This is a genomic window from Arthrobacter sp. P1_D4, from assembly GCF_056406115.1.
In genome coordinates, this window is sequence record NZ_JBFUAU010000010.1 from 1 (window position 1) to 57671 (window position 57671).

The 57671-nt window shown below is 65.1% G+C and carries 39 protein-coding genes and 2 pseudogenes (1 of these 41 running past the window's edge); 12 read left to right on the top strand and 29 right to left on the bottom strand.

The genetic code is table 11. The features are described 5' to 3' along the window. Positions 1 to 981: 981 nt before the first annotated feature. From AC1D0A_RS11515 to AC1D0A_RS11595, 17 genes are all read right to left on the bottom strand, one after another. The gene (locus tag AC1D0A_RS11515; RefSeq protein ID WP_476945821.1) at positions 982 to 2718 is read right to left on the bottom strand and encodes a right-handed parallel beta-helix repeat-containing protein; all 1737 of its coding nucleotides are present in this window, start codon (positions 2716 to 2718) and stop codon (positions 982 to 984) included. Further along, the gene (locus AC1D0A_RS11520; RefSeq protein ID WP_476945822.1) at positions 2667 to 3542 is read right to left on the bottom strand and encodes a DUF6519 domain-containing protein; all 876 of its coding nucleotides are present in this window, start codon (positions 3540 to 3542) and stop codon (positions 2667 to 2669) included. The genes AC1D0A_RS11515 and AC1D0A_RS11520 overlap by 52 nt, the downstream gene beginning before the upstream one ends. A gap of 1 nt (position 3543) precedes the next feature. Further along, positions 3544 to 5628, bottom strand: a complete 2085-nt coding sequence (locus tag AC1D0A_RS11525) for a phage tail protein (RefSeq protein ID WP_476945823.1) — start codon at positions 5626 to 5628, stop codon at positions 3544 to 3546. Next, entirely contained in the window at positions 5625 to 8048 is a 2424-nt protein-coding gene (locus AC1D0A_RS11530; protein WP_476945824.1) for a baseplate J/gp47 family protein, read from the bottom strand. Before AC1D0A_RS11530 ends, AC1D0A_RS11525 begins: the two co-directional genes overlap by 4 nt. Then, the gene (locus AC1D0A_RS11535) at positions 8048 to 10540 is read right to left on the bottom strand and encodes a baseplate J/gp47 family protein (RefSeq protein WP_476945825.1); all 2493 of its coding nucleotides are present in this window, start codon (positions 10538 to 10540) and stop codon (positions 8048 to 8050) included. The genes AC1D0A_RS11530 and AC1D0A_RS11535 overlap by 1 nt, the downstream gene beginning before the upstream one ends. After that, positions 10537 to 10920: a GPW/gp25 family protein gene (locus tag AC1D0A_RS11540; protein ID WP_476945826.1), complete on the bottom strand. Its 384-nt coding sequence runs from the start codon at positions 10918 to 10920 to the stop codon at positions 10537 to 10539. Before AC1D0A_RS11540 ends, AC1D0A_RS11535 begins: the two co-directional genes overlap by 4 nt. Next, positions 10917 to 11249: a hypothetical protein gene (locus tag AC1D0A_RS11545; protein ID WP_476945827.1), complete on the bottom strand. Its 333-nt coding sequence runs from the start codon at positions 11247 to 11249 to the stop codon at positions 10917 to 10919. Before AC1D0A_RS11545 ends, AC1D0A_RS11540 begins: the two co-directional genes overlap by 4 nt. A gap of 1 nt (position 11250) precedes the next feature. Next, a complete protein-coding gene (locus AC1D0A_RS11550) occupies positions 11251 to 11733 on the bottom strand; it encodes a phage baseplate assembly protein V (RefSeq protein WP_476945828.1) in 483 nt (160 codons plus the stop codon). Further along, a complete protein-coding gene (locus AC1D0A_RS11555; protein WP_476945829.1) occupies positions 11730 to 12809 on the bottom strand; it encodes a phage late control D family protein in 1080 nt (359 codons plus the stop codon). The genes AC1D0A_RS11550 and AC1D0A_RS11555 overlap by 4 nt, the downstream gene beginning before the upstream one ends. Continuing rightward, the gene (locus AC1D0A_RS11560; RefSeq protein ID WP_476945830.1) at positions 12802 to 13065 is read right to left on the bottom strand and encodes a hypothetical protein; all 264 of its coding nucleotides are present in this window, start codon (positions 13063 to 13065) and stop codon (positions 12802 to 12804) included. Before AC1D0A_RS11560 ends, AC1D0A_RS11555 begins: the two co-directional genes overlap by 8 nt. After that, on the bottom strand, positions 13062 to 13676 hold the full coding sequence (locus AC1D0A_RS11565; RefSeq protein WP_476945831.1) for a hypothetical protein: 615 nt from the start codon (positions 13674 to 13676) through the stop codon (positions 13062 to 13064). Before AC1D0A_RS11565 ends, AC1D0A_RS11560 begins: the two co-directional genes overlap by 4 nt. Then, positions 13670 to 13897, bottom strand: a complete 228-nt coding sequence (locus AC1D0A_RS11570) for a hypothetical protein (protein WP_476945832.1) — start codon at positions 13895 to 13897, stop codon at positions 13670 to 13672. The genes AC1D0A_RS11565 and AC1D0A_RS11570 overlap by 7 nt, the downstream gene beginning before the upstream one ends. Continuing rightward, positions 13894 to 15792, bottom strand: a complete 1899-nt coding sequence (locus tag AC1D0A_RS11575) for an AAA family ATPase (protein WP_476945833.1) — start codon at positions 15790 to 15792, stop codon at positions 13894 to 13896. The genes AC1D0A_RS11570 and AC1D0A_RS11575 overlap by 4 nt, the downstream gene beginning before the upstream one ends. After that, positions 15789 to 17021 (bottom strand): Pvc16 family protein, encoded by a 1233-nt coding sequence (locus AC1D0A_RS11580; RefSeq protein ID WP_476945834.1) that lies wholly within the window; start codon positions 17019 to 17021, stop codon positions 15789 to 15791. The genes AC1D0A_RS11575 and AC1D0A_RS11580 overlap by 4 nt, the downstream gene beginning before the upstream one ends. A gap of 721 nt (positions 17022 to 17742) precedes the next feature. Beyond that, positions 17743 to 18459, bottom strand: coding sequence for a hypothetical protein (locus tag AC1D0A_RS11585; protein ID WP_476945835.1), 717 nt, complete (start codon positions 18457 to 18459; stop codon positions 17743 to 17745). Between the two features lie 10 nt (positions 18460 to 18469). Next, entirely contained in the window at positions 18470 to 18973 is a 504-nt protein-coding gene (locus AC1D0A_RS11590) for a phage tail protein (protein ID WP_476945836.1), read from the bottom strand. 1 nt (position 18974) lies between these two features. Beyond that, positions 18975 to 20846 carry a phage tail sheath subtilisin-like domain-containing protein gene (locus tag AC1D0A_RS11595; protein WP_476945837.1) on the bottom strand — a complete coding sequence of 624 codons (1872 nt, stop codon included), beginning with the start codon at positions 20844 to 20846 and terminating at the stop codon, positions 18975 to 18977. Between the two features lie 736 nt (positions 20847 to 21582). Between AC1D0A_RS11595 and AC1D0A_RS11600 the strand changes: the two genes are divergently transcribed. The 6 genes from AC1D0A_RS11600 to AC1D0A_RS11625 all read left to right on the top strand — a co-directional run bounded on the left by AC1D0A_RS11600 (position 21583) and on the right by AC1D0A_RS11625 (position 27645). After that, positions 21583 to 23598: an eCIS core domain-containing protein gene (locus AC1D0A_RS11600; protein WP_476945838.1), complete on the top strand. Its 2016-nt coding sequence runs from the start codon at positions 21583 to 21585 to the stop codon at positions 23596 to 23598. Positions 23599 to 23677: 79 nt separating this feature from the next. Further along, positions 23678 to 23926 carry a hypothetical protein gene (locus AC1D0A_RS11605; RefSeq protein WP_476945839.1) on the top strand — a complete coding sequence of 83 codons (249 nt, stop codon included), beginning with the start codon at positions 23678 to 23680 and terminating at the stop codon, positions 23924 to 23926. A gap of 65 nt (positions 23927 to 23991) precedes the next feature. Continuing rightward, positions 23992 to 24696 carry a dihydrofolate reductase gene (locus AC1D0A_RS11610; RefSeq protein WP_476945907.1) on the top strand — a complete coding sequence of 235 codons (705 nt, stop codon included), beginning with the start codon at positions 23992 to 23994 and terminating at the stop codon, positions 24694 to 24696. Positions 24697 to 24718: 22 nt separating this feature from the next. Further along, complete coding sequence (locus AC1D0A_RS11615) at positions 24719 to 25498, top strand: DUF6994 family protein (RefSeq protein WP_476945840.1); 780 nt, start codon at positions 24719 to 24721, stop codon at positions 25496 to 25498. Between the two features lie 241 nt (positions 25499 to 25739). Next, on the top strand, positions 25740 to 26111 hold the full coding sequence (locus AC1D0A_RS11620) for a hypothetical protein (protein ID WP_476945841.1): 372 nt from the start codon (positions 25740 to 25742) through the stop codon (positions 26109 to 26111). Positions 26112 to 26511: 400 nt separating this feature from the next. After that, the gene (locus AC1D0A_RS11625) at positions 26512 to 27645 is read left to right on the top strand and encodes a competence protein CoiA family protein (RefSeq protein ID WP_476945842.1); all 1134 of its coding nucleotides are present in this window, start codon (positions 26512 to 26514) and stop codon (positions 27643 to 27645) included. 882 nt (positions 27646 to 28527) lie between these two features. Here AC1D0A_RS11625 and AC1D0A_RS11630 read toward each other — a convergent pair. From AC1D0A_RS11630 to AC1D0A_RS11655, 6 genes are all read right to left on the bottom strand, one after another. Next, positions 28528 to 28818 (bottom strand): DUF4192 family protein, encoded by a 291-nt coding sequence (locus AC1D0A_RS11630; RefSeq protein ID WP_476945843.1) that lies wholly within the window; start codon positions 28816 to 28818, stop codon positions 28528 to 28530. A 188-nt stretch (positions 28819 to 29006) separates the two neighbouring features. Continuing rightward, positions 29007 to 29942 carry an LGFP repeat-containing protein gene (locus AC1D0A_RS11635; protein WP_476945844.1) on the bottom strand — a complete coding sequence of 312 codons (936 nt, stop codon included), beginning with the start codon at positions 29940 to 29942 and terminating at the stop codon, positions 29007 to 29009. A gap of 186 nt (positions 29943 to 30128) precedes the next feature. Then, the gene (locus tag AC1D0A_RS11640; RefSeq protein ID WP_476945845.1) at positions 30129 to 30368 is read right to left on the bottom strand and encodes a hypothetical protein; all 240 of its coding nucleotides are present in this window, start codon (positions 30366 to 30368) and stop codon (positions 30129 to 30131) included. Between the two features lie 12 nt (positions 30369 to 30380). Then, entirely contained in the window at positions 30381 to 31487 is a 1107-nt protein-coding gene (locus tag AC1D0A_RS11645) for a tyrosinase family protein (RefSeq protein ID WP_476945846.1), read from the bottom strand. A gap of 497 nt (positions 31488 to 31984) precedes the next feature. Further along, positions 31985 to 36412 carry a hypothetical protein gene (locus tag AC1D0A_RS11650; RefSeq protein ID WP_476945847.1) on the bottom strand — a complete coding sequence of 1476 codons (4428 nt, stop codon included), beginning with the start codon at positions 36410 to 36412 and terminating at the stop codon, positions 31985 to 31987. Positions 36413 to 36426: 14 nt separating this feature from the next. After that, the gene (locus AC1D0A_RS11655; RefSeq protein WP_476945848.1) at positions 36427 to 39486 is read right to left on the bottom strand and encodes a hypothetical protein; all 3060 of its coding nucleotides are present in this window, start codon (positions 39484 to 39486) and stop codon (positions 36427 to 36429) included. 758 nt (positions 39487 to 40244) lie between these two features. Here AC1D0A_RS11655 and AC1D0A_RS11660 point away from each other — a divergent pair. Next, complete coding sequence (locus AC1D0A_RS11660; RefSeq protein WP_476945849.1) at positions 40245 to 40739, top strand: polysaccharide biosynthesis/export family protein; 495 nt, start codon at positions 40245 to 40247, stop codon at positions 40737 to 40739. 11 nt (positions 40740 to 40750) lie between these two features. Here the strand turns inward: AC1D0A_RS11660 and AC1D0A_RS11665 are convergent. Further along, positions 40751 to 41227 (bottom strand): annotated as a pseudogene (locus AC1D0A_RS11665) (transposase); the annotation flags it as partial. A gap of 150 nt (positions 41228 to 41377) precedes the next feature. Between AC1D0A_RS11665 and AC1D0A_RS11670 the strand changes: the two are divergent. From AC1D0A_RS11670 to AC1D0A_RS11680, 3 genes and pseudogenes are all read left to right on the top strand, one after another. Continuing rightward, positions 41378 to 41575 (top strand): annotated as a pseudogene (locus tag AC1D0A_RS11670) (hypothetical protein); the annotation flags it as partial. 670 nt (positions 41576 to 42245) lie between these two features. Then, entirely contained in the window at positions 42246 to 42599 is a 354-nt protein-coding gene (locus tag AC1D0A_RS11675) for a hypothetical protein (RefSeq protein WP_476945850.1), read from the top strand. Positions 42600 to 43730: 1131 nt separating this feature from the next. Next, entirely contained in the window at positions 43731 to 44378 is a 648-nt protein-coding gene (locus tag AC1D0A_RS11680) for an AfsR/SARP family transcriptional regulator (RefSeq protein ID WP_476945851.1), read from the top strand. Between the two features lie 914 nt (positions 44379 to 45292). On the opposite strand, the gene AC1D0A_RS11685 is transcribed toward AC1D0A_RS11680, so the two are convergent. Next, on the bottom strand, positions 45293 to 46078 hold the full coding sequence (locus AC1D0A_RS11685) for an isocitrate lyase/PEP mutase family protein (RefSeq protein ID WP_476945852.1): 786 nt from the start codon (positions 46076 to 46078) through the stop codon (positions 45293 to 45295). Between the two features lie 1214 nt (positions 46079 to 47292). Between AC1D0A_RS11685 and AC1D0A_RS11690 the strand changes: the two genes are divergently transcribed. Next, entirely contained in the window at positions 47293 to 48021 is a 729-nt protein-coding gene (locus AC1D0A_RS11690; RefSeq protein WP_476945853.1) for a flavodoxin domain-containing protein, read from the top strand. Positions 48022 to 48336: 315 nt separating this feature from the next. On the opposite strand, the gene AC1D0A_RS11695 is transcribed toward AC1D0A_RS11690, so the two are convergent. Both AC1D0A_RS11695 and AC1D0A_RS11700 read right to left on the bottom strand, forming a co-directional pair. Beyond that, on the bottom strand, positions 48337 to 49554 hold the full coding sequence (locus tag AC1D0A_RS11695; RefSeq protein WP_476945854.1) for a serine hydrolase domain-containing protein: 1218 nt from the start codon (positions 49552 to 49554) through the stop codon (positions 48337 to 48339). 1273 nt (positions 49555 to 50827) lie between these two features. Further along, positions 50828 to 51118 carry a hypothetical protein gene (locus AC1D0A_RS11700; RefSeq protein WP_243178729.1) on the bottom strand — a complete coding sequence of 97 codons (291 nt, stop codon included), beginning with the start codon at positions 51116 to 51118 and terminating at the stop codon, positions 50828 to 50830. A 1758-nt stretch (positions 51119 to 52876) separates the two neighbouring features. On the opposite strand from AC1D0A_RS11700, the gene AC1D0A_RS11705 reads away from it, so the two are divergent. Next, complete coding sequence (locus tag AC1D0A_RS11705) at positions 52877 to 53956, top strand: TRAP transporter substrate-binding protein (RefSeq protein ID WP_476945855.1); 1080 nt, start codon at positions 52877 to 52879, stop codon at positions 53954 to 53956. Positions 53957 to 54509: 553 nt separating this feature from the next. On the opposite strand, the gene AC1D0A_RS11710 is transcribed toward AC1D0A_RS11705, so the two are convergent. Then, on the bottom strand, positions 54510 to 55088 hold the full coding sequence (locus tag AC1D0A_RS11710) for a GNAT family N-acetyltransferase (RefSeq protein WP_476945856.1): 579 nt from the start codon (positions 55086 to 55088) through the stop codon (positions 54510 to 54512). 1257 nt (positions 55089 to 56345) lie between these two features. Beyond that, a protein-coding gene (locus tag AC1D0A_RS11715; RefSeq protein WP_476945857.1) for a dihydroorotase crosses the window boundary here: on the bottom strand, positions 56346 to 57671 show its 3' portion. The gene runs 99 nt beyond the window's last position; the window shows 1326 of its 1425 coding nt (coding positions 100–1425); its start codon lies off the right edge, out of view; its stop codon occupies positions 56346 to 56348.

The window sequence follows — 57671 nt, forward strand, 5'->3', positions numbered from 1 at the left end:
CCACGCCCTGAACAGACATAACAAACACCTCCGAAGGTGTCGGGAGGATCCCGCGGATCAACCTCAGGTCCTCAAAGGAATCTGATACATCCCGTCCTGACATCTCCGGAGGTGTTTGTGAAGGACAGACTCAACTCATATCAGCTGTGGCCTGCTTGGATTGACCATGTCGGCGCAGGCCAACAGCCGGAATATTGCCGATTCCTCCTTGCCCGGGTCCGCCCCAGCAATAAGCAGATAGCAATCTTGGCGCGCTCAGCGCCGGTGTGAGCGGGCGATGACGGCTTGTCCTGGCGTCTGTGTTCGGTCGGTTGCGGTCGCAGTCCTGCGACTTTCCGCCTGAGGCGAAGTGCGCCACATTTGACTCGCAAAGGTTCGCCCGCGTTAAACCGGGCAGGCTCCCGCCGAGGGATCAAGGTAGCGGTCGGCTCGGGGCATCGACTGTCCGTTCGCGCTTTACACCCCCCGAGACTGGCTGGGACCCAGAACGCGGTGTCGCGGCCTAGAAGGGCGCCGATAGACGCGCGCAATTCGGTTCGGCCACAGGCAAAGAAGCGTTTGGAGGGGAGTCCACCAATGCAGAGGCCGAGCATAGAGTTCTCCGACAGACATCGTGGCGCAAGGGACCAGCATCACCTGGAACCGCCCCGGCCACGATGTAGGCGCCCCTTTTGCAACGGAGTGACACTCTTGCATCCAGGAGCCCTACTACGAGCAACAGCGCAGGAATCCACGCCTGTGAGCTCCGCCGCGATCCAGCCGGGCCGGCTCGATCTCGGTGATCCCGGGCGCAACGCCAGATGCGCCGCGTTCGCATTGGCGCGGAATGGGCGAGCCCGTATTTTCGGACAAGCGAGAGGCGCCGGATTGATGCCGGCGCCTCGTCGAATCAGACTGGGATTCGAACCCTCAGTTTCGCGCTGCCGCTCGCTGCCGTACCGTGACGTATACATGTCTGGGCTTCAGTTTAGGCCTCGGCCTTTATGGTAGGCAACGGTCGCGGAGCACTGTTGGGGACGGGGGAACATCGAGGGCCTTCACGCCGTTCAAGTTCGCGACGTCGCTGATGTAGTGCAGGGTGGTGCCGGGTGAGGCGTTGGTGTCGCGCAGGACGACGCCGAACCGGAACGTGCCGGTGACCTCGAGCCCGCGCAGCTGCAGCCAGGGCCCAAGTTGGCCCCAGATCCGGACCGCGTCGACGGCGGTGCCGTCCGTGTCCCCGCCGGACCGGACGAGGGCTGCATGGTTATCGAGCATCGTGAGCCGGTTGACGTTGCCGACGTAGAACGCATGCCGTTGCCGGCCCCAGAAAAAGGGAACCAGACACAGCACGGTGTTGCCGCTGATCACGACCTGTCCCGCGGCCGCCGGCTTCTTCGGGTCGCGTTCCTGCAAGCCCACATGGATGCCTTGCAGTACCCCGGTCACGTCGTTGCCCTCGATACGCACGCGCGGGGCCCGGTCTCCGGCCACGACAATGCCCTGTCCGATGGTCCGCACTCGCTGCACTGCCGCGGCGAGGAACGCGGCGGTGGACGGGCTGACGCGTGCCCGGTGGGCCTCCGTCGCGCTCGCCGTGACGAAGCGGGCGAGCGCCCGGGCCGGTCGCACTACCGGGGTGCCGCGGGCGGCGTGGCGGGCCCAGTCCGTGGCCACGTCACGGATCGAGAGGGGCCCGCCTATCCGCACCGCGCCCATGCCTGGGGTGGTGATATTGAGTCGCCGCGTGTTGCCGGTGGCGAGGAGATGACGGGCCACGTGCCGGCCGAGTTCGGTGGCCATGGCTCGGTTGACCCCGCCGCCTCCACGTCGAAGGGGGGCGAGTCGTAGGTCGTTGTCGATGACGGTTGTCTCCCTCGCGGAGATAATGAGGATTCCAACCTGTTGGTCGCCAACTTCGAGGCGGTTGCCGCGAATCTCCACATGTCCGGGACGCCCGCCCTTGGGGTCCGGATCAATGTAGAGGCAGGACTGGGCCCGCCCCCGGCTGTCGGGGCACCAGAACTGGCAGTCCCGCACACGGAGCCCCTCGCCTCCGCGGACGGTGAGGGCGCCTTGGAGGTGGGGCGAGGGGGGCGCTTTCGGCAGCGCGGCTTCTAGACGCAGGTCCCGGACCTCGAGGTCATCGCAGGCGGTGGCGATCAGTACGGCTTCGTGCCCTTGCCCTGCAAGCACGGTGGACGGTCCGACACCTTTGATCATCACCCGGCGTTTGCCGGTGAGTTTCAGGGGCACGTCCACCGGGTAGGTTCCGGCGGCCAGGCACAGGACGCCGCCGTCGTTGGGCAGGGCGTCGAGTGCTGTCTGGAGGTTGTCCCCGGGTAGCGCGACGACCGTGCAGGTCCCGCCGCGGATTTCGACGAGCGGAGGGAACATCCGGCGGCAGTCGGTGAGTACGGTACCGGTCGCCAGGTCGACGACGGCTAACGCAGCCGTGGCGTGGATTACGCCGTCCGGTGGTGCGTTTGTCAGGGTTTCTGCCGCGGCGGCCTCGGTGGCCGATCCGCGTACCCGGATCCCCCACCACTCGCCGACGAGGTAGTTGCCCGGGTGGGCGGTGAACGTGATGCCGGCGTCGATGCCGGCGAGGGTGGCTGGCACCCCGGCGGCGGCCCCGACGATTTCTCCGTCCCAGCGCCGCAGGCAAATGCCGGGAGGGTTGCCTGTCAGGGGGCTGGGCGCGGTGAGTGTGACGAGGCTGCCAGTGGGTTCGGGCATGGGCGCGATGACGGAAAGTGGGCCGTGGTTGCGGCGGTCTGCGCGTCGGGTGAGCGTGGAGACCTCGACGAGGTCGCGGGGGCGAACCTGACGGCGGGGGAGGGCCTCAGGGTCACGGCTGTTCCGGCGACGGCGGCGGTGACGGCGTCGCTGCCGTTGGTGTATGACCAGGCGAACCGTGCGGTTGCTTCCGTGCCGGCATCAATGACTTCGATGCGCAGGAGCCCGTCGGGTAGTTTGCTGCGAGGGTCATCCGGTGGGGCGCAGGGATCGGACGGGGGCGCGGCCGCGGTTCGGCCGACGTCGAGCCGCCCGGTTCCTACCAGGTCCGGGAGGACCGCGGCGCCACAGGTAGCGGTAGTGGTGCTGGCGGCGCGAACCCGCCAGCCGACCCGCTGGCGGGTGGTGGTGTCTACCGGGTCCAGGGCCGGGTCGAGCAGCCTTTTCGGGTCTTCGGCGGCCTGGACTTCTTCGACGAACGCGTCAAGGTAGAGCTCGACGAGCCCGCTGCCGGGCAGGGGCGGGATCTCTGGCTGATCGGTGTAGAGCTGGTCGGCGTTGTTCCGTGCCAGGAGCCCGCCCACCCACATGCTTCCGGCACGTATGGTGAGTTGGCCAGCCACGTATTCGATCTTGAATGCGGTGGAGCCGGCCGGGACCCCGGCGGGGCCGATGACGTCGCGGGCGAGGTCGTGCTGTTCGCGGGCGGTCCCGTCGATGGTGAGGTTCCAGTCGGTGTCCAGGAGCACCCGGCCCTGCTGCATCCGTGCTGTGGTCCAAGGAACGTCCGCGCGCAGCGGCACGCTGGTGAAGTCACCTGTCATGTCAATCCTCCGGGTCGGTGATGCTCAGGTTCGGGTGCACGGCCAGGGGAGTCATTTCGGGCAATCGTTGGGCCAGGCGGAGCGCGTTCTGGCTGCGGCGGGCATGGTGGTAGGCTCCGATCTCGCCGCCGTCGCTCGCCCCGGTCAGCAGCGGATGGGCGGGCGTCGCCGCGGGTGCGGTGAGCACGGGCGCGTAGTACCCGGCTGCTTCGAGCCCGAGTGAGCCAAAGCGTGGCAGGGGGCCGCTGAGGCACTTGTGGCCTGGCGGGTGCGCCGCGGGGTCATCGCCCGGGCCGAGGTGGCAGAAGCGTACGCAGCCGGTGGAGGTGACGGTGGTGTGCAGCCCGTTGGTGAAGAGGCAGTCGGTCACCCACACTTCGTCCGCACCGACCGGCCCGACGAAGGTGACCCCGGTGGCCACGAGATCGGGCGGGAAACGGTCCGCTGCAGCGAGGGCGGAACGGGTGGGGTTTCCTCCGGGGGATCCACCGCAGGGTGTCGGGGCGGCTCCGCGGCCGTCGACGAGGCAGTCGGTGAGTGTGATGGGGAACGCCGATTGGTCGGCCCGGATTGGGCCGAGGATGCAGTATCGGGCACGCAGCTGCACCGTCCAGGCGGTGGGGTTGACGAATACGCCGCGCCCGGTGATGGTGTCGAAGGTCAGCCCCACGAGCTCCACGCCGCCCATCTCGGGTCCGATCCGCAGCTCGCCCTGGAGGAAGAACCCGTCCAGCTCGAGCTCCACATCGGTGAGGTTGACGTCGAGATCGCCGACGATGACCGGGGTCATCCCCACCGGGGCGAGCACCCGCCACCGGGTTAGGGTCGGGGCGCCGCTCAGCGGCGCCGGAGCGGCGAGTTGGTCGCTGGTGTGCAGGCGGATCTCGACCTGCGGTACACCGGGTTCGCTGGTGCTCGCCACGGCCGCACTGGCGGCGGCGAACGCGGCGGTGAGGGTAGTGACGACTGTCTGCCCGGGCGGGTGCGGCGCCCCGGGCACGGGGTCGACGACGATGACGACGCCGACGTCCTCGCGGGGTTGCTCGGTGGCCGCCACAGGTCCCAGCCGGCCCGGGACCGCCCGGTAGAAGCTGGTGCGCAGGGTCCCGAGGACATCGGCCGCGGCCTCCAGGACCCCGCGGGAGGGATCGACGAGAACCTGCCCGGCGGCCGGGGCGGAGGCAGGGGCTCCGGGGCCCGGCAGCCCGGTGAGCCCGATCCGCGACCAGGGCAGCGGGACCCGGTCCACGCTCACGGCGAAGAACGCCGGCCCCTCGGCGGTGAGCGGGTGCTCCGGGGCCAGGGTCCAAACGGGCCCGTGGCTGACGCCGCCCAAGGCCTCCAGCAGCTTCCAGCTGCCGCGTAGCGGCAGCTCCCCGGCGGCGCGCGGCCGGCGCGGCGCCGGCAGGCTCCCCGGTGATCGTTCGTCCTCCGCATCGGAGGCCACATGCAGGGGCCGTGGCTGCAGGTAGAGGGGCGCTGCGATACCGAGCGGGTGCATGGCGAAGCGGCCATTGCCCAGCGGGGCAGCCTGTACCTCCTCATAGCCGAGTACCTGCCACGGGAAGACTTGCGTCGTCACCGCGGCCGGGTGGTGGGGGCCGCCCGGGGTGAGGCTGTAGCGGGCCGAGTCCCAGGCGCTGCCGACGCCCAGGTGCTCGCCGGTACGCAGGTTCAACGACGCCGTGCGCCGCACTGGATGGGGCAGCTGCTGGGTCCACAGCGTTGAGGTCCACCCCTCGCGGACGAGAGCGGGCCAACCGGTGAGGACCTCGGCGAAGTCCTCAAGGGCTGCCGGTGTGCCTTTGCGGCGGCGCAGCGCGGTGGCGTAGGCGATCTCGTGCCGGCCGGCGTCGGCCGGCAGCCCTAGCAGGGCCGCAAGGTACGGCAGCGCCCACGGCGCGGCACTGTCGGGGAAGGCATCGTCGATGACTGTGTCAATATCGGCGGCGAGCATGCGCCACTGCTCCTCCAAGGCCGCAAGCACGGCTAGCAGCGGTGGCGTACCCTCGCCCGCAGGCCACGCCTGGAACAACGCCGGCGGGATCATCGCAAGGAACCGCCTCGAGGGCAGCGCGGCGCTCATGGGCCCACGACCGTTACCGTACCGACGCTGAGGAGCTCATAGCGTTCGGCGGGCGTGCGCCCGATGGCCCGCTCAGCGGCCGAAGGCGCCCGCAGACCCGCCGCCAGTGCCAAGGACACGACACCGACGACGGCCGGGACCGCATGGACCACGGCGACGACGTCACTGGCGTCCAGGGCAACCCCCAGGTCCCGGGTCCAGCCGGCCAAAGCCCCTTCCTGGTCCGTCAGCGCGGCCCGGACCGCCTCGTGCACGGCGGCCTTCTCGCGGCGCGGATCCGTTGCGACCATCAGCGTTACACCCACCGCGCTCGCCGCACCGGCACACACACACAGCCCCACGGAGGTATCGCGCCGTGCGTCGAGGTAGCCGGCCAGGGAGCGGAGCTCGGCGGTCAGCGGGGCCCGGACCCCGGTGGCGGTGCGCCGCAGCGAGGCCACGTGCAACCCTGTCGCCCCGCACGGGCAGCCGGCCGGCCCAGCGCCCCGCCAGGCGGTAGCGTGGCTTGTGCCGGGCACTGTGAGCGCGAGGTCGGCGAGGTCCGCGAGCGAGACGGCCCGGTCCAGGGCCCGGATCCGGGCGGCGGCGGCCCCGCGGATCCGCAGGGGGTCCTCCTGGTCGGCGGCCCCGCTCGTGCGTCCCACGCCGGTGACCTTGCGCAGTCCGCGCACGCTCCCGACGAGGGCATCGATTTCCGTGGCGGTCAGCTCCCCTTCCAGGCCCCCGCCGACCCGCCATCGGGCGGTGACCTCCCCGCGCGGCACCGCGCCGCGGTCCCCGTCGCCGAAGACGAGAACGACTTGTCCGTCCGCGGCCAGGCGCGTGGTGTACACGAGCTCACCCGGTCCGCGCCCGTAAAGGCTCGGAACCTCCTCGAAGGCCACCCCGGCCACCTGCACGGTCAGAGAACTGCCCACCTGGCCAGACGTATCGACGTCGGCTGTCACGGGCCCGGGCACGACGGCCGTGCCGCCGGCGAGGGTGAGCGGCTCGGCTTTGCTCGTCCCGTGCCGGACGGGGACCAGGTTCGCGGTCGCGACTGCGGCGGAGGCCGTGCCGGCCAAGGGGCTGCCGAGCACAAGCAGCATCCCGCCGGTATCGGTGGGGCTGTCCTCGGCGTCCGGGGAGCACCGGACCATCTCCCAGCCGCTGCTGGTCCCGATTGCCAGGCGCTCGGGCACCATGGCGGGGCGGGGATGGATCCGCAGACGCAAGCCGCCTGGGGGCAGGGCGGGCAGTTCGTAGTGTTGGGCGACCACCCGCGCGTCCACGAGCGCGATCTCCAGGCCGGGGCTGTCCACCATGTCCTCCGTGATGGGGTCGGTGAGGGTGATCTTACCGACCTGGCGTTTCGTGCCGGGCGCGATCGACCAGTCCAGTGCCGTGACCGAGCTGACGGTGGTGATGCGCGTGCCGGCGGCGTTCCACACGATGATGCCGATGCCCGGGCTCGCCGCGCTCGCGTCCGAGACGAGGATCTTATCGGCTGTGACCGCGGGGTCCAGGTCGTTGGGGTAGTCGACGGGTGCCGTGGCCGCCGTGCCTGCCGTCGTGACGTAGGAGAGTTGATCGAGGCGGTGGGCCAGGCCCAGCGTGGCCCGGATCCGGTAGGCGGCATAGGTCGTTGACGGGGCGGGGGCCAGGAGCGGGCTGAGCGGCCGGTCCATCGTGATGAGGAAGGCGCCGAGGTCGTCCGCACGGCCGGTTACGGTGACGGTGCCCACCACTTTGCGTGCGGCTGTGGCCCCGATGGTGACGTTGCCGATCCATGCCAGCCAGGTCGGCCAGCTCGTCGGCATGACTTGGAATGCCGCGGGTTGCTCGGCCACGAGGAGGATCTGGTCGGCGGTTGCGAAGCCCGGGTCGGTGAGGAGGCGCAGTGCACGTCCGGGTGGTGGCTGGGGTGTGGGCACGGCCGTGACCGTGAGCCCGTCCCAGTCGGCGCGCAGCAAGGTGTCGGTGGCAGCTTCGAAGGTCTGCGCGGGCCGTGATGGTGTTCCCGGTGCCTGGACCCGGGTGCCCGCCGGCACCAGCGGGCTGGCGCCCCGGTCGATGAGGCAGCGGACCCAGCCGCGGGCGGCAGTCCGCTGTCCCGGACGGTGCCCCAGCAGCTCGGTTGTGCGGCGCAGGTCTGTCCAGTCCTGGGCGGTGCCCAGGTAGTGTTCGCCGGCGGCGAGTTCAGTGTAGGCAGCAACCGAGTCCGCGACGCGGGACCACAGTTCGGCGAGGGTGAGGACCGTGGCATCTCCGGCGACGTCGAGGCTGGCGCCGAGGGTGCCTGTGCTGTCGGGGGCCTCAGCGATCCCGGCGAGCAGCGCGTCGCGGAAGTCGTACCGGTCGGCCAGCCGGCGTCGCAACCGCGGCAGCCCGGGCGGGGGGGCCGGGCGGGGAACAATCCGGCGCGGTTCCGGGGCATCCATCAGCGGCCTCCTTCGATGGTCAGTTCGATGCGGCCGCGGTCGGGTGCGGCGGTGTCGTCGTCGCACACGGCGATCTCTTCCGGGCCCATGAGCAGTACGTTCTCGAGCGTGCCCGGCGGGTCGGAGAGACGGCGCGCCTCGGTCACTCGCACCGCGTCCACTCCGGGCAGCGCGGCGACGGCGGCGACCACATGTGAGGTGTACACGCTGGTGCCCAAAGGGTGCGCGGCCGGGGCGAACACCGTGCCGGGTCGGCCTGGACGCAGCGCGGCGAGGATCTGGACCCGGGCCAGGGCGGAGTCGCTCGTCGGGGTCAGGCACACGGTGAGCCCGAGAAGCAGGCCGACCGGTGTGGCGGGGCTGGCGACTACTTCGGTGCCGGCCATCCGCACCGCGTCCATGACGTCCTCAACCGCCGAGTTGACGTCGGCGGAGGCTTCCACGGCCACCAGACCGACCGGCCATGAGCCGGACCAGGAGCGTCGGGCGGTCACCCGAACCACGCCGGGGACCTGGACCGCGAAGGCCGGCAGGTCGCTGACCAGGACAGCGCGCCGGGGCTCGGCGGCGTAGGCCTGGGGCGCGTCCCGGCGCACAACGTCCAGCGCCATGGCCGCCGCGCCACCGCTGCCCGGGGTGACGTTGCGTGCGGTCACCCCGGCCAAGGCTTCAACCCAGGTACAGGGCTGCCCGTGCGGTGTCATCGAACGCACGAGCCGTGTGAGCGTGTTCGCGGCGATGTTGCCTGTAGGCCCGGAGCCCACCTGGTGACGCACGGTCACAACACTCTGCGGCGGCGGGACGACACCGAGCACACCGGTGGCGAAGCGCAGCCGCGGTGGCTCTTCATCGTCAAAATCAACGGTGACACTGAAGCCCTCCTGCGGCGCGCGCAGCAGGCTTGTGACCCGGGCCGCGCGCACGGTGACCCCGCTCGGCAGCCGCACCTCCGTCTCGAGTTGCCAAGGCCGCCCCCCCGGTGCGCTGGAGAGCCCGACCGTCCCGGCCCGCGGCAGGAAGTACTCACTCACCCGCTCCGTAGCCGGGTCAGGCCGCCCACCAGTGAGGGAGTCGACGGGCAGCAGTGCGGCGCCGCCGTCCACGCACAGGCCGTGGTGGGCCGGCAGCAGACCCAGACGCGCCACACCGACCCGCGGCGTCCCGGCGCTCCGATCGATGCTCACCGGCACGGGGCGCATCAAAGCCTCGGATGCGTCCCAGAACACCCGGACGAGCCGCAGCCCGGGGGAGAGCGGATCCTCAAAGGGGACAGCGTCACGCACGCGGACCACTTGCGCCGGGTAGCTCGCCAGCGGCAGCCGTGTCTGACCGCCCGAGCCATCATCGGGAGGCCAGCGCCGCTGCCGGCCAGCCCACTCCTCATGGGCCCCGGGCGGCCCCGGGGCCACAACCTCGAAAGCGAGGAGCGAGCCGGCGGGCAGCCACGCCGAGAGGGAGATAGTGCCCCCCGGGACGGGGCGCACGAGGACGGCACTAGTCGCCCCGGCAGTCAGGACGGCATCCGCCTCCCCCCAGTCATGGAGCGCCACCTCGCCGTGCGAGGCACGGACCGTGACATCAACGTCAGTCTCGAGGGTGAAATGCGCCGCGGCGGGCTCAGCGTCCGGGTCACCGGCGGTATCCGTGGCGGTGTCACCGGGCCCGACGACGAAGTCCGCGTCCGCCGCCCCGGGGTGCTGAACGTGGACCTGGACGACCGTTCCAGCGCTCGTCGCGGGCGGCACAGCGAAGTCGACAAGCCGGGCATGCCGGGTAACCGCCGCACGGCGCCGGGCCGTCGGCAACCACGCCTCGGTCGAGACCCGATCCTGCCGGTACGCGAGCAGATCCCCCAAATGGGCCATCAACTCGACGAGCGTAACTATCACGTCGGCCGGGGAACGATCCGTGCCCGGCACAAGGGCCTCCAGCCGCTCCAGGAGCATGGCCCGCAGACCTGCATAATCCCTGGCAAGCGTGTCGTAGTCCGGCGGCGTCAGCGGCGCCGGCGGCTCGGGAACGATGACGCAGTCGGGCAGATCCCCGCACTCGGGACGCAACCGGACCGGAACATGGCGGCGCAACGGATCAATCGTGAGACCGAGCCCCGCCAACCCGGCACGGTGGAGGCCCAAACGGTACGGCGCACGGCCCGGCAACGCCGCACCCTCGGCGGCGACCGGCAGCGTCAGATGGGCGGGCACCGGGTTGCCGTCCGGGTCGGTACCGGCAGGCACGACGGAACCATCCCCCGTGATATTGACCTTGGGCCCGGCGGGACTGCCCTCGAGGAACCAGAGCTTGGCATCGACGAGACCAGCCGGAGGGTCACCATAGAGCCACACGGACACCGTGCGCACCGGACCCGTGCCGGAGGCTGACGAGGCCCGCAACCCCAGCACGGTACCAGGGGAACCGAACAGCGTCTTCGGACGCCGGAGCGCACTCGCGACCGGTTGCAGCGGCGGGCCGTACGCGTCGGGGCCGCTCATGGCCCGGCACCCGGGAGGGTGAGACTGACACGGCGTGCCTCCCCAGCGGGGCGGGGCCGGTACAGAACCTCGGCACGGACAGTGGACTCCTCCACCGAAACCGTGACCTCGAGGACCTCAAGACGGTCACCGAGAGCCTCGGCGAGGCTGCCCTGTGCCCGAGCCCGCACGATGCCAGCCAGATCCGGGGAGAGCGGCTCGAAGAGCGTAGAGGCACCGAGCCCGGCCCCGAACCCGGGCCGGTGCAGGCGCTCACCCGGTGCGGTGAGCAGCACGGTGCGCACAAGATCGTCGAGATGCTCCAGCGGCGTCCCGGTGGCCAGCCGCCGCCCGGCACCGAGGGCCCACGGCTGGCGTGCTACACGACGCTCGGCGCTCATGTCGCGCTCGCTTTGGACTGGACCGAGCTAATCTGGAGGATGCCCTGGGGGGCGGAGGCTGCGCTGAGGCAGAGGCCCACGCTGGACTCCACGAGCACCGGGATGCCGCCGGCGGTCACCCGCGTGGCTGGTACCGTCCACTGTACGGTGAGACATGGGCTGGCCGTGTTCCCGACGACGAAGGGGCATCCGGCGATCGTCGTGGTGTCTGTGACGACGAGGGCGGGTGCGGAATCCGCGAGGAGGGCGCTTTGTCCGGCGAGGAAGCTTGCCTGTCCGCCATGTGGGCACGAGGCCACGGTGCCGGTTGTGAGGATGGGGGAAGCCATGTCACCTCACCTCCAGGGCGCCGTTGTTGATGTTGACCGACCTCCCTTTCATGACAAGGGAGGCCCCCTGTCCGTTGTTGATGCTGACGCCGTCGCTGTCGAGGATGATGACGGGGCCTTCGGAGCATCTGATGGTCAGGGCTTTGCCGTCGTCGGAGAGTTCGAGGCGGTGTCCGCCCGGCGTGAGGATGATGACGGTGTTGGGACCGGCGCCGTTTACCCCGCTGCCTCGGCTGAAGTTCGCCCCAGACCAGACTGGTTGCTCGGAGAGGTCACCGCGTGGCCATTGCACGAGCACGGAGGCCCCCACAGGTGGGACGGCGGCGAAGCCGCTGCCATCTCCAGCGAAGGGCAGGGAGGGAACGCACCAGCCGCTCGGGCCCTCTAGGACCTGCGGCACCTGGACCTTGAGCCGGCACTTGCCTTGGGGGTCGTCGTTGTCGAACACGACTCCTTGGAACAGACCCACGTAGCTGTCGCTCATAGCGCCGCCGCCATCGCGGTCGTGCCGCTGTCGGCCGAGCCTAGGGCGTTGCGGATGAGCCGGAGGGCCTGGACGTGCCCGCCTGGGTCGATGGTATGGCGCACCGAGCTGACGAGCCACAGCCCGTCGAGCAACTGTCCCAGTCCGGCTACGGTGACCGTGCGGCGGGCCCGCACGAGGGGTGCGTCTGAGGACGTGAGCGTCACTGACAGGGTGGCGCCGAATGCGCTGCGCTCGGCCATCGCTGTCGCTGTCGTCTGCGCGTCGAGTACCGCGATGCCGGAAGCGGCGTGGGTGCGCACCACCGTTTGTCCGCCGAGCGAGCGTGGCCCCATCGCGTGACCGGTGCCGGGGTCGGAGGCAACGTCGGTGTCGGTGCTGCCGGGCACGGCCCGGGTCACGTGGACCTCTTGGCCGGTGAGCAGTTGGACCGACGCGCTGGCTTCTCCTCCGTGTCGTCCGTTGCCGAGCTCCAAGGTGGTCTGGGGTTCGGCGGTCGGGTCGATCCGGCGGAAGGTGCCGGTGACGCCGCCCGTAATGGTTTCGACGTGGACGTCGAAGCCATTACGGGCGGCGAGGGATGTGAGGAATGCCCAGTCGGTGCTGGTTTGTTGGGGGGCATAGGTGTCCGAGCTCACCGCCTGGGGAGTGGTGTCCACTTGTGCCTGCAATCCGTGCTCCTGGAAGAGGATCTGGGCGATCGTCGCATCGGTCGTGTCCTGCCAAAGCCTTTGGACCTCCTTGCGGTCCATCTCCACACTCCGGTCCATGCCCTCGACCTGGAGCGTGGACAGGCCACCGGGAACGAAGGCCCAGCTTGCGGCGACGGCGCGGGCGTCGACGGCGAGGCTTGCTTCCCCCCGGGTGATCGAGACGCTGAACGGTGCCGCTGGTTGGACAAGTGCGTCGAGCGTGCTGGTCCACGTGCTGGTGGGGCCGCTTGCCGTGGCGATCGTCATGCTTACCTTGTCCTGAGACCCAAGGGCCTCTTCGACATTGAGGCTCTGGAGGAGGTCGAGGTCCTGTGCGCTGAGGAGTGTGTCGTTGACTTTGATGATCGTGTGCGTTTCAGGCATCGGGCACCGCCAGCATCGTGCCCGGCTCCTCGAGCCGGAGGGCGTCTTCCTGGGTGTTGGCGTCGGCGATGATCCACCAGCGGGTGCTGTCTTCGAGGGCGCTCGTGGCGAGCAGGTCGAGGCGGTCCCCTTCCCGCACCGGGTAGACCACATGGGCGCGCAGGGCGACGGCAACGCGCGGGGTGGACAGCGGGCGGGTCGTCCCGTCGTCCTGGCGGACATTAAGGTGTCTTTGGTCAGCGTAGCGGCCACTCATAGCCTTAACTCCACTCCCTGGGCGATGCCGACCGTGGCGGATGCGGCCCGCACGGCCTGGTAGGCGATCGCCAGGACCCTCGCGGTTGTCATGTCGGTCTCAAGGTCTTGCTCGCGGAGCACCGTCAGCGAGAGCTCGACGCTCGCTTGGACGGGTTGGAGCAGCGCGTCAAAGCCCGTTTCTTGGGCGGTGAGGCTGTCGATGCGCACGGGGACGACGCGCTCGAGGCTCCAGGCCAAGACAACGAGCGGCAGGCACGGTGCCGGTACCCGGGTGGCGCCGCCCTCACCGAAGACACCGGCTACAGCGCCGACGAGGGCGGTGAGATGACTGCCGCGCGGCTCGAGCATGGACTCGATGGTTGCGATCATGGGACCGACGCCGAGTGTACCGGTGATGGGCCGGTCGGGGGCGTCCAAGGCGTCGAGCTCTATCCGCAGCGTGTACGACTCCACGGGTGGGGCTGCCACCCGCAGCCCGGAACCGTTTTCACTGCGCTGGATGCGCAGCACCCGGGTCATTTCGGCCGGGTTGTACTGGAATGGCACGACGATGGGGATCCTTCCGGCAACCGGGTTGGAGAAGGAGAGCAGCATTCCGCGGATCAACACGGCGTCGCTCCATTTCGGAACCGGGGCGCGTCGGCCGAGATGGGTGCAGTCCGGGCGGCTGCAGTGGAGTCCTGTGCTGCTTCTGCGACGGCGCGGGCGATTGCCGCTTCGGGACCGGTGGGCCAGGGGCGGCCGGCGAGGACGGCGGCGATGGCTGGGCGGAGAAGCCCCGGCTCCGGTGCTCGGTCGACCCGGACGTGCAGGTTCTGGGGTGCTGTCATCGTTGGCTCCGGGCTGTCGGTGGGCGGTGGTTCTTCTCCAGCTCGCGGTGCACGGCTGCGTCGAGGTGGCCGGGGCGCACTGCGGTGTCTGCTGCGATCGCGCTGACCGTCGCGGCCAGCGCCGCGGCACGGATCGCCGCCCCGGAAAGTTCTTCACGGGCCGCTGCCGCGATGCTCGTGCCGTTCTCGAGCAGTTCATCGGGCAGGTATCGGCGCCAGATCTCTTCCCGTTCGGGGTGGTCGGGGAGGTCAAAGCGCACGGCCAGGCGGATCCGCCGGGCGAAGGCCTCATCGAGTGCCGCGGGTCGGTTGCTGGTGAGGATGACGACGCCGGTGTGCAGCTCCACGCGCTGCAGGAGGTGGTCGATCTCGAGGTTGGCGTACCGGTCCCGCGCGTCCTTGACTTCGGCCCGCTTGCCGAAAAGTCCGTCGGCCTCATCAAAGAGGAGGACGGCTCCGGCGGATGAGGCTTCGCGGAGCACAGCGTCGAGGTTGCGTTGGGTTTCCCCGAGCCATTTGCTCACGACTTTCGCGAGGTCGACGATCCAAAGGTCACGGTCCACGGACTGGGCAACCGCTTCGGCTGCGGCGGTCTTGCCGGTGCCGGACGGTCCGTGGAAAAGTGCGATGACCGCTCGCCCGCGGAGGCCCGTGAGTCCTAAGCGGGCCTGGGCCGCGGGGGAGTAGCGGGCGTGGGCGATGACGTCTTCGAGCGCTTGGCGGGTTCTGCCGGGCAGGACGAGGTCATCCAGCGTGATGGCCGGCGGCAGCCGGCGGGCCAGTCCGCCCGGGTCGTGGCGTGGGTGGGCGCGCAGGGCAGCACTGACGTCGGCGATGGTGGGTGGGCGGCCCACGGCGTGAGCGGCCCTGGATGCGGTCGTGACAAGTTCGGACACGGTCCGCTCGGCGAGGGGCAGCCGCCCGGCGACGTCGGCGAGCTCTACGGTAGTGGGGTGCAATCCTGCGCCGTGGAGTGCCTCGCGCCAGATCAGCTCGGCCGTAGCGAGGCAGGGCGCAGGGGCGTCGAGGGTGTGCCAGTCGGGCGGGGCGATGCTTTCGGGGCCGCCAAGTGCGAGGACGGTGCCTTCGGGTGGGCCCGGGGTGTCATCGAGGAGGACGACCGGCAGCTCGTGTCCGAGTCGCAGGAGCAGCGCCGCGACGGCCGGCGTTCGGACGGTCGGGGCCGCCGCTACGCCGAGCAGGGCGGCGACGGCGTCCCGCAGGAGTGCGCGGTCGTCCGGTACCTCGCAGCGAACGAGGACCTGCGCGCCGGCGGCAAGCAGGCCGGCCGTCTGCGCAGCCAGGGCGGCGACCCGCGGTGCGACGATGCCAGGGCTGGCCGGGTTTGCCCGCTCGCCGGCAAGGATGGCTGCTGTGGTGGTGGGTAGCTGGACCGGCGTGGCAGCGTTCGGGACTGGTTCGAGAAGACCGGCACGCACCAGCCGGTGGAGCTCATCCACGCTCAGCGACACTCGGATTCCCAGTGGTGCGAGGATCTGGGCAAGGAGCCCAAGGCTGGCGTGCCGGCGGGAGGCGTCGTCGTGGACGGCGCCGAGGAGGACGGCGATCTGCGGGTCTGCCATGGCCCACCAGGCCGCGGCGAGCGGGGCCTCGTCGGCGATGCTCAGACTGGTGGCCTCGACGAGTGCGGCGAAGGGGCCCATGGTTGGAAGCGGAAGAAGCTCAATGCATGGGTGGGGGTCCACGACGCCGACGGCGGCCGCGGCCCGGGCAGCGTCGTCCAGTGCCGGGTTCGTCCAGGCCTGCTGGTAGGCGCGTAGGACGTCGACACACGCCTGGGTGATCAGTCCCCGCCAGGCGAGCAGCCGTGGGTCGTTTAGCCCGCTGACGGTCTCGTGCCCGGCAGGCGGGCGCGGCAACGTGTCGGTGCTCATGGGGCAGCTGGCAGGTCGGTGGCAGGTCCCGCGACCGTACCCGAACGCAAGCTCACGGGCACGGTCGGGTCTGCGGGCAGCGTCGGTACCAGCACGGTTACGGTCGTCGGCCCGGTCCGCGTGTAAGGTTCCGGGGCGCGGGCGAAGAACACTTCGCCGTCGTCGATAATGTGGCGCACGGTGAGCGTCGCCGTCGTCCCGGGACGGAGGGTGGCGCCGGCCGCAACGACTACGGGGACCACGGTCACGGTCGCGTGGTCGCTGCCGGCTGCGAGGCCCTCGGCGAGATTGGTGACGGTGAGCCTGCGCGGGCCGGGCACGAGCTCGCCGTTGGTGATCGTGGCGGTGAGCCCGCCGGCTGCAGGTCGCGTTGCCAGGCGCCACGGGCCGGTCGAACGGGTGCCGGCCGGCCGGCCGTCGGTGGGATCGTCGGGGTCCCCGTATACCCGCTCGAGGGCCACCTCATGGGGGTCGGTCACGCCGCGGACTTCCATCGTCAGCTCCTGACCGAGGTGGACGAACGAGGAGGTGACCCCGGCGAGCGACGGGCCCATCGAGGGGGCCACGCCCACACGCCGTTCGAGCACCGGCGGACCGGCGGTGAAGGCCTCCTGCGCCGGGACGATGACGAGGCTCACCTCGTACCCCACCGAGAGCCGCAGGGCCTGTGAACCCACACTCCACACGGCGGTGATGGTCTCCATCGGCAGCCGCTCGAGGCTGATGCGAAGCGGCTCGACGAGCCCGTCGAGCGTCGGGGCAACCTCGCTGACGGTGCGGTCAGGGCCCGTAGCCACGGGAGAATCGGCGCGCCAGATGCCGTTGTCATGCAGCGCGGACATGAGCGCCGAAAGGCCCGCATGGACGACATCATCCTCGGTACCGGTCTCGCTCAGTTCCCCCGGGTCAGCGACGAGGAGGTAGTGTAGCGTGAGCGCGAGGGGTGGGCGTCCCCGGCGGGAGCGCCACCCCACTTGCGGGGGTTCCATGTTGACAAAGGCAGGCGCGGGCTCAATCCGGTAGAGGAACCAATTGAGGCGGGGCCCATCGACGGGTCTGTCTAGAGGGCCGATACTCGCTTTGACTGGGGTCCCCAATCCCTTGAGGGCCTCGGTCGTCAGCGTTCGCAGGACCTCGTCCACGCCGGCCAGGACGGCTGGTCCGGGGGTAAACAAGCTCACCAGCCACCCCCACGACGCGCAGTAAGGCCGCCCTCGATCGCCCGACACCCAGCGAAGGGGTCGGCCGACGCGGCAGGGGCTGTGACCTGGACATCGATGCGGCCGATTTGTACGGTGGGCAGCGCGGACTCCGGGGCGACGGCGCGTGCAGCCGATGGCGGCTCCGGTCCAGGTTCATCGCGGGGCTCGGAGACGAGCCCGGAAGAGCGTGCGCGCCGTGCCGCATGCGGGGTGCCGATGCCGGGCACCGGGAACTCGGGCGCTCCTGCCCCCGCGCTCGAGGTCGCGAAGGGTTCGGACCGAGCAGGCTCTCTGGTGTGCGTACCCCGGTGGTCGGCTGCGCCCGCCGTAACTGTGGCGGGGGAGGCCGCTCCTGTCATGTCCGCCCGGAACGGGCCGTCCGCATCGGTGGCACCACCGTCATCCCCGGTCGTCGCAGCTCGTGCGGCGGGATCAGCGATCTGTCCTGCGTAGGCGCCAACTGGCCCCCCGTACGCATTGACCGGCACCTGAGCTGGATCTCCGATCCGCCTATCTCTCCCGGTGTCGACAGTTCCCGCGACGCGCGTGCCGTCGACATCCCCTTGATCCGGGCCCGCGTACGATCCCGGCCCCATTGGCGTCGAGGCCCCTCCCGCCGTCGTAGGCCACGTCGCCGAGTGCTCCGACCCGCCGGAGGGTCCTTCGTCAGCCTGGGCCCGGATGCGCACCACGGCCATTGGCGTCGTCACGCGCGCGGCGAGGCGGTTCAGCCCCGACGGGACGACGCTCACGGCTGCGTCCCCGCCACGAGACCCGCGAGGCGGCGTCGCCGCTCGTCAGGTAAGGCTTCGATGGACGCCAGATCCCAGCCGTAGCCTGCCGCCAACAGGTGAACTTCGTGGTCGACATCCTCACGTACCTGCCGCAGCGCCAAGAGGACGAGGCCCATGACATCAACGTCCATAGTCAGCGGCGCACCGCAGCCGATACACGCCGAATGCAGCGGTCCGCTGAGTGAGCCCTCGATACGCGCGAGGTCTGCCAGCCCGGCACTGAGGCCCTCTGAGAGTGCCTTGCCGGCCACCGCCCCCGCCCCGGGGCCCACAAGGCAACGCCGCAGCAGCGCCTCAAGATTGCCCTTGACAGCGAGGAGATCGGCATAGGTGGGTTCGCGCACGCCGATGCCCGGGCCGCACCAAGCACTCATGGGAGTGTGCTCGCCGACTTCAACGCGTCCCAGCAGCAATGTGGTTAGCTCGCCGCAAACCGGGCACCTCACCGTGTGCTCAAGCGGGCGACCCAGCACCTCTTCGTGCACAGTAAGCAGCGCCCGGTCGGCCGTCCCGACGGGAAGCAGGGCAGGGTCCGCCACACCAAAGAGGTCGAGGTCCGCTTGAACGAGCCACGCACGCAACACGGCGACCGCCAGCGCGAGGACCGTGGAACCGTCATCGTCCAACGCGCTCGCGAGAGCCGCGCGGCGGCGGGCGCTCTGCGGGGACAAGGGGCCCGCCTCAGGCGCTCTGCTCGGCCGGCTCGGTGACAGCCGTGTCACGCTCCCAACCCTCCAACTCGAGCCGGATGCTCTGAATAGCGATCGCCGCCGAGGCGGCGTCGAGATCGGGCAGCGCCTGGTACTCCGAAACCCAACAGCGGAACAACTTGTAGCCAAGGACCTTCTGCCCGGCCTCATTGAAGACGTCGACGATGAGGTCCTTGCGGAAGTCTGGTAGCGAGATCCCGGGCTGGACGAGGCTGGAAACCTTGTTCGCCCACGCCTCGAAGGCGGGGTCGTGAGTGACGCCGCGCTCGAGGGTGACCGGGTCGTACGTGGTCAGGCCTGGGCTCTTGCGGACGTGGCCCGGGTCGCCGCCGTGACGGTGGGTGACAGACGCCGTTGACCGCTTGAGCGGGGACATCTTCGACAGACCCGCTACATAAACCCCGTCCCACTTCACTCGGAACATGTGGGACTTGTATGGGTCGTACCGGCTCGGGTTGACACTGAACTCGGCCATGTCACTCTCCCGCCTGGCTGATCTGGGTGATGGTAATGATGACGAATTCGGCCGGCTTCAACGGCGCGAAGCCGATGACCACGTTGACGCGCCCATTGTCGATTTCCGATTGCGGATTGACGGTCGCGTCGCACACGACGAAAAAGCTGTCGGACTCTGAACGCCTCTCGGACTGCTGGAAGGCGCCCTGCCGGAACAGCCCCCGCATGAACGCCCCGACCGTCAACCGTAGCTGAGCCCACAAGTCGGGGTCATTGGGCTCGAAGACGGCGAACTGGGTGCCGAGGTAGAGGCTGGAAGCGATGTAGTCGGTGAGCCGGCGCACCGGAACATACTTGGAATCACTGGCCAGAATATCGCTGCCTGCCAGTGTCCGGGCGCCCCACACCACGGTCCCCACACCGGGGAAAGTCCGCAGGACATTGATACCTCGCGGGTTCAGATCCCCTGATACATCGTCGTTGGTCACCGCGGTCAGGGCGAGGATCCCGGCGACGCCGGCCTCGAGCCCTGCCGGCGCCTTCCACACTCCGCGAGAGGCGTCCGTGCGGGCAAATACACCGGCGACTGCCCCACTCGGGCCGAACCCCTCGGGTCCGGCGTCCGCCGTCATGAGCCGCGGCCAGTACACAGCACCATGCGCACCTTGCGGGCGCAATAAGTCCGCCGCGGTCCTGATCTGTGTCGCGTTGGCTCCCGGCTGCGGATCGATGAGAAGGAAGGCCCGCTGGCGCTGGCAGTAGTCCAGCGCGGTGCTTAGCGACGCGGTGTCGGCAGTCGTGACGCCGGACAGACACAGGAGGTTGAAGCGCGGGAAATCGCGCTGGTTCAGCGCGAGCATCCCTTCGCCGGTCGACGCCGAGACGATCTGGGCGGCGCCCACCGTCGCCCCGTCCGAGCCAGCAGCAAGCGGCATAGGGGCGGCCACGGCGGGACGGAACGGGGCGCTGCCGCTCACCTCCACCCCGCCTCGAGACACTCCAAGGCCGAAATCCCCCGAAGCGTCCCCGACCCCAATAAGACCGACGACGACAGCGCTGTCCAACCCGCTCGTCTTCGACGTGAGCACAAGACTGCCGGCGGCAACGCTCGCCTTGACCGGCCAGATGGAACCAGCCGCGTTGATGTCGTCGCGAACGTTGGCGAGCGTGTGCGCTACAGGTGGGTTTTCTGCGGGGAAGAGCACGAAGTCTGTTGCGGGCCCCTGATCGACCGATAGCCGCAGTGATTTGCCGGCTACCGTGACGCTGGCGGGGGTCAGCGCACCGGTCGAGGTGCCTTTGCCAGCGGCGGGGGCGGGAGCGCCGGTCACCTCCGCCCTCACGAGCGTGCTCGCGGCCAAAACCGTGGTGACATAGCGGGTGCTGGCAGGGGACATCGACAGCTCGGCCCACGTTTCCCGGACGTTGACCGATGCCGGAGCGCCGCCCACCCCGGGGACCCACTCGGTGATCTCGAGTGTGAAGCGATCCAGAGGGAACTGCTCGGCGTTCTTGACCTCGACGAACACGCCGCTGATCGGCCCGGCCGCCGCGCCCTGGCCGTTCGCCCAACTGCCGCGAGAGCTGGCCGTGAGGGCCAGGCTCAGACCATTGGCAGCCGGCAGGACCACGAAGGCAGCCTGGGCGCCAGCCCCAAGAGCCCGGACAACAACCGCCTGGGTCCCGCCGTTGACAAAGAACTGCTGGACGGCGTGGCCCATCGGCTGAATCACGCCAATTGGGTCGCCGAAACGGCGCACGTAATCAGCGAAGCTAGTCAGCTCCACAGGGGTGTCCCCAGGCCCCCTCCGGGCGGCACCCACAAAGGCCGCACGGGAGGTCGAGACGCCAGAAATGGCCGGGCTTCCCGACTTCTTCTCGAAGATGTACACACCAGGGTAAGTCGTCGGAACCGTCACGAAGGCCCCCGATAGATAGCCGCGGTAAAATGTAACAGTCCGCGTAAACTTTCAAAATGGTCGAAAGAAAGTAGCGTCAACAACGCTGCGGCGCCAGCATTAGCCCGAGCCGAAGTCGATAACGTCTTTCAGGACGCATAATGGTGTTTCTAAGGATGCCCACCCGGGTGTTTGCAGCATCAAGAAGGATGCCGAAGAGAAGTCTCTCAAAAAAATTAGGTCTCGTCTCAGGATGATGGACTAATTCCCCTCCGGGTGTCAATGGAGGCTCGCATCCGTGGTCTCCTACCAGTACAGTCTCGCCAAGCCGACCTCTAGCAATGGGATCGGTTGGGTCTCCAGCTATCTTGCTCCACTGATGGAAGGGCGGATTCGCATCCGCCTCGCAGCACTCCAACAGCGGCAACGAGAGGTGTACGCCGGACATCGACTGCGACATCCCTCAGGCGCCTCCGGCAGGATCGCTGCACCTCACAGCCGCCACCGAAACGGTAGTACGCCGTTTCGGCGAGCGGCCGGACGTGCGGCCCTTGTCTGCGAGTAACCGTTGGCGGAATATGAGTGCTGACAGGACGGAGTGGTCGTGAGTCATGCGCACGCAGTCGTGACCGTAGAGTCACCACCTTCCCAGCGACGACAGATATCGAGGCAAGAGCCAACGCCGCGATTGAGATCGTCCGACGACGTTCTCACCAGGGAGGTTAGCCGTGTGGCAATCCAGCGGGCCCTCTCGGGGGCTGGTCAGCCTATTGATCCGGCGGCGCGCATTGCAGTGGAGCATTCGGTCGGCCTGAGGCTTGGGGACGTTCGCCTGCACACCGGGCCGCCGGTCAGAGCGGTTGCGCGTGGGGTGGGCGCAGCGGCCTTCACACTTGGTCGGGGCATCGGGGTAGCCGTCGCTCCGGGGGAGGAGGTTCCGGAGCCCCTTCTTCGCCACGAGCTGGTGCATGTGGCCCAGCAGCTCGCTGGCGGTTCCGCAGCGACCGGGGAGGCGGAGCGGCAGGCGAAGCGTGCAGGGCACGACCTGAACGCCGTCGGCCCCTTGGTGGGAACAGAGGCAACGCCGGCGTTCGCAGCCGGGGACTGGCTGACCGGACAGTCCCCCAAGGGTCCGCAATCCATAACCTGGGAAGAGGCTTGGCAGACGATCGACGCAATCGGTGACATCATCGAAATACGCATGGAGATTCGGAAGGGTCTCGCATACGACATGTCCATACCGGCTTCGCATAAGGACGTTCCCGCGCGTTGGCAGCCTCTGCTCACCGAGTGGTACCTGATCGCCCACGGAAGGGTCAGGTACCCAGATGGAATGCTGCTCATCTATCGCGGTGACTTTCTGGCCGAGCATATCGATCGAGCGGAAGCCGAAACCGCCCCATTGGTGCGTGCCCTCGTGGCCGAAGGTGATGAGCTCACGGCCCCATGGCTGGAGGAGCACTACACACGCAAAATCGCAGAATTCCGGAAGCGGGCTTTGACCGAAGCGGTGTCCGCGGATATCGAGAGCACTGCGAAAAAGGGTGTCGGCGGGGCCGTGGACATCGGTGCAATCGATGACCTCACACAGCTCAAGCTCGGCACCAACGAAGCACTCAAAATGGCCCGCGCCGTGGTGACGGTCGCAACACGCACTACCGCAGCCAACGTGGACATGCTGAAGAAGCTCGATGAGCACTTCGCCCACGGGATGGGCCGGCAGAATGTGCCGCGTTCACTAGAAACAACCAGGGCTATGACTCTCCAGAACTCGCTCGCCTACGTGCAGGGCGGGTTGAACCTCGTGCAGGCGATCGTGAACGTGTCCGATCCTAAGAAGCGGTTCGAGATGTACCGGACACATCAGGCACAATTTGGAGTCGTTGGCGGCGACTTGAGAGGCATGCTCGGCTCGCTCGGGAGATCCGACCACGACGTTGCTGTCCACGCAGAAATGCTGAAGAATTTGGGACAGTTCGTCAGCGGGGCCGCGGCAGTCGCGGGAGCCGGCACGTACGCAGTGGCGGCAGCGCTGGGAAAAGCAGACTTGGCCGCTAAGGCTCTCAGCCTCGGCAAGACCGGGCTGGGTCACGTCAATGTTGCACTCAATGTATTCGGTGCTATCCACGGCCTCGCGGTGCTCTGCGACAAGGACGCGACTGGCGCCGAGAAGCTTGAAGCAGGGGTGGAGGCTGGCTCCGGAGGACTCGGGCTCGCAGGCAAACTCGTGCCCGCGCTCGCGCCCTACACGGCTGCAGCGACAACTTCGCTTCTCGTCAACTTCTACGCCTTCAAAGGTGTCCTCGGAGCGGCCGCCGGGGCCTACTCCGGCTTGATGTCGGTCGGACTAAACATGTGCTTCGAGGAGCTACGCTGGACCGCCAGAACCCTGAGCGGAACTGGCATGAAGTATGCCGCTGCTCTAGATCTCGCAGGGACCACTGTTCATCCGGCCAGGGCGTTTGAGCTGGTTCGCCAGACCGACGGCCTGCGCACGTCGCTCGTCTGGGAAATTACGACATTCATGCGCAGCGCTGTCAAACGTGGCGGCAACAAGGATCCCGGCACCTACGAGATTCTCCGGAAGAGGTTCCTGCCGTTCGCAGGAAAACTCGACCTAAGCGGTCCTGAGCAAATTATTAGCACCACCGCCCGTCTCCTTGAACTTATTGCCTCCTGCTTCACTGACGCTCAAGCTATCTACCAAGAGGAAATCGAATACACATGGGAGCATCACACAGACTAAACCCAACTTCGGGCGAACTAACCGGATCCATGCAGGTTCCAGACGGGCGATCCTGTCCTGAACGGCGTCAGCCTCGTCGATGTCGGTGTCAACCACCAGGTCGCTCTCTACAACCGCGGGTAGGGACCTGAAGTACCTCCTCGAGCTCGACGGAAAGCTCACGTTCAAGTTCCTGCACGGCACCAACGCGCAACTTGAGGGCGTCGAAGCAGGCACCGGCCGGAAAATGACGGTTCAGATCAACCGGCGACTCGAAGACGAAGAGTTCAAACAGATCAAGATCGTCAGCAGCGGCGAACTGTGGAGCCTGGCCGAGAGCAGTTCATGACCACACCCCTGAACGGTACGATCTGGGCGCGGTCCGCCACTGGGGTCATTGGCCGGGGCAATGCCATGCCGTGGCACCTGCCTGAGGACTTTGAACATTTCAGATTCGTCACAACCGGGCCCCCGGTCATCATGGGCCGCCGCACCTGGGAGTCGCTGCCGCCGAAGAGCCGGCCGCTACCGGGGCGGACCAACATTGTGATCACCTCCGACGCCGGCCGGTGCGTGCCAACTGCGCTGTCCGCCCGGAACCTAACGGAGGCCCTGGGCTTCTCGGACCGGCAGGACGGGGCCGAGCCGATCTGGACCATTGGTGGCGGCCGGGTCTATGCCGAGGCCGTTCGCCTCGCCGACACCGCCGTCATCGCCCGCGTTGATTCGGCCGTGGATGGGGCACGTTCGCCCCCGCCCTCGGCCGGGAATGGGTCCTGGAAGTATCGTCCCTGGCGGGCGGCTGGTGCACTGCCGCGAACGGCATGCGCCACCGCTTCGAAACGTGGTCGCGGACCTGACCCCGGGGAGCCCGGCGGCTGCTGTGTGGATCCGGACTTTCCCCTACCGGGGACGCCTGCCACAACCAGGTGGCCGCCGGGTGACCGATCGAGTCCTGCGTCCACGCCGCCCGCGTCAGTACCGAGGCTGAATTGCTGGGTGTCGCGGCGCCGTTCGGCTGTGAGTGCCCTGTTCTTCATGCCAATGACCATGCGGAGGCGACCCAGCCACGGGTGTCGGCCGATGCGTCGCCGGCGTGGTTTAGAACATGGTCGTTGACACGTGCACATACACTTCGATCATGCGCGTCTTCGACACCACCCTCGACTACAAAACGGACACCCCTTCGAGGACCAAGCCCGACGCTGACAAGGACAGTCAGAAGCTCCGGGCGGACCATGAGCTGTTGTGGACGAAGAAGCTGCCCTTGTCCGAGAAGATTTTCGCCCCGAAGGTGACGTCTCGCAAGGACCGCTACCTCATCTTCACAGACGCCAAGGGTGAGAAGCATTGCTATGGCAGTGACGCCATCACCAACTCCTACACCACGTGGGTGACGGAGACGAACCCGAAGTCGAAGGCCCTGGTCGACGCCATCACCGGGCTGAGCGAGGAGCAGAAGCTCCGTTACCTGAGTCCTCCGTACACCACCGGCAGTGCGATGATCTGGCCGGTCCGAACGAAGGACTACTGGACCATGAACAGGGCACGAGGGGCGCGCCTGCTCATCGCTGACCGCATGGACCTCACCCTTGAATGCATCCGGCGTCATTACGCAGAAGAACCCGGGAGCCCCCTCGCCGATTCCACCACCGCCTACGCGGACTTCTTCGACCTCTTCGTCGACTTCAAAGGGTTCGTGAAGTTCTTCCACTTTGAAGACCTCATAAAGCCCGGCTCCGACTACCAGGAAATCGAGTACTTCCTGGAGACGAACAACTTCACGCGCTCCGGAACACCGGCCACAAAGGATGAATACGTGGAGTACCGGGACAACGTACTGGCGTTCATCAAGAAACGGAGCCATCGAATGGCCACGTGGGTCAGGAAGCACCACTCCGGGATTGAAGTCCGCGAGTAGCGCCGGGCCCTGAACAGTGCACACATGAGGCAAGTCACACCAGACCGGCTCGATGACAAAACATCGGAATCCGCCGTCAGGAGCTTCCGCTTGCCCTGTCCTTATCCCAATCCCCGAGACAAAGAACAAAGGCGAAACGGACTTTATCTTTCGTTCGTCAGTGCATACGTTCATCGGTGAATGCAAAGCAATGGCTGCCGTTCAGGCGCCTCGCACCGTCATTCACACTTTCACGGACCAAGTGAGCAAGGCAGCGACACAGCTCAAGCTAAGAATGGATGCGGTCAGATGTGGCGGCGGCGTGACAGTTGACGGGTTGACCTGGGCGGCTCCAAGCGGCAATGTTTATGGGATAGCAGTGCCCCTCGATTCCTATGGTGGCGCTGTTTGGAACCACGAGTGTCTTCCTCACGGCGATGTAGATCACCCGGATCTTGCAGTCATCCCATTCCACCAGCTCCTTGTATTCGCACGGGCGATGAAAGACGCCGATGACCTCGGTGCATACATTCGATTTCGGAGCGCGTTGTTCGACTCAAGCTGGAACTTCGGGATGAACTCGATATTCTGGCCGCCCATATTTTCGGCGACGCCACCAAGATCAAGGCCATGAGAGGAGGCGCTCCAGAGCGCGGGATGCGGGTCATTCGCGCCCATGGCGTTGAACTTGAGACGGCTGTCAGCGACGTCATGCCGACCTCCGCTCAGGCGTGGCGCCGTCGGCTGACACGAACACTAACCTAAGCGTGGCTAGCTGGTTCGTCTCCTTCCCTGGCAGGCGCCAGATGACTGTGCAACCTACCGTGATGGATTGCGGCAGTTGTGGGAGCCCTCCGGCACGTGGTGCCCGTTTACCCCACTCGTAGCCACAGGCAACGACGTCATACCGTATCGCCCGAAACGCTGCCTGGAATATGCTGCCGCGGCCGGCCCGAATGGCGTAACTTCTATTGAAGCCAGATGGGAACGCAACGAACAAGGGGGCTCGGTGTGGTGAAGAAAGATGAGATTCCTTGAACGACGGGGCGCCGGGGGAGCGGGATATCTACGCCGTGCTGGACTCAGCCGACTCTGAGCAGCCAGTTTCTGCGCCGGCGGACAGGAATGCTGCCTGGCGCCTGAAAGCAGCGCACACGTTCCACTGCTCAACAGCGCTGGGCGGCTGCGGTACCGAATTGACCTTCGCTATCGGCGACGTCAACATCCCCCATTTCCGGCACCGGTCTGGGGTTACCTGCGCACTGGGGGGCTCCGGGTCCGTTGCCGACCGGTACACCCACCTGGCCATCCAGAACGCCCTTCGCGACTGGATCAACGTGATGCCGGGCTTCACATGCGGGCTGGAAGTTTCTGTAGAGGAAGGGCGCACCGATGTCCTGGCCACCGGACCCGACTTCGAAGCGGCACTGGAGGTTCAGCGGTCGCAGTTGAGCGGCACAGCGAGGCGTGAACGTACCAGCCGGTACCTGACCCGCGCCGCCTCGGTGGACTGGCTGTTCGAGTCCACCGGCATCGACGCGTTCAAGACCGAACTAGCCGAACGCGGCTGGAGCCTCAGGATCTGGTGGGGCTGGGTCAAACAGGAATGCCGTATCGGCGTCAGCTACTATGCCGGCGAAGACACTGAACCCGAACTGAAGGCAGCCGGCGGCCCTCTTGAGCAGTGGCGCCTGACCGCAGGCGGGCTCGACTCCGAGCACCTGAGGAAGGCAAGGTATGCGGTCGCCGGCCGGCGGGAGGCCCTGCGGCGCCGAATAGAGGATGAAGCAGCAGCCGCAGCCGAGGAAGCAGCGGACAAGAGACGACGTGAAGCGGCCGCGCGCCGTGGCGCCCTGGATGCGGGCCTAGCGCTTTACCGCCAGTATGAGGAGCAGCTCAGGACCTTTTCCGCCGATGTCGACAGCAGGTGGCCGGCCAATTGGCCAGCTCTGAGAGGCAGCCCCAAGCAAGTCCTGTGGGCCGCAGGTCTGCGCGTGAAGATTCTTGGGTTCCTGCACGAAGAACTCGCCAATGACTGGCTGGACGCGGAACGTGGATACCCGGTTGCCCAGTGGTTGGCAGCGCAGGAATCGGCCAGGTACTGGATCGAGCACCTCAGAGACGTCCGGGATATGTTCGATCTCCTGCACGAATACGGGCACCGCTGACAGGTTCTATGTAGGGGCATTCTGCCTTGCCTACACCTTCCAAAAGTTTCTGACAGCATGTTGCACTGGACGCCCCCGGCTTTGTCCGGGTTGACGACGGCTTCAGCGGCAGCGTGGGGGACGGCGTACGTGCGGGACCGCGGTCGGTTGGCTCAGCCGACCACCCATCCGCTGAAAGAACTCTGGAGGGCCGGCCGCTTGGTTGGTCATACAGATTGCTGCTCGCTTCCCCATGAGATGTTCGGAAAGGAGGAACCCGCCGCCATGATGTTCGTTGATTTCCAGCATGAGGGCCGCCCCGTAGCGCGGTGCTTGTTCCGGGCCGGGCCGGTTCCGGAGGCCTGCTCTTCATATCGGCGCGAAATCGTGCGCAAGACACAACTGCCCTGCCCGGACAGCCGTCTAAGCGGCCTGGTTGAGGCTAGAATCGGGCAAGAAAAGCGGGTGTGCACAACGTGCACACCCTGGGCTTCGAATCGGCTCGTAGTGGTGCCGGACTGGTCCGGACCACGGAGGGTTTCGGGGGAGTGGCGGATATTCAAGGTCTGGAACCCGGTTCGAGTCCCACCTCGGGCACGTGTTTTCCCTGTTCAGGGGCTTTTTGGTGTTTTTCGTGTGCACATTGTGCACACTCTCGCCTGTTCCGGGTGGGTGGGGTCCCGGAACGGGCTATTCGGTTGTGTGGGGGAGCGGCTGGCTACGGCGGTCCGGGTACCGCCCCGCGGGGTCTCTTCTGGGAGTTCATCCTCGTTCATCCTTCCGTTGGGTTATTCGCGTTCACCACTTCATCGTGGCTGGGGCCGTCTACAACATGACTTCCTGATTATTCTTTAGATCGAACTAGGGTCGCGGCCGGCCCCGAATTACCGCTCTGATACCTGTTCATGCAGCAATGCGGGGGGAACGGCACAACATGGCAACTGATCTGGAGCAGATCATTTGGTCGCCGAGCCTGGCCAGATGATAGCCGGGGACGGCTTCGAGGGCGAGTTGCAGGAACTGGTGGGCTTTGCTGCCTCTGCCTTCCCGCCAATTGATGAAGGCGATGGCGGTGAGGATTGGGGCGGAGTGCCTGGTGATGCTGCGCGTGTAGGCGTGTAGCAGCTGCTCTGCCCACTCGATCCGTGAACAGTGCGGCTTGCTGTGTGTCTGGGCCAGGAGAACACGGTCCATGGGGTTCGTCGATTCCGGGGATGCCCGCCATGAGTTGATCCCGAATGGCGGGGAACTGGAGGCTCGCGATTAGTCTGATGATTTCTTGTTCGCCCGGGAAGGATTTGGCGTCCAGCATTCACTTCGTGCAGACAACCGGTCAATTTGCAGAAGCTAAGTCCGTCAGAGGTATTTTTGAAGCTACAACCTTAGAGCGGTGGCGGCGTTAGTGTGTCGCCCCATCCAAGATCTGATGTGCTACCTGTGAAGCGCCCCCAACTAGGAAACGATCCGGGGATACTCCAGTTTGAGTCAGCCAAGTTCAAAATGCTGTGCCATGCCGTAACCGGACACAGCCGCTCCGCTGGGCCACCTGCGACTGGGTGTCCTATGTTCCAGCTCGTGAAATTCTGAACGGCCCAGATCCGAGAACGTCTAGGTACCATGAAGGCCGCGACATTCGGTCCAGGTGAGTCGTAATAGGCGACCATTTCTGGGAGGATCAGCACGTTTTCGGGCATCGGATCATCAGAGCCGTCGCCTTCGCTACGTCTGTGTAGCTGCCAGTTTGAAGCGGCGGGATCCCCTTCCTTGACCCAAATAGCTTCCGGGCCCGACCACTGCGCTGGCTGCAGGTTCTTGTGGGTAATTTGCACAGATGTATCGACTGAAAACTGCAGTTCGACACCGTTTTGTATATACGACAAAACGGATGTTTCCCCCAGAGGCTTTCCAGTGAGGCCGGTTCCGGCATTGAGGAAGTTAGCAAATTGTACGCTTGGGAATTCTGTGAGAGGGTCAATCGTCATTATTGTGGTTTTTCCCGTTGTCCTTGACCAAAAAATCGAGCCGTGTTGAAAGTCGTTTACTCGCCCGAAACCTTCCTCCTCGTATTCATCGGAGACCGGGTATCCGAGCGAACTTAGGGGGCCACCTTGCTGGATATAGGACATAAGAATCGCGCCGTGAACCTCGGAAACGCTGGCTGTCGGGTGGTCATAGACAGCGATTGCCGTGCCATTGCTGGCCCAGGTGAACCAGAATCCATACCCATCGCCCACAGGTACCGCAACAAATGGTAAGGGCATAGTTGGTATCCATCCTTGGGCAACAAGTGAATTGTATTTGGCCTCAAGTGCGCTCACCGTTGATCCTCCTTAGTTCTGATTCTGGTGCGGAACCCCGACGGAAGGGGGCATTGCAAGATCAGGGCAGATCGGCACGATCTGCATGATCAAATGATGGCGTTACCCCCAGCGCTGCAATGACCGATGTGATGAGCGAGGCGCCGTCGCGGCCGTCCGGGTCGGCGACCTCGGCCGGGTGTGTGGTCACCGCGTCGGGGCCGTTGGGATTGGGGCCGTTCTATAGCGGGCGCAGCCTGCCTCTGCTACGGGGATCCCGTCCGGGAGGGCGAACGCGTCCCTGACGAGTACCCGGACGGCGAGGTCGTCGATCAGTTCGCCGTTCTCCTCGCGGAAGCCGGCTCCAACGGCCACGATTCCGGGAATGGCGGTGAGTGTGGGCGCCAGCGCGTACACGTTTTGGATCAACTCGACGGGGATTTCCACCAGCTCGCTCCTTCAGGGGATTTGGATGTCGTAGGTGTAGGTGGCGGTCGCATCAAGCACAGCACGCGGGGTGGATGGCACCGCCAAGAATGGTGAAACCAAGGGGTCGTCGATGCGGTGGCCGAGTAGAGTTGCCGGGGCGTTCATATCCGGCTGATATTGCCGCCCGTTGACCGCCATCCAGCCTTCCCAGATGCGGTCGACATTGCAGTGATGCAAAAAGAAGACGGGGTCATTCGGCGACGAAGCCGGACCCATGTCCCCGCCGACCCATCGGTGAACTTGATTGTGTAACCCCGGTCCTGTGAAGCCTTCGAGTCGGTTGCGGAATCCGGCCGAGGCTGAATCGAATTGCGGCAAATCATATGTTGCTAATTCCGGCTCAAGAAGCGTGTTGAACGCATTCAGAACGTCCAGGAGAGTTGGCAGTGTCGGAGACCCAAAGATGCCGGGTCGGCCGAACCTTCGATTCAGTCCCCGCTCGGGCACGAGCTGTTGAAGCGCACCGTTGCTGTCAGTTGCGATCCGGACTCGGAAGCTTGTTGGATCATTAGGATCGAAGAAGAAGGCGCCGCCCGGGATAGGAGTTCCTTCGCCCCCAAGGGCATCCGGGGTGTTATCCCATAGGTGTGAGGCCGTAGGATTTGGGACGCCGCCCGGGAAGGGTGGCGATCCGTCGAGCGACCAGTCCCAATAGGGCAGACCGAAGTCGGGTTTACCGAGGACCCGCTGGAGGTGAGACTCGAGCCACGCGAGCATTATCCTGTGCCAGGGCAGGAAAACCGGGCCGCGGTGCGCGCTGTTGCGGACGTTAGCGTCGCCTCCCGGCGGAACAGGAGTGTTCATGGCAAAGACGTGCCAAATCACGAACAAGTCGTATGTACGGACGGGGTTGGCAGGACCGGAGATACCGAATTGGGCGGTGGTCAGCATCGTGCTCTCATGCTTGAGCAGCTTGACTCCGCGGATGAAGTCAGCCTTGGAATCGACGTCGTTGAGGACATTACGGCGGACGACGGCCATGTCACATGCCCCCGCTTTGGGATTCGTGATGCTGGGAATGCCCGCCGTGGTCAGTCCCTTGGCCTTGGCCGACGTGACCGCCAGGTGGGAAGTCATCCGGGAAGTAGTCGATCAATGCACGAACCATGTCAACGATCGAAGCGAATTGGTACGCGGGCAGGGCGTGGCAATGGGCGGATCCATCGTTGGACAGCCCTATGTGGACGCTGAGGGGTTGCTCGTCGACTGTGACCTGGTACCTCGTCGTAATTACGATGCGGTGTCCGCGGAAGTCGTCTTGGCGGACACTTTGACCCGGCCCATGATGGAGCATCTCGGGCTGGGGGAGGCTGGCAAGGTATTGGCCAAGGAGCGCAGGGCCAGCGTTCGCTGCCCCTATGTTGGGATCCACTGTGGTCTCCGATCTTTAGCGGCGGACGGATCATTGTCTTAATTCTTCGAGGAGTTCGTGCCCGTGTTTGCAGTTCACTGAATGCAGTCGTTGATCTACCGGCATCTTCAGAGGTAGCGGGAACGCTGCCCCGCAGTCCGCCGCGACGGCCTCTGGTCTCGGCCGCCAATGGCAGACGCTGCTGGTCTGCTGACGCTGATGCTCATGGCTCGAAGCTGGTTCCAGTAACCGGCGCCGGTCCGCCCAGCATGCTGTCGTCAACTGTGACGGTCTCTGCGTAAATGAGTCGCCGGGGGTTCACCTCGACTTGTTCGCCGGTACTGGCGCTGACTTCGGTGAGTAAGTGGTTGGCTGAGTAGTACTCGTATTCACAGATCAGCAGCCGATATTTGTCAGTCTCCACTGGCGCGGCGAAGTCGACGGTTCCGGTCCATCGCAGCAGTTGCGGAGGATTTACGGCTTCGGCGGTGCGGTCGGTGACCGAGGCTGTATCGTTCTTGGCGTCGAGCCACGCCAAGTCGCCCTCAAGATCATCGCGGCGTTGCTGGACGACAACTGTGACTCCGGTCGGGGCATGTACTTGCTCGGCCGGCTGCTCATGGACGATCACTGGCGTCGGTCCCGCGGGAGCGATGCCCGATATCGTGACCCGTAGCCGCCGAGGGTGGTAGGGGTCGGCGGAGATCATGGCGGCTCGGCTCGGGGTCAGCTGGGCGAAGTCGGCGGTCACAACCCGGGACACCTTCGCTTCTGGTAGTGCGTGGGGCTGGTAGCGGACGAGCGCAAGCCGGATGAAAGGGGCGTAGGTGAGGCTCTCGGTGTTGATTGTGACGTCAGCGAACCAAAGTTGGCGCTCGGCATCGTATGTGACCGGATAGCCTACGACATCGGCCAGGGGGCTGCCGTGCGCATCGAGGGCGACCATCTGCTCAGAGGCGTGCGCGTCGGGGAAGTTTGAGATTCCCGGTGTCTGTGCCCAGAGGGAGTCGGTCCGCCAGATCGGGTCGCCACCCCATTCAGTGACGTGGGATTTCCAGGCGTCATAGTCGACCATTGGGCCGTTGGCCAGGCTGTAGAGGCTGATTCCAAGGAGCTCGCCGGCCCCCGAGGAGAACCACCCGCGCTCGAGGTAGATGCGAAGGCCGCCGCCGAAGCGGACGCTGCGCTTGATATTGGTCTCGGTCTGTCGCTGCCAACCGAAGGTCGGAACCACATAGGCGAGCTGGGGTGCCTTGGGCCGCGCCGAGGCGGGGACATGGACCGTGACCGGCTCGCTGCTACGAACGAATCCACCCTCGACGTTGGAAGGAAAGTAGTCGCTAAAGGCCGACGTCGCTGTGGCGGTGTAGAGGACGGCGTGGTGCAACGTGTCGTTGAGGTGGTGCCTCGGCGCGGCGTCCGCGTCCATGGTCTGGGTGCCGTGCGGGTCGGAGCTGGGAAGGTTTCCGAGGCTGTCGCCAGCGCGCACGAAGCACAGCAGGTCGTGATCGGAGTCGTAGTACGCGACCCGGCGGCGGCTGCTTGGCGTGTCTTGCTTTACTTCGATGATGCCCTCGTGTGGATCGCGGACGGGAATCTCGTCAACGGCTGCGCTGTGTCGGACTTCTGTTGGTTCGGTGATGGCCAGGTCGTCGAGCGGGTCGGTCCACTCCGCGGTGAGATCGATCTTTTCCGTGCTGGCGCCGTGGATGTGAAGTCCGCCGAGCAGGAACGCGTCCAGCGCTCCGGGTTTGCGCCATGCGGTGATCGGGTCCAGCTCTGTCGCCTGGGTCGGTGCCTTCTCGGGGCTGGTCTGAAGCACCGTCGGTGACGGGCTGCGGGTTTCATCGCCGGGCGGGGCTTTAGGGTTCCCGTACGCCTCGTGCTGCACGGTCAGCCCGCAGAATGCCGGGCGACCGAGCGGTTGCTGCGTCGCGTGGACCAATGTCAGGATCGTCGGCGGAGTTAGCATCCAGTGGCCGCCTTCGACGGTGCGTTGCAGTACATGCGCGATCAGATCGACGTCGGTATCCTCCCCGCTGGGGAGGAAATCCGGCTCCGGATAGGTCCGTGTGCGCGCGTCAATGTATTCGCGGACCCACTGCCAGACCCCCATCAGTGTGAGATCGGCGGGCAGCAGATAGCTGCTCAGGGGCACCAGCTGCGTGCTCGCCTTGGGAATGAAGACGGACAGCTCGCGGGCGTTCCCGTCCCAGGCGGGGATCCTGTCTGTGACTCCGGGATCTTTGAGCGAGAGTCGCAGGGGTTGGAGATACTGCCAGTCGTCGTTGCTGCCGAAGTCGACAAGGGTTGCCGTTCCGGCCCGGGGGCTGGGGTCGCTGAGCCGGCGGAAGTCCAGTCCTGCCGTCGGGTCACCCGCTGCCGTCAGCTGCCCGAGGGTGCCCTCGGCCGTGCCCGGCAAATCCCTGAGTGCGACGCCGCGGGCGAGGACATCGGGCAGGAACGGCAGCGCCGTGATGTTTTCGGCGGGTTCCAACGGGTAGGTTTGCTCATGCCCGGCGACCTCGGAGGTTTCCGTTCTGATTTGGCCGCTGTCCCGGGCAGCGATCAGGGTATGCATCGCCGCGGAGCCGTTCAGCTTGCCCGTGGCATCGTCGAACATGCCGAGCTTCTCGGCGAGGTCGACCGTGGCCCTCGGTGGCACGAGGTGCCGGTCGCCGGCGGTGAGATCGGCGGCGACAGCGTCGAGCGATGGGTTGGCGTTGAAGGTGCGGATCACGAGTCGGTGCAGTTCCGAACCGGGACCGGTCACCGCGCGTATGTCGCGGGCTACTACCAGTGGTGCCGCTACCGGCTCGTAGCGCAGGTAGGCGTAGCCCTCCGGGTCGACTGGGAGGGACAGTCCGCCGGTGGACATCTCGTCGACGAGTGGATCGTCCGCCCCGAGGCTGTTACCGCAGATGTCCGTGACCCGGGCCCTGAGTCGGTAGCGACGACCGAACCTGAGACTCGGCAGGCTGCCGCCTGCGGCGCGGAAGACGGTGGTCATCGGGAAGGGAGTCGCTGGCTGGTTCTCGGTCGGATTGTCTAGGGCCTTCTCCGGATCGGGGTCGCTGGACAGATGCTTGCCCGGCGGGGGCACGCTGAGGCTCCAGCCCGTCCACCGGGCGATGGACTCGTGCAGGTAGAGGTCAGGCGGCTGCGGCTGATCCGGGTCGGGACCGGCCTGGGTCGCGGCGAGCTCGGTGAAGCCTTCGCTGTCGGCCACGGTCCGCGACTGGTCGCTAATGGTGAATTCGGCGTGCCGCCGATGTAGCGAGTGCCAGTGGCCGGTGTGCGAATCCCAGACGTCGAGCCGATACCCGTGGACCAGATCTTCGGCCGTCAGGGGCGGGGCTGCCCCATTGCCGCTGAGGGCGTCGTTCAGGGTTTTGGACTGCTTGAGCCGCCCCAGCAGCTTGCGGGCTCTACCATCGGCGAACAGGGACAGGCCGCCGGAGCGCAGTGACGGGACGGTCGCGTGCTCGTCGAAGACGTCCGGATGCGCGCTGCGGGACGGCAGCAGGCCCCCCTGCCAGGTTTCGGCCAGCATGATCAGCTTGTGCATCGCGCCATCCACGTCCACCTGCGCCAGGCCGTAGCGGTTTGGGTGCAGGTTCAGCAGACCGAGCAGTGTATCCAGATGATCATCGGGTCCGCCATATCCTTCAGGAGCAGTTGCGAAAATCGTCGAGCCGTCACCGGCCTTGCTCAACAGGTAGCGCGTCGAGGGGGTCGGCAGGACCGGTGGCACTGCGGTGTCGGCGAGCTGCCACTGCGCGCCGGGCACGCCGGTGACACCCAGCGTTCCGGTCGGTGCGCCACCGAGTTCGAGCAGGTCCCTTGGCAGCGCGAAATCGAAGACGATGCCGAGGTCTCGCAGCAGTTCGGGGTAGGAGTTGAGCGAGCTGAGTGCCTGGTGGAAGTCGATGAGCTTTGCCAGGTCGGGTGGGGCGTCAGCCAGTGGTTTGCCCCGTGGGATGTGATTGGCCACGGCGAACTGCTGGCTCATCCGTTCGCGGAACATCCTGTTCAGCTCTGAGGGTGTGGCCGACAGGGTGAGCAGCCCGTCGTCGCCGATGGTGCCGGCGGCGTATCGCATAGGGAACAGGGCGTTTGCTGAGTCGAAGTTTGCCCGGTCGAACGTGCGCAGCTGCTCGGCCTGGGCTTCGTCCCAGTTGACGGCGAGGCCCTGTACCAGCTCGCGGACGATCCCTCGTTTGGCCGAGGTATCCTCGCGGCGGCCGTGCCGCGCATGGTCGGGCAGGGCCAGTTCAACCCCGGCCCGCTGATAGATCGATTTTACGACGCTGAGGGCGTACCGCTGGGGGTAGGAGAGGATGGAGTGGTGGCTGTAGTCGTCGAACGTGTGCGAGCGGACGTACGTCTCTTCGTTGAACATGGCCGACCAGAGGGCCGGCCGCAGCCCACCTACCTTGATTGGCACCGTCAGTGTGCCCCCCGGCGCGGAGAAGGTGAGCGAGAGCCCATCGTCGACCAGTTGCCGTGTCCAGCTGAGCCAGTCAGGAAATGACGCCAACCTTTCGGCGCCGACCAGCCGGGGTGAAACGAACACCGACACCGGCAGCGGGTCGGCGTTGCGGCTGACCGCTCGAGGCATCACGGTGAACACGATCTGCTGGCTGACCATGGACTGTTCCCTTCTCAGACGAAAACCGAGGCGTAGTCGGCCCACAGGGCGGGGCTCTCGAGCACGTCGATGAACCTTGGGTCCCCACTGCTGCCGCCGAACTGCTTCTCCACAGCGATCTCCACCGACTTGCTGAAGAAGGCAATTTCGATCTTGACCGTAAGCGTCGCCCGCCCGGCAGCTTTGCCTGCCTCGTACCCGAAGCTGAGCACGAACTCCAGGGAGATGGAGATCAGTCCGAGTACCGACAGTTCCCCGCCCATCCGGAGGTAGCCAGAAAGGACAGCGAAGTCCGTGTCACCTCGCTTGCCCATGGCGAAGTAGACGCCAGCCATGATATGCACGCCGCCGCTGGCCACTCCCAGGTTGACCGAGGCTGCGGCCCCGAACTCCAGTGCTGCCTCCAGCAGGCGGATGCCCTGCGTGTCCAGCTGGAGATGGAAGTAACCCCCGCCGCCGAGGAAGGCCACGGTGAGGCAGAACGGGTGTTCGCGGGAGGAGATGCCGAAGTCGAACAGCGGTTTGCCGTCGGCGAACGGCAACTCGACGCTCGCGTTGAGGCTGACACCTTCCAGGGCGAAGATTCCGATCGAGACCGGAGGCAGTCCGATGCCGAATCCGGCCCTGACACTGGTCGGTGTGACGTCGAGGCTGGCACCGTCGCCGAAGAGACCTGGTGGGATGAAGTCCTTGAGCTGATTAACGAACTTCAGGTCACCCTCGAAACCGAGCGGGTCGTCCTTCAGCGCCACGTTGATTGCCGGCTTGCTGCCGCTGGTTGAAGTGAAGGTGAAGGACTTGAAGTGCACGACCACCACATTGAGCAGGTCGACACTGAAGTTGGTCAGGACGCCGGTGAACTCCGAGTGTGACTCCGTCGGAGTGTTACCGGCCGGGACCTGGACGATCCGTTCGACCCGGCCGTTCACCTCGAAGCTGGCCGCCTCGGCGTTCAGGGAGACGATACCCGCCGACGCCGACCGAGTCGTGGGCTTCCATGTCAGCGCTGCCACGACCCTGCGGCGGCCAGGACCCAGTTCTTCGGTCGTCAGCTGCATCTTCGGCGCCTCCGACGCGAGCGTTCCTGGAGCCAGGAGTTCGATCAGCGAGATGGTGCCGAACACCTTAGCTTCCGCGGCAAAGTCGGCGAAGAAGTCCGCCGGCTTGAAGTCTCCGGCCGCGATTTGGGTGAGGTCCTTGCCCGCCATCGGCCCGTACTCGCGGGTCAGGGCCGAGAGGGAAAGGTTCGGGGTGGCGACGCCGCCTGCCTGGTCGGCGGAGAAGGTGGCACTAAGAACGTCAGGGGCGAGTTGACCTGGAGCCGCCTCTTTGGTGATGTAGGCGAACACCCCGGATGGGTTGTCGACGAATCCGGTGTCGATGTACTCGGTGCGCAGCGCAATTTCCGTGGCGGCGTTGACTCCGAGCAGTTGCTCAACGGCGGGGAGCCGGACTGCAGCCTTCAGCAGTCTGGGCCGGAAGCGCAGAGCCTCGCCGGTGCCCACGTTCTCGGTGGTGAAGTACACAAACTGAGTTACCTGGGTTGTGTTATCGGTCGATGAGTTCACCAGAGGATCGGCATATGTCACCTGCTGTCCAGGAACAGGGCAGGCCCGGTCATCTCCGGCGAATATATGCTCCGCGCGAACGCCGTCGATCGCGGCTCCGTCTTTGAGACTGCTGAACGGGATGAAGACTAATGTTGTGCTGAAGTCAATCGCGTGGCCTGCAAGGTCGTAGCCGACCGCGTTGAAGCGGAACTTGTTGCCGGCCACGGTGATCCAGAAGGCGTCGCTGTCAGTTGCCGGGGCCGGCGGGGTCGTCGCTCTTTTGATTCTGACTGGCGGGTCGATGTCGGGCGTGATTAGAGTTGTCAACCGTATGCTGCCGAAGGGCATCTTCCTGGCGTAAGTAGCGTCAGCGCGATCATCCGAGTAATCCATCACCGGTTGGCGGATGACGACGAACTCTCTCTGGGCCAGGAAGGCGACCGGCGAGCCATCGCCGCGGTTCCTGATCTTGCGTTCGGTTACCTTGATTAGCGAGGCCCGATGGCCAAACGGGTGGACAACGCCCTCGTACACGATCCGGACGTAGTGGTCCCGTCCCTGGGCCGCCGCATGCACCCACTCGGAGATGTTCAGGGAGGGACCGGGGGCAAAGGGGCCGTGGGCGGTCCCACGGCGCCGGAACCAGGGCATCGGCGGATTCCACCCACCACGCGACTTCAGCCAGCCCCCAAGAGACGAGAGCATCATCTGCTCGGCGAAAACCGGAGACGGTTCGAAAGGTGTGCGATCGACCGCCGGTGGATGGAGCAGACCCTTGATATACCCGGTGAACCCCGAAGTCAGCACCACGATCTCATACCGGTCACTTGGGGTCATCGAGGTCAGCACCCCGGGCCCGTAATCCCAATCGTGATCCGGCTTGCCCACCGGGTGCGCGCCACGAAAGTCCTGCGACCAGATTGCCCGCAACGGGGCCGGCTCGGCGGCCGAGGTCGGTGTCAGCACGCCCTGTTCATCACGATGCGATAACCTGGTATGCCATAATTCGGTCCATCCGTCGTGGACAGACGGCTCCGTCCGATGGGCCCAGCCCGCTGAGACAATCGGCGACATCAAAAGCCGGTACGGCAGCTCGATGGCGGTAATCCCAGCCCCAGGCGCCACGATGCTGCCGGCCGCGGCTGCCTGCTCGGTCGTCGGATGAAGCTGCGGCACGGCGAGAGAGGACAACCTGGGCGTCATACCCTGCCAGTCCAGCAGACCGGCAACCGTGTATGGGATCCGGCGCTCAGGGGGAACGGTGAAAACCAGCCGACTTGCGCCGCTGATCCGCGAACGGAGCACGCCATCCGGGGCTGTCCGGGAACCAGGCCGCGGATCGAATATTGCCTCCTCGACGATCGCCTGCGGCGGGAAACCGATGGCCAAGTACGCATCCTGTCCCGGGTCGTCCACCACCAAGGTGGGCGCGGTCGGGTCGTCGAGATCGAGGCGCATGTTGACGGCTTCAACAAGCAGGTCGAGCAAATCGTCTGGGCGAATCAGCCGCACCCGCACTGTCATGACTGGAGTCTTTCAAGAATCAAGAAGATTATGTCCCGAACTTTGAGGATGTCCGATCGGGAAAGTCTGATGTGGCCATCATCAACCGTTGCAAACACGGCGCTATCGACGAAGAGCATCGATAATCCCCTCACTAGAACCGCCCAGAGCCACTTGTTCTTCCTATGGGCCGGCTGGCGCACAGTAAGGCTTGGGATTCGAAGCTTAGGTTTCCGGCGTTATCCTGCCGTTACAGCGGCTAATGCGACTGTTGACTGTTAACCCTTTCTCAAACCCGAGTCACCGTCCGGGCGGCCCCATACGCGGGGGTACTGGAAGCTCCTGGCTTTCCGCGGGATTCCAGCGGCATCGAGATAGGGTCAATCTGAGCTTGATCGAAGACTTCGAAGTCCACTTCGACGGCCTCGCGCTCTCCGTCCCATCGACGCAATGGAGCCGTAACGGCTCAGTAACGCTCATTTGAGAGCCTTTGATTGTTATCCGACAGGGGGCGACTAGGCGGTGTTTCGAGGGGCTCAGACAGATCCGGATTTTCACGGCATGACCAACCATCGCACCCGTCGAAGGGGGGAGGTTGTCTCATGGGCCGGCCTGGCGACATCCTACGGACGAGTGCCCGCTGATCGACGTGCGTATACTGCGCAACCCCCGACCTCATCGATCTCCGTCTCGAGGCCCCGGCTTACGACGTCTGGATAGTGTGGCGTAAAGAATCGGCGGAGCACGGTTCAAACTACTGGAGGAGCAAAATGTCTGGGATGTCATTGGAGTTCGGAGAGATCGTCAAAGCGGAGATTCGCGAGGGCGCAGGAGCAATATCAACCTTTTCGCACGATTACCCCATCGATCCCTCGGGCCTCCTGCGGATTCCGTCTCTGAAGCCCCTTCAGGCGACTGGAAAAGAACTCCCACAGTTGCGCGATGCCATTGCTGACGCAATGGTCGATCAAGGACTCTTTGGGAGTGTGATAGTCAATCTCACGCTCTTACCTGAACGAGTGGACTTCAACAACAAGATCATTTCCGGTGATGATCTCTTCCTTAGAATTCTGGAAAGCGACGGGGTCGTGGCCCCGAGCTCAGGGCTATACCCTGTCGACCCGAATGGAAGCATCAACATTCCTCTTCTCGGCTCGGTACTGGTTAAGGAACATCTCCTATTCGAAGGGGAACATGCTATTGAGCAAGGACTCATCGACGGCGGCTTTTTTATCCAGCCTTTTGTCAACGTGACCCGGGTACGGCTTTCATGATGTGAGCACCGCCAGGCGCCCCCGTCCTCCGCGGAGGACGCCTGGATGCCGAGAACCTCGCGGTGCCCGTTGGCGTTGACCCGGTGACGATCAAGGCGTGGACGTTCACGACCCGGCCGCCTTCGCAGACATTCAGGACTAGGGCGTCGAGGTCGGCGGCCAGGACTGAGACGTGGGACTTGGAGAGCCGGTGATGCCCAGGGTTCCACGAGCTTCTCCACCGGGTGGAGACCCCGAGCAGGTAGCAGGTCGCGACCCCGGTGGTCAGGGCGGCCTCGGCCCGGCGGCGGCGGCGTTCCAGCAGCCAGTCCGGGAAGTACGATCCCTGCCGGACCTTGGGGACTGCCACGTCCAGGTGCCGGTGCGGCGCCGCAGACCGCGTCGGGCTCGGCGCTCATCAGCAAGTTGATGAAGGTCGTGAGCATGGATCGCATCAGATCCGGGGAGGCCAGCTCGAGTTGCCCGGACAGGAAACGGGCAGGATCGATAACATGGGGTGGGTCATCACGTGGAAACTCCTTGAGAGCAGACTTTGGCCGGTCTTTCCAGGAATTCACGCGATGGCCGCCTCACGTCCTGGAGCAACACGCCCCGGGCCGGGCCGCTACACAACGCTAATGGCACTACTGATGTCCCGGGCCATGGGTGCCCGGCCGCTGCGCCGCACCATCCAGCGCGAGATCGAGGACCAGCTCTCCGAGAAGATCCTCTTCGGCGAACTGCACGCCGGCGACATCGTGGTGGTGGATGTGGAAGGCGAAGGCGACAACGCGAAGTTCACCTTCGCAGGCAACGCCAAGCCGCGCATCCCGGACGCATTGCCCGCCGCGGGCTGACCGGAAACTGCCGCTGGCCACCGCCGAGGTGAGCTGATATCCGGTGTCCCACCACATTGCTCTGCAGGCTAAGGCATGCCGGACGCTTTAGGACCCAGCCGTAGCGCCGCTACGGCGTGCCAATGCGGCGGTGTGGTTCGTCCGGACCACGCCACTTCCAATCAGCAGGAACCGGCATGTTCAACTCGGGGGCGAGGGGTGCATCCGGGAATCCGTGGCCGCCAAGGAGGACGGGGGGAATACGACGACGAGGCCGGCCGCAAGGACCATTTCATCCGGATCGTTCCTACGTCCATCAGCGGCCGCCGCTGCACCGTCACACCACCGCCAACTGGTGGAGCTCCCTGGATGACGCCACCCGCCGGGTTGGAATGACGTCCCGGTCATCTTCACAAGGGCTGAAGCCCGCGGGTCGTCGGTCCTCAGCCGGACTTTCCATGATCGGCTGCTGAGGTAACTGCGCCGGAAAAGTCAGGGACAGCGGCAGGTCTCAAGAATCCCGGCAGGGAACAGACCGACGAATTGAAGCGGCGCGATCGGCCGGCTGCTGCGGGTGGAGGACGAGCGGCACGTATGCGTCAAGGGCACCTGAGCCGTCGGCCGCAGCGGCGTAGTCGCGTAGGTCAAATGGGAGTAGATTTGCAGATGCCCACAGAACAAGGGAGTTTTCATGGGTGACGTGTGGATTCGTACCGCCGACCAGGGCCTGATTCGGGCCGCCAAAGTCACTGAAATTAGAACTTCTCGTGGATCGGTCCACGAGGAGACGGGATATGCGGTAACGGTGGTCGCGGGAGGTAAGGCTTTCCATGTTATCGACGACAGCGAGCTCGTGGGAGCACAGGCTGAAAGGCTTGACTATGCACGGCGGCTGCAGGATGCGTTGTTACTGGCCATGGATACGGCCCGCGACGCCGAGGCGCCGATGGTGATTAGCTACGAGAAGGACAGGGAAGGCTGGATGCTTACACCGACGTCTGATTTGGCTCGCGATTTCCCGCCCCTGAGTTACGCGAAGGACTAGCCATCCGAGGTCCAGTGCGATTTCCCCGGCCGCCGGCTGTGATCCCGACAGAGAAGAAGCGCCAGTCCGACCGTGGCCGGCATACGTGAGACAGACGCGTCGCCGGATTCATGATTTGACTGCCCGTTTCGCTGGTTCCTACCCCAGCACTTTGGGTTGCCTGGAATGTGGCAAAAAGGAAGTGTGTACAAAATACACACCCTGGGCTTCGGATCGGGCCATATGTGGGTCGGATCGGGTCGGATTCCGCATGTTTCCGCGGGAGCCCAGTGTTCGCAACAGCTGGAATGCAGTTCGAGTCCCACCTCGGGCACAGCATTCCCCCTCGTCAGAGGGGTTTTTGCTTTAAGGTGTGTACATTCACCTGGATGGGTCCCTCTGACGCTGGTTGCGGCTGGTGCCTGGTTGCCCCGGTGGCCTATTCGCTTGTGTGGGTGGCGGGATCTGGTGCCTCGGCTGTAGGCCCTCCACCTGCTGGGATCTGGGGTCATTCGGGGCTCCTCTCTGGCTTGTTCTTATGGCCGTGGTTGGTCTTGTACCTATTCATGCCTGGGGGTTGTGGGGGTGACATGACCTGAGGGAGATTTCTTCCAAATTTTCGCCTCGACTAGCTGTCTCTTGGGGAGAGAGCCAGGTGGGCGTTTGTCCGGTCAAAGGGAGTGCGTACAGTGTCCGCACCGGGGTGTGTGTCCTAGCGATAACGCGTTACTCACGCGTTACCCTCCGCCCGGTTCGTACCGCCGCCCCTGCAGGCAGCAGATGAGGACGGACTTCTCGAAACATCTGACACGAAATTGCGGTGACCATGCCCGGGGGGACCAGGGGAGATCCGGTATTTGAGATTGTCAAGCCTGTCTAGAGAAACGTCACCACTAGGGACTTTTGATCCGGATTCTAGGGCACTTTTTGATGGCGACAGTGTTGTGCATGTGCTGTCAGGGTGCCCAGTTCACGCCATTTCGCTTCACAAAACCGGCACATGCGGCGGGCCATTGACATGCCCAGCCGAAATGCGGATGCTCGTGGCTAGAACTGTTCCAGCTCGCAGTCACGCTGGATTTGGGGGTACCAATGGGAAGCGGCGACTTTTGCCATTTTCAGCTGAGCCTTTTCCAATCGTGGAGACTCTGCATGGACTCGTGCACTATGCATGTTGCGATGCGCCAACAGCGGCTCATCACCGCCTTGGCTATCCACGGTCCCCGCCCTCGAAGCTACCTGGTAGGGCTCCTGTGGCCGGAGAGTCGCGAGAGCCGGGCCATGGAGAGCCTGCGGGTGAGCATGCACCTGGTCTCACGACAGGTCCCGGGCCTGCTGGTCAACGGGGGCGCCGAACTGTCCCTCAGCGATCTGGTGGATGTCGACTTGTACCGGGTCCGGTCCTGCGTTCGGGAGCTAAGCCAGACCGGGCTCAACGGCAACGCCGCATCGTCCCTGAACCTGCTTCGCGATGCCGAGCTGCTCCCGGGCTGGTACGACGATTGGGTGCTCTTTGAACAGAGCAGATTGCGGCAGGACCGGCTCCACGCGTTCCACATCATTGCCCGCGAGTCGCTGGCGCGCTGCGACTTTGAGGTTGCCTCGGAAGCGTCGGAGGCAGCACTGGAACTTGAACCGCTCTATGAAAGTGCGGTCGGGCTGCTCATCCGGGCTCAAAGGCATCAGGGCAACAATGCTGCCGCCCTTCGGGCCTTCGAAACATATCGAGCGAAGCTGCACGAGGACATGGGCCTTGCGCCGTCGGAGGACATTCGGCGGCTCGTCGCTGACGTTTTGTAGGCGCAGGGCTTGGCGAGGCGGAATCGGGCAAGTTTCTAATCGTCTGGCAGGTTGTCTAGCCAACGGTTCACCGCTGCGACCACTTCCGCCCGGTCGCGAGCATAACTAATTGTGTGTTCGTCACCGTTTGGCGATCCCGCAATGATCCGGGCACGGAAGGGTTCGGGACTTTCCGTGTCCCTCCAGACTCGAATTACCAAGGTTGCCTGGAAAAGCCGGCCACCGTTCGGGCTGCCATTCTCGCCCTCGGAGCCCCCCGACTTTACGTTGTCTTCCACAATCAGCTCCTCTCGATCCGGCCATAGAGTGGCTCCTTTGATCTGGCTCACCAACGCTGGCAGCTTGGTCTCGCGCAGTCTCTCAGACCAATCTCAAGTTTTTCTGGTAGTAGCTTGGATTTTGGTATCCCATGACGCCAGCTTTCCATAGCCCTTACGGCGGACTGTGCCCAAAGTGCGATATTGAGCATCAGCTAAACCAATTTGCGGAAGCACCGGTGCCACCGAATCACAGCAGGATCAGACCGTTCCGTCGGACCGATGTGGATGTGAGCTGCCGTTCTGGCCTCTTCTGAGTGGCCGCTCGTCATAATCACGGCTATCGGTAGCACACAACCCAACGTATGGGTTCAACTCTTGGAGCTCAAGCCGGGCCATCGGTGCTCCAGGACAAATGTGCAGGCCCGCACCGTGAACCAGGTCATCTTCCGGGTCTCTGTCCTTCACCTCGGGCTCACGCACGCACCCGCAGGCACCATTCGCCCTCCCGGGTCAGCGCATTGCGGCTGGCCACGAACGGGTAATTGCGGCGCAGGATTTCATCCGTTGCTGCCACGATCACGTCCCTGACCGTGGGATTACTGACCTCCGTGGCATCTGCGGCCGCAGGAAGTAGCGGGGTGGCACTGACAGCGGTTAGTGCGTGAGGGGCTGGCTGAATGACAAGAGACGCGATTGCATTTCCCAGTACGGAGTGGCGGCCGGCGCCTGCTTGCCGTCGCGCAGGGCGGTGACCACGTTTACCGCGGCGTCAATTGCTGCGCGGTACGGGAGGGAGCCGGAACTCACCCGCCGCACCCCCAGATCACCCAGCTCGGCAACGGTCAGCGAGGGATGGACCAACACGTTGACCGGCAGCCCGATGCCGGCGGTGACGATCTGGATGTCCTCCGGCGCCACGAGTCCGGGGACAAAGATCCCATCTGCCCCGGCGTCGGCGTAGAGACCCGCCCGGAGGAGGACGGCATCCACAGTGGCCTGCTCGCCGAACCATATGTTGTCCACCCGGGCGTTGATGAACACAGCCGGGCTACGCCGCTTGACGGCGGCAACCTTGTCGGCGAAGGCTGCTGGATCGATCAGGTGCCCGGCGGTGCTGTCCTCCAGGTTGACCCCGGCCACGCCTAGGGCAGCCAGTTGGGCCACTAGTTCCGCGACCTCGGCGGGGTCATCGGAGTAGCCGTCCTCGATGTCCGCCGTGACGTGTACAGGCAGGCGGCACAGCTGCGCCACCAGTGCGGTGGTTACGGCTTTGCTGGACCGGCCTCCGTCCGGCAGACCGGCACTTGCCGCAATGCCAAAACTGGTGGTGCCGACGGCGGGGAATCCCGCTGTCGCAAATGCCAACGCGGATCCGACGTCCCACGCATTGGGCAGCAGGAGTGGTGCCGTAGTGTGGTGGAGTTCCCGAAAAGTGGCCATTCTCATTCCCATCCCCTGCCAACCGAATAGGTGAATCCCTGCTCAGTCTACAAACGCCGCGGAGCGGTGCAACGAATCATCTTTCCCGGACCTATTCGTAATTGAGGCGGAACGGGCCGCGTTCCTGCAGGATGGGAACGTCCTGATCGACGAAGGCATCGATACCGGTCGTGGTAACTGTCGATGGCTAGGGAGAATCCGCCGCAGGCACCTTTCGCAGAGGCGTGGCCGGATTCCCGACTTTGGCTTGTGGAAGAGGGAACAGGCCTCATTCCGTCTCGTCCAGATTGTGGCAACGCCAAAATTTCTGTGCGGCCTGCTTCACGATATTTGGGGCGGGACACTCATCCTCTCGTGGGCGGCGTCGGCGCCTAAACCAGCCCGTTGGTTTCTGGAGGCCCAAACTAAGTTCAGCATCGTTGACTGGCCGTTTCGCTGGTTCCTACGCAGCGCTTTGGGTTGCCTGGGATGTGGCAAAAGAAAGTGTGTACAAAGTACACACTTTCGGCTTCGGGCTGGTTGTACCGGGGCCGGATCGGGCCGGATTCCGCATGTTTCCGCAGGTTCCCAGTGTTTGCAAGGGTGGGAATGCAGTTCGAGTCCCACCTCGGGCACAGCATTCCCCCTCGTCAGAGGGGTTTTTGCTTTAACGTGTGTACATTGACCCTGTTCGGGTCCCTCTGACGCTGGTCCGTGGCTGGTGCCTGGCCGCCGCGGTGGCCTGTGAAGTTGTGTGGGTGGTGGGTTCAGGGCCCTGGCTGGTGGGTCCTCCGCCTGCTGGGGTATGGGGTCATTCGGGTCTCCTTTCCTGGTTGGTTGTGCTGGGCGTGGTTGGCCTTGTACCTGTTCATGCGCTGGAGTTGTGGTGACGACATGACCTGCGCGGAATCCTTCCCAGATTCTTGGCCCCGATTCGCTGTTTCTTGGGGCCGGGGGGAGAAGCTGGCAGCTGTTTGTCCGGCCAAAGGTGGTGTGTACAGTGTCCACATCACTGTCCGGGTGATGCTGCGGCTCATCGGCGACCCCTCTCGTTGCCTATTTCTACCGACACAGGTTCATGCACCCACGAGGTCTGGGTGACATGACGCGCACGGATTAGAGTCTCCAACGAGACCTGTGCGCCTTAAGGTGACCTCCAAGCCATGGGACGTATGGCACATCCGCGGCGGCACAGGTGCCATGAGGCTCGAGAAGGGAAGACGGGAGGCTCCACCATGACTGTCCTTGTTGCCTATGCAAGCGCTCTTGGGTCCACCCGGGAGATAGCTCAACATTTAGCATCCCGTATGGCGGTGGCACTCGGCGAGGTCGAGTGCCGGTCCGTGGAGGAAGTCGAGGCTGTCGCCGGCTACGAGGCTGTCGTGGTCGGCAGCGCCATCCACAACCAGGCCTGGTTGCCACCGGCTTTGCTGTTCTTCACCGGTCATGCCCGCGAGCTGGCCAAACGGCCCGTCTGGGCATTCAGCCGAGGGATGGCTGACGCGCTGCCAAGGCCGTTTCGCAAGCGCGGCGCGGCCCTGCAACAGGAGCGTCTAGCCAGAGTCCTGGTCAAGGAGGTTCGGCTTCGCGGCCACGAGATCTTTTCTGGTGTCTACAAGGCCGGCCAGATGCCGGCACCGCTTCGGATGTTGTTCCGGGTTGTCGGGGGCCGTTTCGGGGACTTCCGGGACTGGGCGGCGGTCGACGGCTGGACGGACCAGATTACGGACCAAATCACAAGACCTGCTTCGTCCCCCATCTACGGGCACCATCACGGGATAATACGATCTGGGCCGCTCGGCTCGCGGCCAGGCCCTCTGGCCGGGTGGAGGTGCTTTAAGGAGCCGAACCACCCAATCGATGCTGCTAATCAAGCCGGCGGCGATTTACCAGCCGGGGGCCGGGACTGTTCACGAGGTGAGGTGCTCCGGGGAGTTTCTAGCGGCGACAAGGGGCGGGCTTAAAATGGCGGTGGCTGAGTAGGGATCGCGGTTTGCGTGGATCGTGCCTCCGATCGGAGAGCGTCATGCTCAGGACCCTGTTGTGTAAGTTGAACATGCGCCACGATTGGCACCTGGAGTTCACCGAGGATGGCGGCCGCTACAAGCGCTGCAGGCGTTGCGGTAAGGACGACGACCGTGGCGGTGGCGGGACCGGCGCGAGTGGCGCCTGGGCCGGCATTGCCGGGATGGGATAAGCCCGCGGGCCAGGCGGTCTCCGGCCAAGGCCGCGGGTTCGGAACGGTAGGGGCTCCACTCGGGCCAGGCTCCCTATTCTGTTCACTGGCAGAGGCGGTCGAGGGTTTCCTGGGCGGCCTGTTCCATCTGCGTCTGGAGCAGGTCGATGCGGCGTGCGGATGCGGGGTCCTGCCAGGCCAGCGGCCGTAGTGCCATGGTCATCGTGATCTGGCTGCCGCCGTCGGCGCTCGTGATGGAAATACTCGTGTAGCCGAATATGTGCCCTGTATGGCCGTAGCGGACGTCGCCGGTACATGCGTCAGGATACCGCCCCAGACCGAGTCCGTAGTCCCAGAATTCGGTCTTCTTCTTCATTTCCTCAAGCATGGCGGGGGAGAGGAGCTGGCCGCGCAGGAGGGCCCGGTAGAAGGTGTTTATGTCCTGCGTGATGGAGATGACGCCGCCTGCGGGGGAGCCGACAACAGCCTCGGGCTGGGTGAGATCGACCCGTTCGCCGCCCTCAATGACGTAGGCGTGGATGTTGTCCGGAGCCTGGCGGTCCGGTTCGGCCAGCGACGTGTGCTGAAGTCCCAGGGGCGCGAAGATGTCTTGATTGAGCACGTCGGCGACGGGCCGTCCGCGCAGTTTTTCGATCAGCTGGCCGAGAGCCAGGTAGTTGGAGTTCGAGTAAGAAAAGCGGTCCACGTTCTTGGACTCCCAGGGGAGCGTGGCGGCCAGTTCGAGTCCTCGTTGCATGCTGATCCGCGTGTTCGCAACATGCTTCAGTGGTCCCGCCGCGTATTCCGAGTCGCCGAAATCGGGCATGCCGGAGTTATGGTTCAGCAACTGGCGGACGGTGATCGGTCCGGGTGGCCGCAGCGTGGTTCGGAAGCTCTCCAGGACACCGTTCACCGGGTCATCGAGCCCGATAAGTCCCTCGTCGACGAGTTTCAAGACGGAGACGGCGACCATCGATTTTGTAATGCTGCCAACGGATACCCTGTCCTGGGGCCGGGCCGGGTCCTTGCTGTCCAGGTTTCGCACCCCGTAGGCCTTGGACCATTCGCCGCCCGGCCATCTCATCTGCACTACCAAGGACGTCGCCCCGCCCTCCATGAAGTGCTGGATCCTGCGTTCCAGAGAATCCGTCGCGGCCTGGACCGCTTCCTGGGTCACTTCCTGGGTCGCGGCGACGCTCGACGGGGCCGGCCCGGGAGGGGCCCCCACGCAGCCGCTCACAGCGAGGACCAAGGCCGCGGAGAAAGCTGCGGCACCGAGCGGACATAAACGCGTCCGCCACCAAGCAGCCAGGGCACCCATGACATGGTTGTACGCTCAAACGTGTCCAGTGGATAGGCCGGGCCCGTAAAGTCCCTCCGCAGACAGCCCGCCGACTAGTGGAAAGAGCAATCTCCTCCCGCCTGGAGCAGCAGGGGAGTCTCGACGCCCGATGACCACGAAACTCAGCACCCAGCGCCGATCGCCGCTAAGGGTTCCACAAAAGGAACGGCGAACCGCCCATTCCAAGCTGTGATTTAACCGCCACTCCCAACGAACAGTCACAGACTTTGGGACAGGCGTTTGAGCTGTTACTTTGATGCGCTCCTGGGTCTCGATAAGGCGTCCTGCTTCGGTATGGCGGGGGAGTGGCTGATGGAGCCCGAGGCGGCGTTCGTTGGTTGTCGCCGTGGGTTGCCAGCTGCCGCGGTAGCAGGTTGGCTCCGTCCGGGCGAGCTCACCCGTGGGGGAGACAGGGCGGTAGATGGCCTGGCGGGTGATGCCGAGTTCGGTGCAGAGTTCGCTGACTTTGGTTTCGGGTTTGCCCATTGACGCCATCGCGAGGAGGAGCTTGGATGGGGTCATCTTGTACGGGCGGCCGCCGCGGGCCCGCGCGGAGGCCAGTCCTGTGATGGTTCGTTCTGAGATGAGTTCGCGTTCGAACTCGGCCACGCCCCGCGAAGATCCCGAAGACCAGCTTCCCGGAAGCGGTCGTGGTGTCGATGGCTGCTCCCTGGCCGGTGAGGACCTTCAGTCCGCGGCTCCCTGCCGTCATAACGGCCATCGCCCGCCCGGATGAGCGCCTCGCCGTCGATCACGCACCCGGGCGGGACGTGCTCCGCAAGGGCAGCAGCCAGGTCAGGGCGCCACAGGGTCAGGTCTTTGCCCTGACAGGGCACAGCGTCACGCCCGTCTCCGCGACCACTGCAGATACCCGAAAGCCGTCCCACTTGGGCTCGTACCAGGAGCCGCCGGGAAGCACGTCCGGGCCGGGACTCGGTTCACGGGTTTGGCCATGCTCAGGGAAGGCGCGCGAAGGTCAGCTGGCCGGAGCTGTGACATGGCGGGCGGGGGAGATCAGTAGGGGCTCGAGAAGACCGGGGCCTGGGCGGCGCCCCGAGTGTCAGTGTCGCGTACCGCTGTCGCCGTCACGGTGTCGGGGTCCGAGAAGACCACACGATGGGTTTGAGCGGTCGCGGTTTCGTCTGTCGCGTGAAAGGCCGGCGCTTCGGTGGTCGTCGTCATAGCCATCATTTGTACGGCATGACCGGCCGAAGGTGCCAGTCGACGCGCCTGTCCGCGTGCCGCTGAGCTTCTACGTCCGCGGCATGAGGGTGAAGAACGACTTCGGATCGTCGGAGCCGAGAAGGTCGCGGTGGAAGGAGATGGCATCGACCGGGAAGGAGTTCACGAACAGGACGGCCACTGACGCGGAATGCACGACGGTGTACCGGGTCACTGACTCGAGCCATGACATCAGTCCTGTGTAGTCCTCAACGAGGAGTCCATCGCCCAGGAGGCCGCGTTTCGCGAGTAACTCCTCGACTGCGTGCCACTCCCAATCCATGAGCTCATTGATCGCTGCTTCCACTGTTGGAGTGCTCATATCTCGATGGTGGCACCGGCTATCGACAATCAGAGGAACTTGCGCCGCGCGTGTCGTCATGCCGGCCGATCCATGCCTCAGCCCTGCTGCCTTTTGGTCCTTCGGCGGTCTTCCCGGGACGACCCGACGGGCCACTGGTGAGACCACATTGACTGCTGGGATGTCGTCCACACCGGCATCGTGCCGGCGGATTGCCCGCCTGTGGGATTCGATGCGGATCTCGGTGACCTTGGGGGACACGGGGAAAATCGCACTTTCGCTGCGCTGCGCAGTTCCTGGTTCTCCAGTTCGAGCTCCTTGAGCCACGCACACGCTGGGCGTCAATCCGCCTTCAGCACTCGGCAGCATGGGCCTTCGAACCGCCGGTCCGCGAGTAGCGCACGTTGCTGCGCTACGGGACCGCGCTCTCCCCGCAACAGGGAAATGACCCTAGACGTTCATCGCACCGAATCAGCCGGACACCGCAACACGGCAGGCCGGCGCAGATTGAAGTACACCAGCTATCATCAGCCACGAAAAGAGCTTGCGCTATACACAGCAACTCTCGAGACTTCATACCAGGCAGCTTCGGGCGGGACCGATAATCGAAGTCGAGGTAACCATGGATATGAAACCGGAAGTCGGCGAACCCGATGGGGGACTGTGGCAAGCCGAGTCACTGGAAGGCTTGGTGCGGCGGCTGCTGCCGGCAGCAGGACAACGTCCGAACCGGCCCTGGGTTGTAGCGGTAGATGGAAGGAGCGGGGCGGGCAAGACCACCCTGGTCGATCGTCTACTAGCTCGAGTGCCGGACTCAGATGTCGTTCACACGGACGATGTAGCGTGGCATCTCTCGTTTTTTGACTGGGCCGATGAACTCCGTGACGGTGTCCTCGAACCTCTGCTCCAAGGCGAGGCAGTCCATTACCGTCCGCCGGGTTGGGTGGCCCGAGAACGTCCAGGTGCCATAGCTCTACCCGCCGGGCGTTCCGTGGTGTGGGTGGAAGGGAGCGGATCATCACGCCAAGCTCTCTCCGACCTAGTCGACGCTTCAATCTGGGTGCAGTGCGACAACTTTGAAGCCCGACGTCGCCTCCTGGAACGAGATGGCCAGGAAGAAGAAGACCTGCACAGGGAGTGGGAAGAACAAGAAATTCCCTTCCTACTTGAAGACCGGCCGTGGGAGCGCGCTACAGTGATCGTGGCCGGAAGGCCGGCCCTAGAGTACGATCCGAATACCCAAGTAGTAACCGCTCAGCCGGCACCACCATGCGAGGAGATCACCTAACCCACGGATTTGCCATCTCCGCCCGCCACTGTGGGTGGCGGGGTCAGGCGCCTTTACTGTAGGTCCTCCGCGTGCTGGGATGTGGGGTCATTCGAGCCTCCTTTCTGGCCTGTCCCAGTGGCCTTGGTTGGTCTTGCGCCTCTTCCTGCCGTGGGGCTGGTGTTGGCATGACCCGCGGGGGTTTGGTGAAGATTTTTCCCCGGATTCCTTGTGTACTGGGACCTGGGGCGAGGCTGGTGGCGCATTGTCTGGCCATACGTGATGTGTAGATAGTCCACACCGTTAAACGGGCCCCGAACTGTCCTCGGTTGGGCCAGCACAGCGGAAGATTCGCTGCGCAACAGGACGGCGGTCCGGCGTTGCCGTCCGCTATTGCTTCGCTGCGGCGTTGGGCGTAGCTTCCGGACACGCACGTTTCCAGCTGCGCTGCGTCACCAGTCTCCCGTCCCAACGTCTGCATCACTGATTCATCGTCCGGAAGGCGCGTGGTTATGAAAAATCCGTTCAACTTCATGACTTCTGTAGGGTTCGGATTAGCAGCACTTCTGACCACAGCGGGATGCAGCGCAACGACGGCCAGCCCGCCGCCGGCGGCAGAACAGACCAAGACCCTGCGGATAGCGACCGATGATGAGCCCGGCCGCCCGGCCGCCGCTCAGATTGAGGAATTCGCCCGCAACGTGAAGGAACACTCCGGGGGCAAGGTCCTGATCGAACCGGTGTGGAAGGCCGTGGGTGAGGACAAGGACGACCCGGATCAAGCAGTGGCGCGCGCAGTGGTGAGCGGCGATTTCGATATGGGGCTGGTTCCGGCCCGGGCCTGGGACACCGAAGGGGTGAGTTCCTTTGCGGCACTTCATGCGCCATTCCTCGTGACATCCAATGCACTGATGGCGAAGGTGTCGGACCCGGCAGTCGCGGACGAAATGCTTGCAGAGCTGGACAAGGTCGGTGTGTCCGGTCTTGCCCTGTTCCCAGAAGGCACGCGAATGCTCTTCTCCTTCTTCGGACCCGTACTGACGCCGGCTGATCTTGCAGGAAAAACAGTACGGGCTCCCCGGTCCGATACGACCTACGATCTGCTGAGCACGATGGGTGCCACTCCGGACGATCTGGTCGGCGAACAGTTCTATGACGGTATGGCCGCGGGAACGGTGGTGGCGGCGGAATCGTCGTTCGCGTTGGCCGGGTCGCTCCCGAAGGCCACGACCGCGACCGGCAACATGGTCCTCTACTCCAAGTTGAACTCCCTGGTCATCAACACGAGGTCGTTTCAAGCCTTGAGCGAGGGTCAGCGGGGGGCCCTGAAAGACGCGGCGGCAGCCACCCGCACGTGGGCCGTGGAAACAATGACCGAGACGGCGGACGATGCGGCGAAATTCTGCAAGGACGGCGGAACCGTGGTCGTAGCGACGGCGGCCGAGGTTGCCGCCTTCAAAGCTGCCGGTGCCCCTGTCTACACGAAACTCGAGGCGGACCCGGATACCAAAGCCCGCATAGCCAAGATAAAGGATCTGGCCGCGGCCGAACCTGCGCCCCGATCCATTGCCGCGTGCAGCGCCGGCGGCTAGCGGCGGCCACTTGGTCCGGAGTCGAAGGGTCTGGATTCTTGGACGTCGAGAGATAGGTTCCGGTCACTTACTGACCCCTGGCCGGACACAACAAGATCGCCCCGGAAGCCAAATTTCGACGTGTTCGCGTCTCGTGCAGCGTACGAACGACCGTGGTTGGACGAAGGCACGAAGGCCGGCCAAGCGACCGCGTAAGCCAGGGCAGACTCGGCGGCCGCCCGCCGGCCATGACCCCCATGAACGCTCGAGACGGCCCGAGGTCCCCGGAGACGCGCAAGGATGAGATCCGGGTCGGGCAAACTCTCGAGGTTCAGGAGTCCCCATCCTCTTCCGCAGCGCCGTCCCTTCGGTTCCATGCGGCGAAAAGAGCTGGCCGGCCCCAAAAGACGGTCGATTCAACCTGGGCGATGGGAAGGGGGAGGGTGCTTTCGGTCTCAGTCCGGCCCTCGCCGCTGTGATGTTCGCGCTGGCACGGCTTCGGTTGTATCCCCTTAGAGTCGTTCGCGGACCTCGCTGCGGTGTCTTTACGTCCGGTCGACTGATACCGGAGGGGTCACCGGGGATGAAGGCGGGAATCGTCGGTCTCCCATTCATCTCGGGTGATCGCGTACTCGACGTCGCCGTGTTCGTCGCCCGGAACGGACACCGGCCAGTCGGCGACGAAGGCCCGCACGAGGCGCATCCCGGATTTCTCCATCACCCTTCGGGAGGCCGTGTTGACTGCCATGGTCGAGGCTACAACCCGTTGCACCCCGAACTCGGTGAACCCCTTGGCGATCAGCGCCCGCGATCCCTCCGTCGCGTGCCCCTTTCCCCAGGCCGCGTGGCGCAACCGGTAGCCCAGTTCCGGCTGATCTTGTGGATCGTCGGGGCCTGGCCGGAAGTGGAACCAGCCGAGGAATTCCCCGGTCGTCTTCTCGATCGCGGCCCAGAACCCGTAGCCGGGAAAGCGCTGGTAGTAGTCGAGGAATGCCGGGAGGAAGTCGCCTTCTATCTCGTCCCGGGGGGTGGGGATACCGCCAGTGATGTACCGCATCACGCGCGGATCGCTGTCCAGTTCCACGAGTATCTCCCCATCGTCGGGGGTGAACTGCCGGAGCAGAAGTCGTTCAGTCTCCAGGAAGGTGAGCATGCAGACATTCTCGCACCGGGGGGAAACCCGTCACACCGATCGGGGAGGACGGATTATCATCGCTGGACGAGCGTACTGGCCATTGGGATTGGTCCCAGGCATATGTGGCCCTTTGGTTGGGGGCGCCGAAGTGGGCAAAAGGAGGGTGTGCACAATGTGCACACCCTGGGCTTCGGACCGGGTCGTATGTGGGTCGGACCGGGCCGGATTCCGTATGTTTCCGCGGGAGTCCAGTGTTTGCGGGGGAGGGAATGCAGTTCGAGTCCCACCTCGGGCACAGCATTCCCCCTCGTCAGAGGGGGTTTTTGCTTTAACGTGTGTACATTGCCCTGGTTGGGTCCCTCTGACGCTGGTCGCGGTGCTGGTGCTGGTGCTGGTGCTGGTGCCTGGCCGCCGCGGTGGCCTGTTCGGTTGTCTGGGTGGCGGGTTCAGGTGCCCTGGCTGGTGGGCCCTCCGCCTGCTGGGATGTGGGGTCTCCGGGTCTCCTGTCTGGCTTGGCCTGGTGGGCGTGGTTGGTCTGGTACCTATTCATGCCATGGGGTTGTGGTGATGACATGACCTACCTGGAATTCCTTCCATTGGCCCCGATTCGCTGCTTCTTGGGGACCTGGGGGAAAACTTGGGGACCTGGGGGAAAATCGGTCGGCTGTTTGTCCGGCCAAAGGCGGTGTGTGAAGTGTCCACACCCGTGTCGTGTCAAGCTGCCGTTGCTGGTGGGTAGCTCCTTCCATTCCGATTTCTGCTGACACCAGTTCATGCACCCACGAGTCCGGTGTGACATGACTTTTGGGTTGGTTCTTGCATCTTCCTTGCGGGTCATGGCCAGATCGTCTGTCCCAAGCACTGACGGGACGCCCGGGCCGTATTGCGTGGACTGTTCCAGGTGTGTGCGGCAGGGGGGTGCGTGGGACCCGGGTCTTCTTGCGGCGCCGTTCCTGCTGGGTAGTCAGTCATACCCGTCCATAACCGGAGGCACGGTTTTCGACATGGCCGCCTGAATGCCAGCAGGGGTGGTCGTCTCGGGGCCGTCCGCAGAATAGTGCCTGCGAAGTACGAGGAATCCGGCCAAGCCGCGGCAGTAACTACCCTGGGACATCAGCCGGACACTGGGAGCATTCTCCCCGCAGGGCTGCTGAGTTCCGCTATAGCTCTCGGAAGTCCTCTGGCGCCCCGCCACGCGGGCTCTTAGGCAGCAGACCGAGAAGCTGCGTGGCGTGACAGCGGAAGCGCTGTGTGCGGAAAGGGAATCCAGTCCGGTCAGCATGCCGGCCGGTTGAGGACATCGCTGGACACGTTCTGCTTGAGCAGCGATCCACCAGGGCCCTTCAGCAACTTCCGGTCCTCCACCATGACGGTCCCGCGCAGTACTGTCATGCTCGGCCAGGCCGCCACCCGGTAGCCCTCCCACGGCGTGTAGTCCGCCTCGTGAAGGTCCGAGGCCGTGATCCGGCGATCCACGTTGGTGTCCAGCACGGCCAGGTCGGCGTCGCTGCCAACGGCGATCACACCCTTCTGCGGGTACAGGCCCAGGATCTTCGCGGCATTGGCAGAGGTGACGTCCACAAAGCGCGTCAGGTCCAGGCCCCGCTTCGCGACGCCTTCGGTGTACGCCACCGCCATGCGCATCTCAACGCCGGCATGGCCACCGGTCGCGTCGAGGATGGTCTTGCCGCGCGTCTTCACATCCAGGTCGGTGCACACGCCGTCGGTGGCCAAGGTGCTCAGCGAGCCGTCCAGCAACGATTCCCACATCGAATCCCTGTCCGTCTCAGACTTCAACGACGGGTAGGTGTGGTAAATCGCGCCGTTCTCCTCCTTGTAGTCCTCGGCAGTGAAGTATGCGTAGTGGGGAAGGATCTCTCCGTAAACCGCCTGGCCACGGCCGCGTGCCTCGCGGATGGCGTCCACGCCCTCGCGCGCGCTGACGTGCATCAGGTAGATGGGCGCCCCCACATGGTGGGCGAGGGTGATCGCCCGCTGGAACGAGAGCTTTTCGGACAGGTTGTTGTGGGCGTGGTGCATGTACTCGAGGCCGGTCGTGCCCTGGTGCTGGAGCTTCCTGTACGAATACATGACAATGTCGTCGTCCTCGGCGTGCACAGCCAGCATCGCGCCGGCGGCGGCCGTCTGCTCCATCAGCCCCCACATGTTGCCCAGGTCCGTCTTCTGCTTGGGCCTCGTCGGCGTCGTATTCGTCATCCAAACCTTGTAGCTGCCATGCCCGCTGGCCACCGCGTCCGGGACTTGCTCCAGCACCTCGAAAGGGATTTCCGGTTCCTTGAACGTCCCGTGCAGAGCGTAATCCGTGTATGTGGAGCCGGCCCACTCGGCCGACTTCCGCGCGAACGACTCAGAAAGTTCGTCGCCCGGCTTCCAGTGCGCGAAGTCCACCAGTGTGGTGGTGCCGCCGTAAATGGCGCCCTCGCTCACACGGTCGGGCCCGAAGCACATGATGCCGCTTTCCGCCGCTGTCGGAAGCACCGAGTTAGTGTGCACGTGCGGATCGACGCCGCCTGGCACCACCAGCTGCCCTTTCAGGTCCATCACGCGCCGGGCGTCGTCAGGTGTGCCCGCGCCTGACGC

What these genes read in the sequence shown, in the direction of transcription:
- AC1D0A_RS11515 (WP_476945821.1), bottom strand. Translation starts at nt 2,718, where the DNA reads ATGCCCGAACCCACTGGCAGCCTCGTCACACTCACCGCGCCCAGCCCC.
- AC1D0A_RS11520 (WP_476945822.1), bottom strand. Translation starts at nt 3,542, where the DNA reads ATGACAGGTGACTTCACCAGCGTGCCGCTGCGCGCGGACGTTCCTTGG.
- AC1D0A_RS11525 (WP_476945823.1), bottom strand. Translation starts at nt 5,628, where the DNA reads ATGAGCGCCGCGCTGCCCTCGAGGCGGTTCCTTGCGATGATCCCGCCG.
- AC1D0A_RS11530 (WP_476945824.1), bottom strand. Translation starts at nt 8,048, where the DNA reads ATGGATGCCCCGGAACCGCGCCGGATTGTTCCCCGCCCGGCCCCCCCG.
- AC1D0A_RS11535 (WP_476945825.1), bottom strand. Translation starts at nt 10,540, where the DNA reads ATGAGCGGCCCCGACGCGTACGGCCCGCCGCTGCAACCGGTCGCGAGT.
- AC1D0A_RS11540 (WP_476945826.1), bottom strand. Translation starts at nt 10,920, where the DNA reads ATGAGCGCCGAGCGTCGTGTAGCACGCCAGCCGTGGGCCCTCGGTGCC.
- AC1D0A_RS11545 (WP_476945827.1), bottom strand. Translation starts at nt 11,249, where the DNA reads ATGGCTTCCCCCATCCTCACAACCGGCACCGTGGCCTCGTGCCCACAT.
- AC1D0A_RS11550 (WP_476945828.1), bottom strand. Translation starts at nt 11,733, where the DNA reads ATGAGCGACAGCTACGTGGGTCTGTTCCAAGGAGTCGTGTTCGACAAC.
- AC1D0A_RS11555 (WP_476945829.1), bottom strand. Translation starts at nt 12,809, where the DNA reads ATGCCTGAAACGCACACGATCATCAAAGTCAACGACACACTCCTCAGC.
- AC1D0A_RS11560 (WP_476945830.1), bottom strand. Translation starts at nt 13,065, where the DNA reads ATGAGTGGCCGCTACGCTGACCAAAGACACCTTAATGTCCGCCAGGAC.
- AC1D0A_RS11570 (WP_476945832.1), bottom strand. Translation starts at nt 13,897, where the DNA reads ATGACAGCACCCCAGAACCTGCACGTCCGGGTCGACCGAGCACCGGAG.
- AC1D0A_RS11575 (WP_476945833.1), bottom strand. Translation starts at nt 15,792, where the DNA reads ATGAGCACCGACACGTTGCCGCGCCCGCCTGCCGGGCACGAGACCGTC.
- AC1D0A_RS11590 (WP_476945836.1), bottom strand. Translation starts at nt 18,973, where the DNA reads ATGGCCGAGTTCAGTGTCAACCCGAGCCGGTACGACCCATACAAGTCC.
- AC1D0A_RS11605 (WP_476945839.1), top strand. Translation starts at nt 23,678, where the DNA reads ATGTCGGTGTCAACCACCAGGTCGCTCTCTACAACCGCGGGTAGGGAC.
- AC1D0A_RS11610 (WP_476945907.1), top strand. Translation starts at nt 23,992, where the DNA reads ATGCCGTGGCACCTGCCTGAGGACTTTGAACATTTCAGATTCGTCACA.
- AC1D0A_RS11615 (WP_476945840.1), top strand. Translation starts at nt 24,719, where the DNA reads ATGCGCGTCTTCGACACCACCCTCGACTACAAAACGGACACCCCTTCG.
- AC1D0A_RS11630 (WP_476945843.1), bottom strand. Translation starts at nt 28,818, where the DNA reads ATGGACCGTGTTCTCCTGGCCCAGACACACAGCAAGCCGCACTGTTCA.
- AC1D0A_RS11645 (WP_476945846.1), bottom strand. Translation starts at nt 31,487, where the DNA reads ATGACTTCCCACCTGGCGGTCACGTCGGCCAAGGCCAAGGGACTGACC.
- AC1D0A_RS11650 (WP_476945847.1), bottom strand. Translation starts at nt 36,412, where the DNA reads ATGGTCAGCCAGCAGATCGTGTTCACCGTGATGCCTCGAGCGGTCAGC.
- AC1D0A_RS11655 (WP_476945848.1), bottom strand. Translation starts at nt 39,486, where the DNA reads ATGACAGTGCGGGTGCGGCTGATTCGCCCAGACGATTTGCTCGACCTG.
- AC1D0A_RS11660 (WP_476945849.1), top strand. Translation starts at nt 40,245, where the DNA reads ATGTCATTGGAGTTCGGAGAGATCGTCAAAGCGGAGATTCGCGAGGGC.
- AC1D0A_RS11675 (WP_476945850.1), top strand. Translation starts at nt 42,246, where the DNA reads ATGGGTGACGTGTGGATTCGTACCGCCGACCAGGGCCTGATTCGGGCC.
- AC1D0A_RS11680 (WP_476945851.1), top strand. Translation starts at nt 43,731, where the DNA reads ATGGACTCGTGCACTATGCATGTTGCGATGCGCCAACAGCGGCTCATC.
- AC1D0A_RS11685 (WP_476945852.1), bottom strand. Translation starts at nt 46,078, where the DNA reads ATGGCCACTTTTCGGGAACTCCACCACACTACGGCACCACTCCTGCTG.
- AC1D0A_RS11690 (WP_476945853.1), top strand. Translation starts at nt 47,293, where the DNA reads ATGACTGTCCTTGTTGCCTATGCAAGCGCTCTTGGGTCCACCCGGGAG.
- AC1D0A_RS11695 (WP_476945854.1), bottom strand. Translation starts at nt 49,554, where the DNA reads ATGGGTGCCCTGGCTGCTTGGTGGCGGACGCGTTTATGTCCGCTCGGT.
- AC1D0A_RS11700 (WP_243178729.1), bottom strand. Translation starts at nt 51,118, where the DNA reads ATGAGCACTCCAACAGTGGAAGCAGCGATCAATGAGCTCATGGATTGG.
- AC1D0A_RS11705 (WP_476945855.1), top strand. Translation starts at nt 52,877, where the DNA reads ATGAAAAATCCGTTCAACTTCATGACTTCTGTAGGGTTCGGATTAGCA.
- AC1D0A_RS11710 (WP_476945856.1), bottom strand. Translation starts at nt 55,088, where the DNA reads ATGCTCACCTTCCTGGAGACTGAACGACTTCTGCTCCGGCAGTTCACC.